At 44.8% G+C, this 47,610-nt stretch carries 40 protein-coding genes (1 of these 40 cut by a window edge); 26 read left to right on the top strand and 14 right to left on the bottom strand.

Annotated elements, in window-relative coordinates; translation table 11 throughout:
* Positions 1-187 precede the first annotated feature (187 nt).
* Positions 188-3,487: a TonB-dependent receptor gene (locus ACUNWA_RS10705; protein WP_445591902.1), complete on the bottom strand. Its 3,300-nt coding sequence runs from the start codon at positions 3,485-3,487 to the stop codon at positions 188-190.
* Between the two features lie 469 nt (positions 3,488-3,956).
* Here ACUNWA_RS10705 and ACUNWA_RS10700 point away from each other — a divergent pair, with 469 nt between their 5' ends.
* From ACUNWA_RS10700 to ACUNWA_RS10655, 10 genes are all read left to right on the top strand, one after another.
* On the top strand, positions 3,957-7,169 hold the full coding sequence (locus tag ACUNWA_RS10700) for a glycoside hydrolase family 2 TIM barrel-domain containing protein (RefSeq protein ID WP_445591901.1): 3,213 nt from the start codon (positions 3,957-3,959) through the stop codon (positions 7,167-7,169).
* Between the two features lie 348 nt (positions 7,170-7,517).
* A complete protein-coding gene (locus ACUNWA_RS10695) occupies positions 7,518-8,129 on the top strand; it encodes an RNA polymerase sigma factor (RefSeq protein ID WP_445591900.1) in 612 nt (203 codons plus the stop codon).
* 74 nt (positions 8,130-8,203) lie between these two features.
* On the top strand, positions 8,204-9,190 hold the full coding sequence (locus tag ACUNWA_RS10690; RefSeq protein WP_445591899.1) for a FecR family protein: 987 nt from the start codon (positions 8,204-8,206) through the stop codon (positions 9,188-9,190).
* Positions 9,191-9,347: 157 nt separating this feature from the next.
* Positions 9,348-12,749, top strand: coding sequence for a TonB-dependent receptor (locus ACUNWA_RS10685; RefSeq protein WP_445591898.1), 3,402 nt, complete (start codon positions 9,348-9,350; stop codon positions 12,747-12,749).
* 18 nt (positions 12,750-12,767) lie between these two features.
* Positions 12,768-14,648 (top strand): RagB/SusD family nutrient uptake outer membrane protein, encoded by a 1,881-nt coding sequence (locus ACUNWA_RS10680; RefSeq protein WP_445591897.1) that lies wholly within the window; start codon positions 12,768-12,770, stop codon positions 14,646-14,648.
* A gap of 33 nt (positions 14,649-14,681) precedes the next feature.
* Entirely contained in the window at positions 14,682-15,854 is a 1,173-nt protein-coding gene (locus ACUNWA_RS10675) for a DUF4959 domain-containing protein (protein ID WP_445591896.1), read from the top strand.
* An 11-nt stretch (positions 15,855-15,865) separates the two neighbouring features.
* Positions 15,866-17,473 (top strand): DUF4998 domain-containing protein, encoded by a 1,608-nt coding sequence (locus ACUNWA_RS10670; RefSeq protein WP_445591895.1) that lies wholly within the window; start codon positions 15,866-15,868, stop codon positions 17,471-17,473.
* A 99-nt stretch (positions 17,474-17,572) separates the two neighbouring features.
* On the top strand, positions 17,573-19,186 hold the full coding sequence (locus ACUNWA_RS10665) for a CotH kinase family protein (RefSeq protein ID WP_445591894.1): 1,614 nt from the start codon (positions 17,573-17,575) through the stop codon (positions 19,184-19,186).
* A 179-nt stretch (positions 19,187-19,365) separates the two neighbouring features.
* Positions 19,366-20,358: a quinolinate synthase NadA gene (gene nadA / locus ACUNWA_RS10660; RefSeq protein ID WP_445591893.1), complete on the top strand. Its 993-nt coding sequence runs from the start codon at positions 19,366-19,368 to the stop codon at positions 20,356-20,358.
* Positions 20,359-20,611: 253 nt separating this feature from the next.
* Positions 20,612-21,346: a hypothetical protein gene (locus tag ACUNWA_RS10655; RefSeq protein ID WP_445591892.1), complete on the top strand. Its 735-nt coding sequence runs from the start codon at positions 20,612-20,614 to the stop codon at positions 21,344-21,346.
* A gap of 103 nt (positions 21,347-21,449) precedes the next feature.
* Here ACUNWA_RS10655 and ACUNWA_RS10650 read toward each other — a convergent pair whose 3' ends face one another.
* Positions 21,450-22,391 carry a lysostaphin resistance A-like protein gene (locus tag ACUNWA_RS10650; RefSeq protein ID WP_445591891.1) on the bottom strand — a complete coding sequence of 314 codons (942 nt, stop codon included), beginning with the start codon at positions 22,389-22,391 and terminating at the stop codon, positions 21,450-21,452.
* Positions 22,392-22,561: 170 nt separating this feature from the next.
* On the opposite strand from ACUNWA_RS10650, the gene dusB reads away from it, so the two are divergent.
* The 6 genes from dusB (at position 22,562) to mgrA (ending at position 27,086) form a co-directional block, all read left to right on the top strand.
* Positions 22,562-23,575: a tRNA dihydrouridine synthase DusB gene (dusB, locus tag ACUNWA_RS10645; protein ID WP_445591890.1), complete on the top strand. Its 1,014-nt coding sequence runs from the start codon at positions 22,562-22,564 to the stop codon at positions 23,573-23,575.
* Entirely contained in the window at positions 23,572-23,955 is a 384-nt protein-coding gene (locus ACUNWA_RS10640; protein ID WP_445591889.1) for a YkvA family protein, read from the top strand. Before dusB ends, ACUNWA_RS10640 begins: the two co-directional genes overlap by 4 nt.
* A 111-nt stretch (positions 23,956-24,066) precedes the next feature.
* The gene (locus ACUNWA_RS10635) at positions 24,067-24,402 is read left to right on the top strand and encodes a hypothetical protein (RefSeq protein WP_445591888.1); all 336 of its coding nucleotides are present in this window, start codon (positions 24,067-24,069) and stop codon (positions 24,400-24,402) included.
* 132 nt (positions 24,403-24,534) lie between these two features.
* On the top strand, positions 24,535-25,290 hold the full coding sequence (locus ACUNWA_RS10630; RefSeq protein ID WP_445591887.1) for a sulfite exporter TauE/SafE family protein: 756 nt from the start codon (positions 24,535-24,537) through the stop codon (positions 25,288-25,290).
* On the top strand, positions 25,287-26,006 hold the full coding sequence (locus tag ACUNWA_RS10625) for a class I SAM-dependent methyltransferase (protein ID WP_445591886.1): 720 nt from the start codon (positions 25,287-25,289) through the stop codon (positions 26,004-26,006). Before ACUNWA_RS10630 ends, ACUNWA_RS10625 begins: the two co-directional genes overlap by 4 nt.
* A gap of 90 nt (positions 26,007-26,096) precedes the next feature.
* Positions 26,097-27,086: an L-glyceraldehyde 3-phosphate reductase gene (gene mgrA, locus ACUNWA_RS10620; RefSeq protein WP_445591885.1), complete on the top strand. Its 990-nt coding sequence runs from the start codon at positions 26,097-26,099 to the stop codon at positions 27,084-27,086.
* 85 nt (positions 27,087-27,171) lie between these two features.
* On the opposite strand, the gene ACUNWA_RS10615 is transcribed toward mgrA, so the two are convergent.
* The 3 genes from ACUNWA_RS10615 to ACUNWA_RS10605 all read right to left on the bottom strand — a co-directional run bounded on the left by ACUNWA_RS10615 (position 27,172) and on the right by ACUNWA_RS10605 (position 31,054).
* Positions 27,172-28,092 carry a coiled-coil domain-containing protein gene (locus tag ACUNWA_RS10615; protein ID WP_445591884.1) on the bottom strand — a complete coding sequence of 307 codons (921 nt, stop codon included), beginning with the start codon at positions 28,090-28,092 and terminating at the stop codon, positions 27,172-27,174.
* A 91-nt stretch (positions 28,093-28,183) separates the two neighbouring features.
* Positions 28,184-30,535 carry a TonB-dependent receptor gene (locus ACUNWA_RS10610; protein ID WP_445591883.1) on the bottom strand — a complete coding sequence of 784 codons (2,352 nt, stop codon included), beginning with the start codon at positions 30,533-30,535 and terminating at the stop codon, positions 28,184-28,186.
* 201 nt (positions 30,536-30,736) lie between these two features.
* The gene (locus ACUNWA_RS10605; protein ID WP_445591882.1) at positions 30,737-31,054 is read right to left on the bottom strand and encodes a hypothetical protein; all 318 of its coding nucleotides are present in this window, start codon (positions 31,052-31,054) and stop codon (positions 30,737-30,739) included.
* Between the two features lie 116 nt (positions 31,055-31,170).
* On the opposite strand from ACUNWA_RS10605, the gene ACUNWA_RS10600 reads away from it, so the two are divergent.
* Entirely contained in the window at positions 31,171-31,566 is a 396-nt protein-coding gene (locus tag ACUNWA_RS10600) for a DUF3859 domain-containing protein (RefSeq protein ID WP_445591881.1), read from the top strand.
* Here ACUNWA_RS10600 and ACUNWA_RS10595 read toward each other — a convergent pair.
* The 6 genes from ACUNWA_RS10595 to ACUNWA_RS10570 all read right to left on the bottom strand — a co-directional run bounded on the left by ACUNWA_RS10595 (position 31,563) and on the right by ACUNWA_RS10570 (position 38,696).
* On the bottom strand, positions 31,563-31,856 hold the full coding sequence (locus tag ACUNWA_RS10595) for a hypothetical protein (protein WP_445591880.1): 294 nt from the start codon (positions 31,854-31,856) through the stop codon (positions 31,563-31,565). The two genes, ACUNWA_RS10600 and ACUNWA_RS10595, sit on opposite strands and share 4 nt — an antisense overlap.
* A gap of 2 nt (positions 31,857-31,858) precedes the next feature.
* Entirely contained in the window at positions 31,859-32,707 is an 849-nt protein-coding gene (locus ACUNWA_RS10590) for a DUF3108 domain-containing protein (protein ID WP_445591879.1), read from the bottom strand.
* Entirely contained in the window at positions 32,652-34,532 is a 1,881-nt protein-coding gene (locus ACUNWA_RS10585; protein WP_445591878.1) for an Ig-like domain-containing protein, read from the bottom strand. Before ACUNWA_RS10585 ends, ACUNWA_RS10590 begins: the two co-directional genes overlap by 56 nt.
* An 83-nt stretch (positions 34,533-34,615) precedes the next feature.
* Positions 34,616-36,454 carry a glutamine--fructose-6-phosphate transaminase (isomerizing) gene (gene glmS / locus ACUNWA_RS10580; RefSeq protein ID WP_445591877.1) on the bottom strand — a complete coding sequence of 613 codons (1,839 nt, stop codon included), beginning with the start codon at positions 36,452-36,454 and terminating at the stop codon, positions 34,616-34,618.
* Between the two features lie 38 nt (positions 36,455-36,492).
* The gene (locus ACUNWA_RS10575) at positions 36,493-37,860 is read right to left on the bottom strand and encodes a DUF4270 domain-containing protein (protein ID WP_445591876.1); all 1,368 of its coding nucleotides are present in this window, start codon (positions 37,858-37,860) and stop codon (positions 36,493-36,495) included.
* A 32-nt stretch (positions 37,861-37,892) separates the two neighbouring features.
* Entirely contained in the window at positions 37,893-38,696 is an 804-nt protein-coding gene (locus tag ACUNWA_RS10570; RefSeq protein WP_445591875.1) for a glycogen/starch synthase, read from the bottom strand.
* A gap of 154 nt (positions 38,697-38,850) precedes the next feature.
* On the opposite strand from ACUNWA_RS10570, the gene panC reads away from it, so the two are divergent.
* The 8 genes from panC to ACUNWA_RS10530 all read left to right on the top strand — a co-directional run bounded on the left by panC (position 38,851) and on the right by ACUNWA_RS10530 (position 44,770).
* Entirely contained in the window at positions 38,851-39,693 is an 843-nt protein-coding gene (panC, locus tag ACUNWA_RS10565; RefSeq protein ID WP_445591874.1) for a pantoate--beta-alanine ligase, read from the top strand.
* An 11-nt stretch (positions 39,694-39,704) separates the two neighbouring features.
* Entirely contained in the window at positions 39,705-40,055 is a 351-nt protein-coding gene (gene panD / locus ACUNWA_RS10560; protein ID WP_445591873.1) for an aspartate 1-decarboxylase, read from the top strand.
* A gap of 83 nt (positions 40,056-40,138) precedes the next feature.
* Entirely contained in the window at positions 40,139-40,627 is a 489-nt protein-coding gene (gene rfaE2 / locus ACUNWA_RS10555) for a D-glycero-beta-D-manno-heptose 1-phosphate adenylyltransferase (RefSeq protein WP_445591872.1), read from the top strand.
* 2 nt (positions 40,628-40,629) lie between these two features.
* Positions 40,630-41,994: a DNA repair protein RadA gene (radA, locus tag ACUNWA_RS10550; protein WP_445591871.1), complete on the top strand. Its 1,365-nt coding sequence runs from the start codon at positions 40,630-40,632 to the stop codon at positions 41,992-41,994.
* A gap of 126 nt (positions 41,995-42,120) precedes the next feature.
* A complete protein-coding gene (locus tag ACUNWA_RS10545) occupies positions 42,121-42,507 on the top strand; it encodes a DUF4296 domain-containing protein (RefSeq protein ID WP_445591870.1) in 387 nt (128 codons plus the stop codon).
* Positions 42,504-42,998 (top strand): hypothetical protein, encoded by a 495-nt coding sequence (locus ACUNWA_RS10540; RefSeq protein ID WP_445591869.1) that lies wholly within the window; start codon positions 42,504-42,506, stop codon positions 42,996-42,998. Before ACUNWA_RS10545 ends, ACUNWA_RS10540 begins: the two co-directional genes overlap by 4 nt.
* Before the next feature lie 254 nt (positions 42,999-43,252).
* Positions 43,253-44,032, top strand: coding sequence for a radical SAM protein (locus tag ACUNWA_RS10535; RefSeq protein WP_445591868.1), 780 nt, complete (start codon positions 43,253-43,255; stop codon positions 44,030-44,032).
* A gap of 135 nt (positions 44,033-44,167) precedes the next feature.
* Positions 44,168-44,770, top strand: a complete 603-nt coding sequence (locus ACUNWA_RS10530) for a DUF4870 domain-containing protein (protein ID WP_445591867.1) — start codon at positions 44,168-44,170, stop codon at positions 44,768-44,770.
* Between the two features lie 58 nt (positions 44,771-44,828).
* Here the strand turns inward: ACUNWA_RS10530 and ACUNWA_RS10525 are convergent, their stop codons facing one another.
* The 3 genes from ACUNWA_RS10525 to amrS form a co-directional block, all read right to left on the bottom strand.
* Complete coding sequence (locus ACUNWA_RS10525) at positions 44,829-45,278, bottom strand: DUF2147 domain-containing protein (protein WP_445591866.1); 450 nt, start codon at positions 45,276-45,278, stop codon at positions 44,829-44,831.
* Between the two features lie 102 nt (positions 45,279-45,380).
* On the bottom strand, positions 45,381-46,223 hold the full coding sequence (gene amrB, locus ACUNWA_RS10520; protein WP_445591865.1) for an AmmeMemoRadiSam system protein B: 843 nt from the start codon (positions 46,221-46,223) through the stop codon (positions 45,381-45,383).
* A complete protein-coding gene (amrS, locus tag ACUNWA_RS10515; RefSeq protein WP_445591864.1) occupies positions 46,204-47,232 on the bottom strand; it encodes an AmmeMemoRadiSam system radical SAM enzyme in 1,029 nt (342 codons plus the stop codon). Before amrS ends, amrB begins: the two co-directional genes overlap by 20 nt.
* A 212-nt stretch (positions 47,233-47,444) precedes the next feature.
* On the opposite strand from amrS, the gene pepF reads away from it, so the two are divergent.
* Positions 47,445-47,610 carry the 5' end (the start) of an oligoendopeptidase F gene (gene pepF, locus ACUNWA_RS10510; RefSeq protein WP_445591863.1) on the top strand. 1,733 nt of this gene lie beyond the right edge of the window, so only the first 166 of its 1,899 coding nucleotides appear in the window; it begins with the start codon at positions 47,445-47,447; its stop codon lies beyond the right edge, outside the window.

Genomic DNA, 47,610 nt, shown 5'->3' with positions numbered 1-47,610 from the left:
CACTTGGATAAACATCTTTTTTTCGCGATCAGGCGATGAAAAAAAAGTCAAAAACAATTGGAAAAAGGAGAATGGAAGGAAAAGCAAGCACTCAAGGATGAGGTTAGCCTTAGAAATGTGAAAGGCTGCCCGAAAACAATCGGACAGCCTCTCTTTACTGTTGTTAAGTATTTCTATATTCAAACCATTAGAATGAATAACGTACACCTACCTGAAGTTGCCAGCACTGGTAATAGCTATAGTAGGTTGAATAGGATTTTGACAAATAGTTTCCATCAGAATTTTTTACCATTGAGAAGCTCGGTTCGTTATTGGCATCGGCTCCTTCGTATCTTAGAATCTGTCCGTTATTGGCTTCAAACATGTTTTTTTCAACCCCCCATTTGCTATTCAAAAGGTTTCCAATGTTTAAGAAGTCAAGCGTGAACTCCAACGTATTCATTGTCTTGCCAACCTTCACATAGTATTCGCGCGCAATACGGAAATCAAACTGGTGCACCCAAGGCGCCCGGGCTGCATTGGCTTCGGCATACTCTCCCTTATGATTTTTCAGATAACGATCTTGCTCTACAAACTTGAAGAAAGCATCCTCGTCGGCTGCACTTACAAAATTGATTTCCCCTTTGGAACTTGGAATATAAATCAAATCTGTTGCATAACCATCGTTATTCATGTCATTCGAATAGGTAAAGCTGTATTCTCCAGCGGAATAACCGGAATAAAACAGGTTAACGACCGTTGCTGATTTCAAGGTATTATTTAACCATGGAATTTTGTACGAAACGGAAGCAATGGACTTGCCAGGCACCACATATTGCGAACGCTGAACCTCGGGAAGATGCGGCCCATTCACCTGTATAAGTCCATTATAGGCCGAACCGGCATTACTTCCGGGCATGCCCGAAATTTCTTTTGATTCGGTGTAGGTATAAGCAGCCATCAATCTCAAATCTTTTGTCGGCTCTGCTCTCAAGGTTATGTTTCCAATTGCTCCCCATCCATCATTCGTATTCGACAATACATAGGCGTTTTTCGAAGTATAGGTGATATCATCACTTTCCGGGTAAATGTATCTGTCATCCGGACCACTATAACGCTGCCAGGCATTATCCGGCTGTTTCAGGTTATAGTTTTTCAACATGACTCCATTGATGGTATTGGTGTAAATTCCTTCTACAGTTACTGACATTGGGAAAGAAACAGGCAAATCAAAATCTAAAGCCAGCGAAGACTTCCACACCTTAGGCATTTTAAAGTCCGGATCAATGGCATTAATATCACGTGGCAAAGCGCCTTGTTCCGGCGTAATAGTATTGAGCAGATTCAACTTTGAAATCATTTCACCTACATCCGTAATCATGGGGCCGGCCAACGATGCTAAAACAGGGTCAACACTTGTTACTGCGCCATCAGAATCATAGCGGGTAACGGCTGCATAACTTCCTTGTACCATTCCTGAGTTGGTCGGCATATTGGTAAAGAAAACCAAGGGTAAACGTCCGGCAAAAATACCTGTACCTCCGCGCAATTTCACACTTTGATCACCCTTAATGTCCCAGGTAAAACCGACTCTGGGTGACAGCTGAACTTTAGCATCGGGCCATTCGCCGGTATCAATCTTTTTCCCGCCAAAGTCTAACTCATAAATGGCATTATTCCGGATAACATTATCCTCGTATTTCAGGTAATCAGCCCGAACACCATAGGTCAGTTTCAAATCCGCATTCACATTCCACTCGTCCTGAGCATAAAGCCCAAATTGATTAAACGCCACTTCAGCGGCCGGATTCGATTCCCCATCATAACCGTAGGTTAGCGCAAAATCGCGCGGTGCAGCCTGATTCAAGAAATCCTCAATACTGGCATAGCGATAATAGCCCGTTCCGTTACGCATGTAGGAATTGTTGGCCATTTGGTGCTCAAAACTTACCCCAGCCGTAACTTTATGGCTTCCCAAATAGAAAGTAGCATTATCGATAATGGTGAAAATATTATTATTTACCCCGTTGTTCCAGGTAAACAACTCATAACCTGCCGACATGTAAGGCTCCAGTATTTGCTGTCCCTCATCATTTACCCCATTCATAATGTCGATGAACGGAAACGGAGAAGACTCTGAACCTCGAACATCCTCAATTTTTGTATAAGTTGTCAGGAATTTATTCGAAATTTTTTCTGAAATGCGGCTGTTCAAATCCAACGAAAATGAATTCACAATGTTATCCCACGAATAAGTGGAATTGGAAAAAGCCATGGAGTATTGAGAGATACGATCCATGGATCGATTGCGGAAACCAGCATCGTTTGAGTTACCGTTCGTCGGGTTCCAGGCCTGATTTTTAGTATAGTTGTAACGCAAACTCAACTTATTGGCTTTATCGATGTTCCAGTCGATGCGAGCCAAAAGCTTTTCGTTGCTTTCATCAGCCGGATAGTTGTCGTAAGAACCCGGATCGTAGTCATAATTATCAATCAGGTGCTTGCGAACTCGTTCCATATCAGCAATACTGGTGCGCGAAAGCAACAGCTCCTCATTTTTAACTCCATCTTCAGAAGGTCTCCAGTTTACAACCTGCCCCGGACGCACTTCATACTCTCCATTGACAAAAAAGAATAATTTATTTTCGATAATTGGTCCTCCAAAGGTGGCACCATAAATTTTGGTCGATTCTTTATCACGTCCTCCAAAGTCTATATCTCCAATATTGTTCCCGCGCATGTTCTGGTTGGTAAAGTAGTGATAAGCCGATCCTTTGAAAGTATTGGTCCCTGATTTGGTGATGGCATTTACACCGCCCCCAATGAAATTGGTTTGACGAACATCGAAGGGTGCAATAACCACCTGTACTTCTTCAATCGCATCCAACGAAATTGGATTCCCCCCCCCTGGAAGCGTTGAACTCAATCCAAAATTATTGTTAAAATTGGCGCCGTCAACCGTAAAGTTGGTTGAACGACCATCGCCACCGGCAAAACTCATCCCATTGGCATAAGGTGAAATACGGGCAATGTCTGAAATGCTTCGGTTGATAGTGGGCATCGAGTTCATTTGCTCGTTCGAGATATTGGTGGTTGCCCCGGTCTTGGTTGTCCGAAAAGGCGACGCTTTTGCTCCAAGAACCACCACTTCGCCAACATCAACGGAACTCTCCTGTAAGCTTGCATTTAGAATAAAAGTTTCACCTAAAAACAGTCGAATATCGGTAAACGTCCCTCTATTATACCCAACAAAAGATACTTCAACCCGATAAGGTCCTCCGGATCTCATACCCTGCAGGTCAAAAAAGCCTTCCTTGTTGGTAATTGTACCATACTGGGTACCTGACGGTTCATGAATAGCCAGAACGGTGGCTCCAGGGAGTTTTTCGCCTGATTGGGTCTCGACTGTTCCCGTAATTCCAGATGTCGTTATCTGTGAAAAAACCGGCAAAGCTGCCAAGAGCATTAAGAAAAATAGCAAAGTGTAATTTTTCTGCTTTGTTTTCATAGAAAATGGATTAAGATTTATTACAAATAACACTAAAACATATTTGTCAATAATTAAGAACTCGCTACATCTTTGTTAAAAAATGTTACGATAACCATCAGCGCCATCCCAGAGCGAATTCAACAAGACTCTCACAAATTACAATTTTATGGTTTATAAAAACATAAGCGCAATCACATGTTCATATCTTTCAGCGCATTGTAGATAAGTTTTTGTTACCACGAAAGCCCGAATTACTGCACTTCCTTTCACCCTCACCGTTCAATCTGTACTTTTCAGCCTAACATATCACGGAAAGTTCAAGATAAAAATCGCAGCTTTTCCTCGTCATTAGTGGCCAATACTTTATTCTGAATGCCTACAATCTTTTAAACATTGTTTTTGTCCTTGTTTTTAAAGAATATTTTTAAGATTTTTGTCTACCTACCAGTACCAACCGGTTAGGCTAACAAACTATAAACACTTATCAATGAAAAACTACTACTACTCAATTACGCTGCTGCTCATGCTTCTAATCGGCTATTCATGTGCCAGCAAATACGAAGACGTACCCTTTAAGGAGCCCAACCCAAAGCCATGGGAAGATCCGCAAATTGTTCAGATCAACAAAGAAGCACCCCGGGCTCATTACATTCCTTACGTCACCACCGAACAGGCTATTCAGGATGAGAAATGGGAATCACCCTACCTGGCCTCATTGAATGGAACCTGGCAGTTTCATTTGGCACAAAACCCGGATGTACGCCCCTACTGGTTTTTCAAAAACGATTACGACACCCGCGACTGGCATGAAATTAAAGTGCCTTCGAACTGGGAAGTTGAAGGATTTGATTACCCCATATACACTAACGTAAAATATCCACACGCCCAAACTCCGCCACTCATTCAGAAAAATTACAACCCGGTAGGCTCTTACAAGCGTACCTTCAAAATTTCTTCAGACTGGACTGACAAGGAAATCATCTTACACTTTGGAGCCGTTAGCTCAGCCATGAATGTTTGGGTGAATGAGCAGTTTGTAGGCTATAGCGAAGACAGCAAAACACCTGCAGAATTCAACATTACGTCATTCCTGAAAAGTGGAAAAAACACGCTGGCAGTCGAAATCTTCCGATGGAGCGACGCCAGTTACCTTGAAGATCAGGATTTCTGGCGTCTAAGCGGAATCACCCGCGATGTATTTCTGATGGCCCGCCACAAACAACACATTCAGGATTTCAGTGTTACCGCCGAACTGGATGAAAACTATACCAACGGCCTCCTGTCGCTCAACATTGAAATGACCAATGTGCAGGCCGAAACCAAAAACCTGACTTTACAGGCTGAATTATTTGATGGCGATAACTCCCTTGTCAGTTTCGAACAAGAAGTTGAACTCACAAGCACGGGTCAGACCTTACCCTTCGATGCAACATTGCCCCAGGTGAAAAAATGGTCAGCCGAACATCCTAATTTGTACTTACTGCTTATCAAGCTAAAGGATGCCAATGGTAAAACATTGGAAGTTCTTCGGCAAGATGTTGGTTTCCGCACAGTTGAAATTAAAGACGCTCAACTGATGGTGAACGGAGTACCAATCCTGGTTAAAGGAGTCAATTTACACGAGCACAACGATGTTACCGGGCATGTTCAGGATAAAGAAACGATGTTGAAAGATATCGAGATCATGAAAACCCACAATATCAACACGGTTCGCACATCGCACTACCCTCAACCCGAATTGTGGTACAAACTCTGCAACCAATACGGATTGTATGTGATTGACGAAGCCAATATCGAATCGCACGGCATGGGCTATGGAAAAGAATCGCTGGCCAAAGACCCGGTTTGGGGTAAGGCACACATGGACCGTACGGTCAACATGTTTGAACGCGACAAAAACCAGCCTTCCATCATCACCTGGTCATTGGGTAATGAAGCCGGCAACGGCGTCAACTTCATGGCAACTTACAAGTATCTGAAGGAAGTTGATCCGACCCGTCCTGTTCAGTATGAACAAGCTCACGGTGGCGAAAATACCGACATCAATTGTCCCATGTACGCTTCGATCGGATACATGGAAAAATACGCTAAATCCAACCCGCATAAACCCTTGATTCAATGCGAGTACGCACATGCTATGGGAAACAGTGTTGGAAACTTGCAAGACTATTGGGATGTTATTGAAAAATACGATGTCCTACAAGGTGGCTGTATTTGGGACTGGGTTGACCAGGGACTGCTAACCACCAACGAAGCCGGTGAAACTTACTGGGCCTATGGAGGTGATTTTGGTCCGGACACGGTTCCATCGGATGGTAACTTCTGCCTTAACGGCTTGGTTGATCCTGACCGTGGCATTAAACCACACTTACTGGAAGTAAAGAAAGTGTACCAAGAGATTGGATTTAAGGCCATCAACCTAAATAAGGGCATTGTTGAAATTGAAAACAAATACAGTTTCACCAACCTCTCTGAATTGAATATCAGCTGGACCATTACAGCCGATGGACAAATCGTTAAAGAAGGAAAACTGGCAAACTTCGAACTGACTCCCGGAGCTAAACTGCAGGTAAACCTGGATTATGCAGTTGACCCGCAACCGGGGACAGAATATTTCCTGAACTTTTCAGCTAAAACCAAAGCACAAAAAGGATTGGTTCCTGCTCATTACGAGCTAGCTGCCGAGCAAATGAAATTGCCTTTTGAAAAAGCAGCAAGCAAAATGAACACCGCTGCATTTCCGGCACTCAAAGCAAATGAAACAGAGGCTTCAATTACGATCGATGGCGAGGGATTCAGCCTGACCTTTGATAAAACAGTCGGTGCATTGAGCAGCTTCAAGACCGGCGAAACCGAATTATTGAAAGAAGGCCCCATTCCTAATTTCTGGCGCGCGCCAATTGATAATGACTATGGAAATAACCTGCACAAACGTAGCCGGGTATGGCGTAAAGCTGGTGAAAACCGGAAAGTTGCCAGTGTTAATCTGACCAAAAAAGCAGCCAACAAGCTGGTTGTTGATTTCAAATTTGACCTGACCAATCAGGAAGGTGAAAAAATTGCCGACTACAACTCAAGTTACACAGTATACGGTAGCGGCGATGTTATCGTTGACAACCAATTCAAAATGACAAAAGAAGAACTTCCCGAAATCGTAAGGATGGGGATGAACCTGCAGATGCCACGTCAGTTTGACCAAATGAGCTGGCTGGGACGTGGCCCGCACGAATCGTACTGGGATCGTAAAACCAGCGCCTTCGTTGGTCAATATTCCGGATCAGTCGCTGATCAATTTTGGGCTTACGTTCGTCCGCAGGAAAATGGCAACAAAACCGATGTGCGTTGGATGACCATCACCAACAAGCAAGGAGTCGGCTTGCTCGTTGTTGGCCAGCCTTTACTGTCGGTTAGCGCCCACCACAACATCATGGAAGACTTTGAGTCGCCTGAACGTACGGATGGCCGTCAAGCCCAAGGTGTGAAACCCATAAACCGCCACATCAACGATGTGAAGGAACGCGAACTGACCTCGGTAAATATCGACTACAAACAAATGGGGGTTGGTGGCGACAACAGCTGGGGAGCCTGGACACATGATCCTTACCGTTTGACAGAAAAAAAATACAACTATTCTTTCCGCATGCGACCCGTTTCTGATAAAATCAGCCCGGTCGACAATGCGAAACTACAACTCGATTAATACCAATTACTCACTTTCCGAGTTAAATCCCTGTCAGATTACTACCTGGCAGGGATTTTTTTTTCGAACTAAAAGCTATTTTTCAAAGTATCTTGTCATACAAAAGGTGTTTTGCAACATTTACAGTCAAGTCTATTTCCGACTAACTTTTTAAACATCCCTCGTACACCCTTATAACTCGGCTCGTTATTAAAAAAAATGCATAACGAAGACAAACCTTCCTCTAACCAGAGCACCTGATAAATAAGTTAATCCCTACACTCCAAATCGCTGAAAATTTTATCTTTACAATCCGAGCCAAACCAATTGTAGCCTGTTGACTGTTTAAAAGCATAAGGATAAATGCGTATGGACATAAGAACAGATAAGTTACTTATTGATTTGATGAAGGGAGATGAAGCTGCTTTAACTAAACTAATGAACTGTTTCTCCAAGGAGCTCTATGTTTTCTCCTTAGGTATTGTGAGAAAAAAGGAGGTCGCCGAAGAAATTGTCAGTGATATCTTCATGAACCTATGGAATGAAAGGCAGCGTCTCGAGCACATTCAAGCTCTCCGTGGCTACCTGCATACGGCTGTTCGCAACAACTCATTGAACTATTTACGATCTAAAAAAAATCAGCCCCATCTAACACTTGATGAAATTGAATCTTTTCATCTGGAACCTTTAAAATGCCCGGAGACAATTCTGATAGGTCAGGAACAACTCGACCAAATTAACCAAGCCATTGCCAATTTACCTCCGAAGAATAAAATCGCCTTTACTCTGGCCAAAGTCAATGGATTGAAATATAAAGAAATTGCTGAGATTATGGATGTTTCGCCCCGGACCATTGAAAATCATATTGCCTCGGCATTGGAACGAATAGACAATACCATTGCAGAAGAAAAAAACAGGGAGCATCGGAATTTGGCTCGCGTAATTAGCGCCCTGATTTTGGCCTTCCTTCATTTTTTCTAAAAAAAATTGATCTCGTACTAGGGGATTCTTTCCGGAAATGCATCTAAATAAATAACAGCATAGAACTAGATTGAGTGAATACGAATACAAACAAATACCAAAAACTAGCAAACTTCCTGGCGGGACACCAAGCCCCCGAAGAGCTAGCTAAGCTAAAAAAGGATTTATCGACTGATCCTGACACGGCTGATCAATTAAACTTATTTGAGCAAGTCTGGCAACTGGAAGTAGGAGATCAAAAAATTTCCGAAAGAATTAAAGCCAAAACCAAACGTAAAATTTCCAGAAAATTCATCCTGCGCATCAACACCAATCTACTAGGATATGCTGCTGCCTTTTTATTCATATTTGGATTATCCTATGTCCTCTATTTCTGGGGGAAACACTACCCGTTAGAACATGTCGAATATGTCAGTACTACTGGTCAGGTAGAAAATTACAAATTGCCCGATGGATCGAATGTTTGGCTCAATTCGAAATCGAAAATGAGTTACACTCAACACCTATGGGGAGGCAACCGCCACGTATCTTTGGAAGGAGAAGCTTATTTCGAAGTGACATCCGATAAAAAGCATCCCTTCGTGGTTGAAACAACCGATGCGTTTGTGAAAGTTACCGGAACCCGATTTTCGGTGAGCGCTTATGCAGACGACTCATTTATCAACACCCGTCTCGAAGAGGGAGGTGTCACCTTCATTGACAAATACAACAACACCAACCACATACTTTTACCTAAGCAACGTGCTAGCCTCAATAAATCATCCAAAGCCCTGACCATCGTTTCAGAACCTAATATGAAAATCGGGTCTTGGCGAAATGGCGAATTAACCTTTTACGATGAATCATTAAGCAGTATCTGCCGGAAACTGGAGCGAAGATTTGATGTTAAAATCGAGTTTGCCGATCAGCAGCTTGAAGGGTTAAGGTATACGGCCGAATTTGAGCAGGAGAACCTGGCTCAAATTTTAAAGTTTATAGAACTGGCTAGCGCACTTGAAATTAAACAAACAGATAAAACCTATATTTTTTCACTTAAAAACAATGAATTGCCTATGAATTAAACTCCTAAATTAGAAAAATGGTAGTGCAGACCACATTCCCATTTTGGTTAATTTATATTAACATTTGTACAAAACTACTAACGAAAACAAACTTATGAAAAAACTCATTTACGTGAATTCCCTATTCACGAAAGGGATTGTTAAACTATCTTTGATTATGAGATTAGTTCTCATATTAACCTTGTTTTTCGAGCTCAACGCAAGGGCAGCAAGCTCCTCGGGTTCAAGTCAGCTCGAGCTTAACCTAAAGCAAGTTACTCTTAAGCAGCTATTTGAGTCTATAAAATCACAGAGTGATTTCCGCTTTGTTTACAACAATGATGTCATTAACGACCAAACCAAAGTGGATCTGATGCTAAATGACGCTTCTATCGAAGCGGCCTTGGATGAAGCACTGGAAGGTACTTCAATAGGCTACCAGATCATCGACAAGCAAGTCATTATCTTTAAGACAGAAAGCGAGTCGACTCAATCCATCCGGCAACAAGACAATACGCTCACTATCAGAGGTACGGTGACCGATGCCACAGGCGGTCCTCTTCCCGGAGCGAGTATCACAGTTTTGGGGACCACCAGAGGAGTAACCACCGACCTGGATGGAACCTTTACCATTGAAGCAAAACGAGGCGACAAGCTGATTTTTAGCTTTATTGGTATGGACAGCCAGATAGTCGATGTAAGCAACCAAACCAGAATCAATATTGAATTGAAAGAAAAATCTGAAGAGTTAGATGATGTAACCGTTGTTGCGTTTGCCAAGCAGAAGAAAGAAAGCGTGCTGGCCTCCATCGAAACCGTTTCGCCATCCGACCTGAAAGTCCCCTCCAGCAACCTGACCTCAGCGCTCGCCGGTCGCATGTCAGGGGTTATTTCCTATCAACGGAGTGGCGAACCAGGCCAAGACAACGCCCAGTTTTTCATCCGTGGGGTAACCACCTTTGGTTATAAGAAAGACCCACTGATTTTGATCGACGGCATCGAGCTTTCTACGACCGACTTGTCACGCCTTCACCCCGATGACATTGCTGCCTTTTCCATCATGAAAGATGCGACCGCCACAGCCCTGTATGGTGCCCGCGGAGCCAATGGTGTAATTCTGGTAACAACCAAAGAAGGAAAAGAAGGAAAAGCCAAAGTCAGTATACGCTTCGAAAACTCGCTCTCGCAAGCCACCCAGGATATTCAGTTTGCTGATCCAATAACTTACATGAAGCTTCACAACGAAGCCGTGCGTACACGCGACCCGCTTGGGTTTCTACCCTACTCACAAGAAAAAGTGGACAACACCATTGCAGGTGGCAACCCGATGGTTTATCCGCAAACCAACTGGCAAGACGAATTGCTGAAAGATTACACCATGAATAAACGCCTCAACTTCAACATGTCGGGTGGGGGAAAAGTAGCCCGCTATTATCTGGCAGGAGGTGTCACCCAAGACAACGGTATTCTGGATGTTGAAAAGAATAATGATTTCAACAGTAACATTAACCTCAAGCGCTATCTCATGCGCTCTAACGTTAATATCAACGTAACGCCTACCACCGAAGCCGTGGTGCGTATGCACGGAACCTTTGATGATTATCGTGGGCCAATTCAGGGAGGTAGCGAAATGTATAAAGCAATCGTCCGAAGCAACCCAGTTCTGTTTCCCGCGGTTTATAAGCCCGATGCAGCCCACATCAACACCAAACATGTTCTGTTTGGCAACTACGGAAATGCCAACTACATCAACCCTTATGCCGAACTGGTCAAAGGATACAAAGAATACAGCCAGTCGTTAATGCTGGCCCAGATTGAACTAAAACAAGATTTCAGCTTTGTAACCGAAGGGTTAGCAGCCCGCATCCTGGGGAATACCACCCGGAATGCGTATTTCGATGTAATCCGTTCCTATAACCCATTTTATTATTCGGTTTCGGATTACGACCCCCGTAAAGATATTTACGAGTTGTCCGTACTGAACGCCAATGAGGGGCGCTCATCCTTGGATTATCAGGAAGGCGAAAAGAAAGTTTCGTCAACCTTTTATACTGAAGCAGCCCTACAATACGACCGCACCTTCGCCGAGAAACATGGAGTAAGTGGCTTATTAGTTGGCATCATGCGGCAATCTCTCTCCGGTAACGAAGGTAGCTTACAAGCGTCTCTCCCCAGTCGGAACCTGGGACTCTCCGGACGTTTTACCTACTCGTTTGACTCCCGTTACTTTGGTGAATTTAACTTCGGATACAACGGCACCGAACGCTTTGCTAAAAAAGAACGTTTTGGATTCTTTCCTTCAGCTGGTGCTGCCTGGTATGTTTCCAACGAAGACTTTTGGCTGCCACTGGCAAAAACCATTACCAAGCTGAAACTGAAAGCCACCTACGGTATCGTTGGTAACGACCAGATTGGCGATAAAGACGATCGCTTTTTCTACCTGTCCAATGTTAATATCAGCGATAACACTAGAGGTTACCGATGGGGAACCGAAGGAGGGTACTCGATAAATGGGGTATCGATCTCGCGTTATGCCAACGACCAAATCACCTGGGAAACAGCCACAAAAACAAACATTGGTATTGAGCTGGGGCTATGGGATAAAATTGATATTCAAGCTGATATTTTCACCGAATACAGAACCAACATTCTTTGGGATCGACTCTCATTTGCAACCTTCGGGCTACAAGAAGCCACTAAGGCCAACGTAGGTGAAGCATCCAGCAAAGGTATCGACATTTCAGTCGACTACCAGGAAAACTTCAGCAATGGCATGTGGGTAACCGCCCGCGGAAACTTCACCTATGCAAGAGGAGTATTCGAAAAAGTAGAAGAACCCGACTACAGTGCTACTCCCTGGCGGTCAAAAGTAGGATATCCTATCAACCAACAATGGGGCTACATCGCCGAACGCTTGTTTGTTGATGACTGGGAAGTATTGAACTCTCCGGAACAAACTTTTGCCGGAAGCGTAGTTAGAGGTGGTGATATTAAATACCGTGATATTAATGGCGACGACAAAATAACCGAACTCGACATGGTACCTATTGGGCATCCAACTACTCCCGAAATCATTTATGGATTTGGTGTTTCTTCTGGTTATAAAAACTTTGACCTGTCCTTGTTCTTCCAGGGGTCAGCGCTTTCCTCCTTCTGGATTGATGCTGAAGCAACAGCGCCATTCGTGAATCACAGCTGGAATGGAGACCCATTTGCAGACTACGAAAAGAACAACGCGCTGCTGCAGGCCTACGCCGACAGCTACTGGAGTGAAGACAACCGTGACATTTATGCTCTTTGGCCACGTTTATCTGATTCTGCCGAACCAAACAATACCGCAAGAAGTACCTGGTTTATGCAAGATGGCTCATTCTTACGCTTAAAGTCAGCGGAAGTTGGTTATGCCCTTCCGGTTAAATTTACCCGGAAATTTGGCATGGAATACGCTCGCTTCTACCTGAGTGGAACCAATCTGCTCACATTCAGTAAATTCAAACTATGGGATCCTGAAATGGGTGGCAACGGATTAGGATACCCGGTTCAGCAAGTATTTAACCTGGGTGTACAAGTCTCATTCTAACAATTAAATGCGAAAGAAATGAAGAATTATAAATTTAATATACTTATCCTGCTGCTACTGTTGACAACCGGAAGTTGCAGCTACCTGGATGTTGTTCCTGATAACGTAGCAACCATCGATGATGCCTTTGTTGACGAAGCTTCAGCTGAACGATTCCTGGCAACCTGTTACAGCTACCTTCCCAACTACGGAGACCCTTGGGTAAACCCCGGAATTGGTTCAGGCGATGAGGTCTGGTTCAATGAAGAGATTGTTGGAAGCTCCTTTAACTCGGCTTTGATTGCCCGTGGCTTGCAAAATTCTACCGACCCGCAACTAAACTTTTGGGGTGGAAGACAACGTGGAAAAAACCTCTATGTAGGCATCCGCGATTGTAATATCTTTCTTGAAAATATTGACCAAGCCTCAGATCTTACTGATTTTAAGAAGAAAAGATGGGTAGCTGAAGTCAAATTCCTGAAGGCTTATTATCATTTCTGGTTATTCAAATCGTATGGGCCAATCCCCATTATCCGCGAGAACTTGCCCATTTACACTGAAACCAAAGATGTAAAAGTGTATCGCGATCCCGTAGACGATGTGGTTGATTACATCGTGGAGCTGATTGATGAGGCTGTAGTAGATCTACCATTGATTGTTGATTCCGAAATTCTGGAATTAGGACGGATTACCAAACCCATAGCCTTAGCCATAAAAGCACGGGTATTGTCAACCGCTGCAAGTCCACTATTCAACGGAAATCCCGATTTTGCATCGGTTGTTGACAATCGTGGAACAGCTCTTTTCAGCACAACTTATGATGCCGCAAAATGGCAAAAAGCAGCCGATGCAGCCAAAGAGGCCATCGAGGTGTGTCAAGAAGCCAATTACTCCTTGCTAACGGATTATGAAACGCGGACAGACATTTCTGATACGCTGAAACGCGAGGCCATCATCCGGTCTATCGTAACCGATCGGGGTACGCCCGAAGTCATTTGGGGAGCAACCCACTTCACCTTTGCTCAAAACTACCAACGCATGATGGTTCCCCTGCTCATTCAGGTTACTTCGTCCAACCCGGTGAGCCAGTTCTACGCTTCCACCCTCCGCATGGCTGAACTTTTCTACAGCCGCAATGGTGTGCCAATTGATGAAGATTTGGAATACGACTATGAAAACCGTTACGAACTTCGAACGGCTAAAACCGAAGAAAGTGACTTTGTCCGTTCAGGCGAGCAAACAGCCGTATTACACTTCGACCGCGAAGCCCGCTTTTATGCCAGCATCGCCTTCGACCGTGGAACCTACTTTCTGGATCCGACCTATTACTATGTTCAGACTCGGGCTGGCGAACTAGCCACCAAACGAAACCAAGGAGAGTTTTCGGCTACTGGCTATTTCGTAAAAAAACTCATCAACCCCAATAATGCACTGAACACCAACACCATGCTGGCGTATTACGAATTCCCATTTCCTATTATTCGTTTGGGAGACCTTTACCTGCTCTATGCCGAAGCATTGAACGAAGTTAAATCAGCTCCCGATCAGGAAGTATATGAATACGTTGATTTAATTCGGGAAAGAGCTGGACTGGAAGGCGTTGTTGAGAGCTGGAATCAATATTCTTCAGAACCTCAAAAACCGACAAAACAGGAAGGTATGCGGGAAATTATCCAGCATGAACGTTTAATTGAATTGGCATTTGAAGGGCAGCGTTTCTGGGATTTACGCCGTTGGAAAAAAGCGGAAGAAATGATGAACAAACCCATTCAGGGTTGGAACATTGGCGGAAAAGGACTTGAATTTTACAATGTCACAACCGTTTTTACTCCAAGCTTCAGTTTTAAAGATTATCTGTGGCCCATCCGGGAATACGAGCGGATTCAAAATCCAAACCTGGTTCAGAACCCAGGCTGGTAGGCAGTTAAATTTCAACTTAAAAGAATTATGAAGATGAAAAAGATATTATTCTTAATTGCAATCGTAGGAGCACTGGCAGTGATGACTGGATGTGAGGAAGATGTGAGAGGCCCTTTGTTCTCCGATGAAGGAATTCCTGGTCCAATCAGTTCTCCGGAAGTAGAAAACCTGCCTGGAGCTGCAATCATAACCTATACGCCTCCAACCGATAAAGACTTGCTTTACGTCAAAGCGGAGTACACCTTGGACAATGGCAAACAAGTAGTTACTAAAAGCTCCAATTTTCTGGGCTTCATCCGGGTTGAAGGATTTGGAAGCGCCCAGGAACAGACCATTACACTATCAGCTGTTGACCGAAGCGAAAATGTTTCGTCTCCGGTTCAGGTAAAGATCAATCCGCTAACGCCAGATGTTCATTCCGTGCAACAATCCGTGGAGATGATTCCTGACTTTGGTGGCGTTCAGTTCAGGTGGGAAAACCCGAACAATGCTGCTTTAGCCTACATCATCCTGGCCGAAGACTCTACCAGTGAGCTGGTCCCAGTTGAGACAGTTTATTCGGGTGTTTCCGATGGTAACTACACCATCCGTGGGTTTGAACCCGAAGAACGTGAATTTGCCATGATCCTGCGTGACCGTTGGGATAACTTTTCTGATACAACAAAGATCACCGTTACCCCATTGTTCGAGCAAAAACTGGATAAAACTAAGTTCAACAAAGTGGTTCTGGACGGAGATAACGACATGGCTGCCTGGGAGGGACGTTACGAATATGCCTTCGATGATCTGCCCAACACCTTCAACCATACCTGGGCTGGCGATGGATGGCCTCAACTATTTACCGTTGATTTGGGTGTGGTGGCCAAGTTGAGTCGTGTTAATGTTTTGCAGCGTCAAACATTCTTCTATGCCCACGGGAACCCCCGTCTGCTGGAAGTTTGGGGAATCAAAGAAACTCCAAACCCTGACGGCAGCTTCGACAACTGGGTTAAACTGAAAGACTGTGTGGCCCGACGCCCCACCCTTGAAGGAGGAACAGCCGCTGAAGACCAGGAACATTTTGAGAATGGAGATGAATATTCATTTACCCTGGATGATCCTGAAGTGCGTTACATCCGATTTGTGGTGAACGAGACCTGGGGCTTAACCGGATTCACTCACTTTGCTGAAATCACTTTTTACGGACAGGTAGTTGAAGAACTTTAAACAAAAAAAGCATGAAAAATATAGCTAATCTATTACTATACATTTTTTGCGGGATCGTCATTCTCTCTTCCTGTGAAAAGATGGATGACATCCACAGCGATTTTCTGAAAGATGGGGATATTATCTATGCCCCAAAACCGTTGATGACACAATCATTTGGTGGTAAAAACCGGATAAAACTGAAATACTACTTGGTAAATGCCGTCAATGTCAGCAAGTGTATTGTTGAGTGGGATGAAGGTAACTCATCACAATCACTGGATATCACTCCAAAGCTTCCTATAGATTCGTTGGAAATTACCATCGATGGATTGGAAGAGAAATCTTACATCTTTAACATTTACACGGTCGACACGCACGGAAACCGCTCTGTAAAAGAGCAAATCACCGGCTCAGCCTACGGCACCAAATTTGTCGGTGGACTAAACAATCGCCCTCTTCTTGGATTCGATGGCGGCGGTACGGTCGATTCTATTGTCGTTAGCTGGGCGACACCAGCGGAAGGGAATACTGGCGTAGAGTTAGTATACAACAACCGCGCTGGCGAGCCCGTCACTAAAATGGTACTACCCGAAGAAGATGAAATCGTTATTCGTGACTGGGAGTCAGAAGGACAAATGAGCTACCGGTCTTTTTATGTACCAGAGCCGATGGCAATCGACACGTTCTCCTCAGAAGCCGAGCAAGTTGTGATGCCTCTCTACATTGAATTTAAAGGCGTACCCGTTGACAAAACCAACTGGACCATTGTTGATCTATCGGGAGAAGAGCCTGCTGAAGCCCAATGGGGGCCCGAAATTCAGGGTTTGGCAGCCGCAGCCATCGACAATGATCCTGCGACCTTCTGGCATTCTCCTTGGGATCAGGAACAACCGGATCATCCCCATCACTTTACCATCGACCTTGGCGCTGTGGTTAAAATGAACGCCTTCGAGTTAACCAAAAGGCAGAATAAAAACGACTGTATGAAACGCTTCACAGTAGAAGTAAGTATGGATAACACAACGTTCACCAGCCTCGGAACCTTTACCTACGAACAAGCCAGTGCCAGCCAGCGTTACCAAACCAACAGTTTGCCGTTGGCACGCTACATTCGTTATACCGCCATTGAAGCTTACGAAGATAAAAACTACACCCACCTGGCTGAATTTAGCATAGAAGGGATCGTAGCTGGTCAAATCGACCGTAGCGACTGGGCCGTTACTGATCTATCGACAGAAGAGCCTGCTGAAGGTGGTAATCCCAATGGATTGGCTATCGCAGCGCTGGATGGTGATTTAGGCACTTACTGGCATACCCAGTGGAGTGGTGGAAGTCCTGGCTATCCACACTTCTTTGTCGTTGATATGAAAGAGCAAGTAAAGATTCTTGCTGTAGAATGCTTCAGAAGACAAGGCGATGACCGAGGACAAACCAAGTATAAGATTCACACAAGTGATGACGGTATAAACTTTGAAGAACAGGGAACCTTTGACTTTGATAACACCAGCGATGCAGGACAGGTCGTTTCCCTCTCCTTCATGCCCGAAGCACGGTACTTTAAATACGAAGCCATTGAAGGACCAAATAACTATGCCTTCCTCTCTGAACTCTACGTTTATGGAACCACAGAACCATAAATAAACATTCAAATAATGAGTTTTATAAAGACCGGAAGACCCCTTTAAGTCTTCCGGTCTTTTATTAATCAGTAAGGCCCTAATCTAAAAAAGCACACCTTGAACCGCACAAAAATCATCATTCTTTGCCTATGCCTGCTAACAGGCATATCTGCTTTCAGCCAGCTAAACAGTGATTTTCATTCACACCTCCCGCTGGTCATTATTAATACCAATGGGCAACAAATTGTAGATGATCCCAAAATCATGGCCAACCTAAAAATTATCTTCAAAGAGGATGGTTCTCCAAACTACCTGACAGATGAACCAACAGATTACAACGGACTGGTTGGGATCGAAATCAGAGGAAAATCATCTGCGTCCTACCCCCAAACACCTTACTTGTTTGAAACCCGCAATGCCGATGGCAGCAACAACAATGTGCCTTTACTGGGCATGCCCGCCGAAAACGACTGGTGCCTCCTTTCCTTCTACAACGATAAATCGCTGGTGCGAAACACCCTGTCCTTTGAGACATTCCGCCAAATGGGACACTACGCCCCCCGAACCAGACATTGCGAACTTATTCTGAACAATCAATATCGCGGCATTTATTTGCTAACCGAAAAGATAAAACAAGACAAAAACCGAGTGGATGTTGCCAAACTCAGACCTGAGGATAATGAAGGCGACGAACTAACCGGAGGTTACATTTTTAAAATCGACTATTTCGAAGATGGAGACAGCTGGACTTCAGCCTATTCTCCCATCGATCACCCGGACTTCAACGTTCACTTTGTCTACCACGATCCCGCCGCAAAAGATCTGACATCACAACAAAAAAATTACATCAAAAATTATATCTTTTCATTTGAGGCTGCTTTATACAGCAACTATTTCAATAGTGAGCAAAATGGCTATTCGGCATACCTAGGCAAACAATCCTTCATCGACTATTTTCTCATCAGCGAAGTCTCCCGTAATAATGACGGATTCAAAAAAAGTCGGTATTTCTACAAAGAAAAAAACGGTAGCCTATTTGCTGGACCTGTATGGGATTTCGACTGGGCCTGGAAAAACATCAACGAATGTGCAATATTTAAAGCAACCGATGGATCTGGTTGGGCTTACCAGATCAACGACTGCAACCCCTGGGTCAAATCCCCCGGATGGATGATACGTCTATTCCAGGATGCTCAATTTGCCAATGCAACCAACTGCAACTATTTCAGCTATCGCGAATCTATCCTGAAAGAATCAGCGCTTTTCGCCATCATCGACTCAGTATACAAGCTAGTGGAACCGGCACAAAGTCGTCATTTCAATCAGTGGAAAATACTAGGGATCAATGTCGGCGCTCCGGAAGTTGATGCACAACCAAGCACTTACCAAGGTGAGGTTCAAAAATTAAAAAACTGGATATCAACCCGCTTAAACTGGCTCGACGACAACATGATTGGAGATTGCTACCCCACTGCTGTCGTTCCTGATTTAGCGGATCTCGAACTAAAAGTTTATCCCAACCCTGCCATGCACTACCTGACCGTAGCCAGCAATACTCCAATAGAGCAGATCATGCTTTACGACTCCCACGGAACGATGATCAAAACTCTAACACCTTTCGGCAATCAGCAAACCCTTGACCTTTCCACCATCGCAAATGGCCTCATCTTGCTAAAAATTCAGATGGCCAACGGCGAACAACGCACTGAAAAAGTGATGGTAAACCACTAATTGTTCCCTTCAGGAAGAAAGACGCGAATGCTTAAAATTAAACACCGGAAGCTCTTCGAATGTGAAGATAAAAAAGAGCCGGAGGCATTCATTCTCAAAACATTTAAAGATTGTTATATGTTTTTTTAGAGGAATTCTTAATTTTGCAGGCAATTATTCTGAAAAAAGGAGTGCTGACGATGGAAAAGTTATTGGTCCAGGAGATGTTGGATGAGAAGGGTTTTATTGATGAAAAGATTGATCCTAAGCTGAATTTGGTAACCGAAATTAAGCGGCTGAAAAAAGAAAAGAATGCTGTTATTCTGAGCCATTTTTATGTGGATGGAGACCTGCAGGACATTGCCGACTTTGTTGGCGACAGCCTACAGTTAGCGCAAGCGGCAGCCCAAACCGAAGCCGACATAATTGTCTTCGTTGGCGTGCACTTCATGGCCGAAACCGCCAAGATCATCAACCCATCAAAAAAAGTAATTCTGCCAGATCTTAAGGCTGGATGCTCACTGGCTGAATCGGCACCCGCAGATAAGTTTGCCGAGTTTAAAAAGCAATATCCCGACCATCAGGTCATCTCCTACATCAACTGCACCGCAGATCTGAAAACGATGACTGACGTGGTTTGCACCTCGTCTAATGCAGAGAAAATTGTCAACAGCTTCCCGAAAGATGCCAAGCTTATTTTTGCCCCCGACAAAAACCTGGGCAACTACATCAACAGCATCACAGGCCGAGAAATGGTGCTTTGGGACGGCGCTTGCATGGTTCATGAGAAATATTCGGTTGAAAAAATTATCCAGCTGATGGATGAGCATAAGGACGCTGAATTCATTGCTCATCCTGAATGCGAAAAACAAGTGCTGTTGCTGGCCCAACACATTGGGTCAACCAGTTCGTTACTGGATTACGTGCAAACAAATGAAGCTCAAAAGTTTATCGTGGCTACCGAAAGTGGTATTCTTCACCAAATGAAGAAAGCTTGCCCTGACAAAATTTTCATTCCTGCTCCGTCGAACGACTCAACCTGTGCTTGCAACGACTGCTCCTATATGAAACTGAACAGCTTACAAAAGCTGTACATCTGCATGAAACATGAGCAACCCGAGGTACAACTTTCAGACGAGGTAATTGAAAAAGCCAAAGTTCCGATTGTTCGCATGCTTGAAATTTCAAAATAATAAACCCGCACAATCTGATTAAAGCTCATTCATGCGCTTCAGTTTTAATTGTCGGTCAAATTCTGAAATGACATAAGAAAGCCTTGCGCGAAGGCCTCAACACGTCATGTCACCCACTCTGAAATTGAAAAAAAACTGCGAACAGCCCGTCAATATTAACTTGTGAACAGGTAGGTGTTAATTAATATCGAAGAGAACAGATCAATTAGCTTGTGTGGATTTCCTATCTTCGTACCAATCAAAAGAACTTTGTATGCCCTACCGCAGGTTGCCAAATACGGACCAAGCACGGATGAAAGCCATAGAAATGGCCCTTGAAAAAGGAAAGCGAACTGCCTATAGCGAACTAGCTTTCAGCCAGCTAACGCTGGATAAAATTCAAACACTATATCCCAACTTATCCAATTGCGTCCGGCAACTTCAGGCAACCAAGCAAGTTCAGTTTGACCGCGCCAACGAATATGGTAACATCTTCAAAAAGGCTAAGTTGTACTTATCCCACTTCGTTCAGGTTCTCAACTTCGCCATTCAGCGTGAAGAAATGAAACCTGCCGTTCGTGAGTTCTACGGACTCCGTCCAAACGCTTTTGATGTTCCGCCACTCAACCTGGAGAAAGATGTTTTAGCTTGGGGCGAAAGGATTATTCAAGGCGAACAAAAACGATGTATGCAAGGCGGAAGTGCTATTTACAGTCCATCGATTGCTTTGGTAAAAGTTCACTACGAGAATTTCAAAGATGCCTTTCACCACCAAAAGATCTTGCAAAATAACACTGACCGAGCGTCTATGAAAATGCAGGATGTACGCGAGCAGGCAGACACGATGATCCAACAACTTTGGAACGAAATAGAAGCTCGCTTTGAGGGACAGCCCGACGAAGTTCGGCGCGAAAAAGCTGCGCAGTATGGTGTGGTGTATGTCTATCGTCAGTCGGAACTGAAACGCATGGAAGCAGAAAAACTGCAAATCAACCTCAACTTCAACTAAACGGAATTCGATTTTAAACTCCATTGAAAGTCCCTACCTGGCACTTTTCAGTTAAAAAATGTCTTTCCTGCAGCTATAGAAGTAGTTGGAATACCATTCTGGCTCATATTGATCTGATGGCCTTCGCTTCGGGTCCCCTTTTCTGCAGCAGATAGACCAGCGCGACGGTTACTGCTAAACTTACGATAGCCAGCACGGCTGATGTGCTCAACGAATCGCCGTACGCATTCAGCGACTCCATGGTTTTGCTCCCCGTCTTCTCTGCATGCAAGGCCAAAACCCCCAAAGCATTATTCATAAAGTGAGCCAGAACAGGCAGCCAAATGGAGCCTGAATAAACCAGCAAATAACCAAACAGAGCACCTAATACCAACCGAGGGAAAAACCCAAAAAACTGCATGTGCAAGGTGCTAAACAAAAAAGCAGAAATCCAGATTCCCCAATGTATATTGCGGGTCATCTTTATCAGAATCTTCTGAATCACTCCTCGAAAGAGCAACTCTTCGCCAATGGCCGGAATCACGGCAATCATAAACAAATTAAACAGCAGCCCCCAAGTCGTTTCCACCGCAATAAAGCGAGCAATCAGGTCGGCCGCACTGTCTTCCATACTCCGCATCCAGCTTTCCACACCCTCCAAAAATTCCGGCAGATGCATATTCTGGTTCAATTCGCCCAAATACCCCACCCAAGGGCCGGCCACCAGCACGGCAAGCAAACCAAGCAACAGATTACCTGTCCTCACTTTCTGATCCAGTGTCAGATAGCGCCACACATTCCCCTCGAACAACCAGGCTAAAATAAATGGAGGCAGCACAAAAAGCCCGATAGACTGCACCACCTGAAAGTATTTCAACAAGACAATGGTATTCGGATCGGAAGGATCAGCTCCCGAAAGGCTGTTTATCATCTCAGTAAGTCCAACCACCGGAACAGCAGCAGCAACGGACATCGAAAAGACAACCAAAAAGGAAACCAGAATAACAAATGCCGAGAAAACTAACTGCGAGCCGGGCTTCATTCCCCGAAATGTGGTAAAGGCCATAATCAAATTTTTAAGTGCCCTAAAGATAGGTCGCCCACGGCAAAAAAAAAACCGCAAAAAAGAATCGTAAAACTCCACCCCCTCCAGCCCTCTTTCGGGTCATCTTCAAGCACAAGACTCGCAACTCCACACTTCTTTATATATCTTTGTATCCTAAAAATTTCAGAAACGTGAAGATTGAATCGATTGATTTAGGGGAAATGCCGCTGTTTTTAGCGCCGATGGAAGATGTGACTTACAAGTCGTTTCGATACATGTGTAAAAAATTTGGCGCCGATGTGATGTACACGGAGTTTGTATCGTCAGAAGCACTGATTCGGGATATTGCCAAAACAAAGCAAAAGATGCACCTTTTCGATTTCGATCGGCCAGTAGCTATCCAAATCTATGGTTACGATATTGATTCGATGGTGGGTGCCGCCAAAGCCGTGGAAGAGTTTCAGCCCGATTTTATTGACATCAACTATGGCTGTCCCATGAAAAAGATTGTCAGAAAAGGAGCTGGCGCCGGTTTGCTGCAAGATTTAGAGAAAATGCAGCAGATGACAGCAGAGATCGTCAAAGCTGTTTCGCTACCCGTAACCGCCAAAACCCGCCTCGGATGGGATGACGATTCCAAAGTCATTGTGGAAGCTGCTGAACGACTTCAGGATGCAGGAGTAGCTGCGTTGGCCATTCACGGTCGAACCCGCAAGCAAATGTATACCGGGAAAGCCGACTGGAGCATGATTGCCGAAGTGAAAAACAATCCTCGAATGCACATCCCCATTATTGGTAATGGCGACATCAACGGCCCTGAAAAAGCGATGGAATTCCTACAGCAAAGTGGTGTCGATGGCTTAATGATTGGCCGCGGCTCCATCGGACGCCCCTGGATTTTCAATGAAATCAAACATTACCTGAAAACCGGCGAGGTACTCCCTCCGCCAAACGTAAGCGAGGTGGTTCAAAACTTACGCGATCAGCTTCAGCTATCGCTCGACTGGAAAGCCAACGAACGCTCGGCCATTTTAATGATGCGACGACACTTTGCCAAGTATTTCCCGGGCATCCCCGATTTTCGCCCATACCGAATCCAACTCCTTCAGGCTGTCGAGATGGAAGAAGTACAGCGCATCCTCGACGAAATTATTGAACACTATGGCGAGCTAAAGGTTGATTATACAAACATGAGTTTGAAATGAATCCGCACGATTATAAGCAATTCTATAGTGAGCAATCCTTTAAACGGAAATTGCAACAATTCGGCAAGACGGCTGGCTTGCAAGTCGCTTATTCGGCACTGCTCCTCTTTTTTTTAATGAAAGAACCCTCTGTTTCAATCAAGGCCAAAGTCACCATTGCCGCTGCTCTTGGCTATTTCATATTACCAACCGATGCCATTCCCGATCTGGCTCCGCTGGTTGGATTTAGCGACGACCTGGGTGTTTTAATCTTTGCCCTTTCCCAAATCAGCAGCAACATCACCCCCCAGGTTCAGGACAAAGCCAAAAGTCAACTACGCTCCTGGTTTTGCGAGTTTGATGAAGCCAAGCTTGACGAAATCCATTCCAAAATATTTTAAAGCGACCAATCAAATAATCATTCTGTCCTTTAATCCTTTAACCCCTTTTAGCAATTCTTGGCACTGTTTTTGATTTTCCAGAAACAGCAAACAATTATAAGCCTTGGAGTCATGAAACGAACCATGCTGATATTGCTTTTGGGAATTGCATCCTTTTTCCTGAATCCAGAAACAACACAGGCTCAGGTTACTGTTGAACACAAACCGAGTCCACCGGAGTTTAAACTGCCATTACCTGAAAAACCGGGGTCTGATTATCAACTCATCCCGGGACATTGGATCTGGCATCGTCCTTCAAAAATGTATGCTTGGGTAGGCCCACACTGGGTACCCACCGTGGAAAACCGGCAATGGAATCCGGGACATTGGCAAAAACAGAAAAAAGGATGGAAGTGGATCCCCGGAAAATGGGAAAAGATTAAAAAGAGAAAGTATTTTTTCAACTAATAAAATCGTTTTTTTTCATACTTGTTTGTTAAGTGTTTTTGGGTCAAAGGCCGGGTTGTTCCGGCCTTTTTTTAAGCTTCAACCCTTTCGTTCGCCGCAACTTTATTACTTTTGTGATTCTAAACAAATACCATGGAATTACTTTCCCCCTTTGACCTTAGTCCCTTACAATGGAGTTTAATGGCTGTGTGCGGCATGCTCATCGGCATGTCGAAAGTTGGGGTGCCCGGTGTATCCATGATCGTGGTTCCCATTCTCGCCTTCATCTTTGGAGGGAAACAATCAACCGGTGTTTTATTGCCTATTCTGATGATGGCCGATTTGTTTGGCGTTGGCTATTACCGTCGGCATGCGCAATGGAACTACCTGGTTAAAATCCTCCCCTGGGCTTTTATAGGAGTTGCCCTGGCCTTGTGGGTGGGCGAAATTGTCAACGACGAGCAATTTAAAGACCTTATTGCCATTCTGGTCTTTCTTTGCATTGGACTGATGCTATGGAAAGACCGGCGGAAAGAGAAAAACGTTCTCCCCGACAGCTGGTGGTTTGCGGCTTCCATGGGTGTACTGGGTGGATTTGCCACCATGATTGGCAATGTGGCCGGCCCCATTTTTGCCATCTACCTGCTGGCCATGCATCTGCCTAAAAACAATTTTATCGGCACCTCGGCCTGGTTTTTTCTTATCCTGAATTTCTGCAAATTCCCCTTGCACCTGTTTATTTGGAAAACCATTAGCTGGCCCAGCCTGCAAATGGACCTGATGACTTTACCGGCCATTGCGCTGGGGGCATTTCTCGGCATTTGGCTGGTTCGGATTATTCCTGAAAAAACCTATCGAACAGCCGTTATCGTTCTTACTGCAATCTCAGCATTTTTACTATTGATATGAAACAGCTTCAGCATTTTTTCAAAGACAAAACCGTCCACCAGATCCTTGACGTCGGATGCGGATCGGGTGATTTCATCAAAGTTCTTCGCGACACCTTCGATGAGCACACGCAAATCACGGGCATCGACCCGGGTGAACAATGGCTGAAAGAAGCACGCGCCCGTTTCCCTCAGGAAAACATCAACTTCAGCTGCATGAGTGGCGAAACGCTCGACTTTGAGGATGCTTCTTTTGATGTCGTTTCCCTGTCGAATGCGCTGCATCATTTAAAAGACCTGGAGCAAACGCTCTGCGAGATGAAACGCGTGCTTAAACCCGGCGGATGGATCATCATTAACGAGGTTGCGAATGGTGATTTGACGGAAGCGCAGGAAAACCAAAAAATGTTACATCATTTTAAGTCGTTCGTCGATCGCCTGCACGGAATTTCCCATCGCCAAACATGGAAACCGGAGGAGATTTTAGCAATCATTGAGCATAACAAGCTAAGCGTTATCGATTCATTTGAACACCTAAAAATGAAAAAGGTCAACGTTGAACCCCATTTTCTGGATGAGAAATACTGGCAGATGGAAAGCCTCCAGGAAGAGTTGCAGGGACGGCCTGAGTATGATCAAACCAAAGACCAGCTCCCTGTTTTCAAGGAACGACTGGAGCAGTATGGCTTTCAAACAGCGCCACAATTATTGGTGCTTGCCCAAGCAAAAAACGGCTGATTCCGGACAAAACTCATCCCCACGCCATTGGTCTGAATCTTCAATTATTTTGTACTTTCGGAAAAGCAAAACCTAAAACAAAATAAAATCATGACTTATTTAGCAAACGATTCGCGTTACAAAACCATGACCTACAACCGATGCGGACGATCCGGACTAATGCTTCCGGCAATCTCGCTGGGTTTGTGGCATAACTTCGGCGGAGTCGATGTCCTTGAAAACGGACGGACCATCCTGCGCCATGCCTTTGACAAAGGCATCACCCATTTCGACCTGGCCAATAATTACGGGCCTCCTTACGGTTCGGCAGAGGAGAATTTTGGAAAGATAATGAAACAAGACCTCCGACCTTACCGCGACGAGCTGGTGATTTCGACCAAAGCAGGCTACGACATGTGGCCCGGCCCTTATGGCAACTGGGGAAGCCGCAAATATTTGCTGTCGAGCCTCGACCAAAGTCTGAAACGCATGGGCCTAGATTATGTCGATATCTTTTATTCGCATCGCCCCGACCCGGAAACACCACTGGAAGAAACCATGATGGCACTCGACCAGGCTGTACGCCAAGGGAAAGCTTTGTATGTGGGTATCTCCAATTACCCAGCTGAACGAACCCGGGAAGCAGCGCAAATATTGCGCGAACTGGGAACGCCTTGTCTGATTCATCAACCCAAATACTCCATGTTTGAGCGATGGGTAGAAGGTGAACTGCTGGACGTACTGGAGGAAGAAGGCATTGGCTGCATTCCGTTTTCACCCTTGGCGCAAGGCTTGCTAACCAACAAATACCTGAAAGGCATTCCGGAGGGATCGCGGGCTGCAAAATCCTGGGGATTCCTGAAAGCTGATCAGGTAGAACCAGCCATTGACAAAGTAAAGCAGTTGAATGAAATAGCCCTTCTGCGTGGACAAACGTTGGCGCAAATGGCGCTGGCCTGGATCATGAAAGATCAGCGCATTACTTCGGTCTTGATTGGCGCCAGCTCGGTTAAGCAGCTGGATGATAACCTAGCCATGCTCGACTACCTGCACTTCTCGCAAAATGAGCTGCAACAAATTGAAGCAATTTTGAACGATTAAAACCAAGGAAAGCACAAAAGCCGGTTGAAAGGTAATTACTTTTCAACCGGCTTTTGAATATATGCAGCCCCTGCAGGCGTTTATCTTACTTTTTAAATGAGAAAGTGGTGGTTCCGATGTTGTTGCCGTCGGCAAAAATATCAACCGTATATTCACCGGCAATCAGGGCTTGTTCTCCATTGTTATCCCAAAAAATATTCACCGGAAGATCATTCCCTTCATAAGTTACCTCACGCATGGCTGAGTAAGGAATACGCAGGTCTTCGAAACGGAAAAGGTCGTTTTTCGACTTCAACAACAAAATTTGGTCGGGCCGCTGAATGCGGACATAAATATTTTTGGCTCCCCGTTTGGCCGTAATGTTTTTGCCAAGGGTGAAGTTCACCTGTATTTTTTCGGCTTTTCTACTGTTATTCACATCATTGCCCCGCGAGTTAATTCCGAAAGCAGACAAGCCCTTCGTCTCCAGGGTGGCGGCTTTTTCCACGCGTTGAGACAAGCGTTCTTTCTCCTTTTCCAGCCGTTGTTTTTGGCTTTCAATCTGCGCGTACTCTTGTTTAACCTGAGCATTTTCGTCCATCAGCTCTTGGTTTCTTCGATTCAGCGAGTCAACTTGTGTAATATAGTTCCGCATAATCTTACGTAGCGAGCCTACCTGATTCCTATACATCTCAATCTGCTCGTAACTGGCTTTTTTTATCTGACCAACTTCCAGCATCAGGTCTTTCACCCGGGTTTGTGCTACAAAAAGCTGTGAGTTGACCGTGTCGTTATCCGTTTTCAGGCTGTCGTAACTATGGATCATCTCCGTTAACTCAATCTGAATGGAATCTTTCTCCGCATTTAAGGCCTTTAATATTTCCTTATGCTCGCCCCGTTGCATGAAGAATAATACCACCACACCAATTAAAATAACAGACAAAAAAACTACAATCAGATTATTGCGTCTATCCTTGTCTGTATTTCCCAGAGAAAACTTTTTCTTATTCATATCAGAATCGCCCATACTTGCAGATTTTTAGCTCCATAAACAACGCCCACAAAATTAGTATTATTTTGTGGGCGGTCAAATAAAGACGGACTATGTAGCCGATGTACTAAAAGATATTTCCAAGCTTCACCCCAAAATAAAAGGTGCGGGGCGAAAGTGGCCCGTAAATATAACCCGGGTCGCGGTCAACACCATAGTCGAAATCATCCTGGTAAGCATCGAAAAGGTTCTTGACGCCAGCATACAGCTGAAGCGAGAGACCACCCGACAGTTCCAGGGTTTGGCTCAGCTTTAGGCCTAAATCAAAAAACGGATCAACCTCGTTCAACTGCCCGCCCTCCGGATTGACCAGAGTATTTCCGAAATAAGGCACCAGCATCTTGCCGGTGTAATTGCCGGTAACCGAAGCCTTAAAGGCAGCCGTGGGCGAATAGCTCAGTGCCAGGTAGCCATAACTGTTTGGCGTACGGAAAAAGCGCCTTTCGTTAAACTCCTGCGGTGTCTCATAGCGGCTTTTCTGAAACGTAAAGCCCGATTGAAACATCCAACGAGGCCCGGGCGATGCATTCAGTTCCAAGTTGACACCATCCACTTTGGCACCATCCTCTGCATTGGTGCGGGTGTAAACCACCTGCCCATTGGCATCAGGTGTGCCATATTGGTTGGTAAACGGGTTTTCCAGCGCGGTGTAAAATCCTTCGGCCAACAGCTGGGCTTGCCAGCGCCCCCAGTTCTGTGAGATGTCGACAGAAAATGTTGCACTGTGCGAATTTTCCTGCTCCAGATTCGGATCATTTTTATGGATCACCTTACGCGCCCCGGAAGTTTCGATGTGCAAGTCTTCATCAAAAATTTGAGGTGCCCGGTAGCCTCTGGCAAAGCTGGACCGTAGCTGCACCTGCTCCGACAAATTGAACAACACGCTGGCGCGCGGGCTGAACACATTCCCGGAGATATTGCCATTGGAGTCTGCTTCATCGGCTATGGCATAATGCTCAACCCGGAATCCCAAAGACAAACGCCACTGCTCGGCTACCCATTCGTTTTGCGCAAAAAAGCCAAAGGTCTGAACCGATTGATCGGTGATGGTTGTTGTGCCGACGTGCTCCATCGTTTCCACATCCAGGTAGCCTAGTTTTTGGTCTTTCAGCTCATCGCTGGTCATTTCCAACCCCAGCATCAACTCCGAAGGAGAAAAAAGCATTTGATCAATATCGCGATGGTACTGCGAACCGACGGAATAAGCCAAGTCCTTGGTGAGTCCATAAGCCGACAAGTCTTGCCCGGCCCCATAGTACGATCCGCGCTCCACCTGCTGCATTGCCGCAAAAAAGCTCAGCTTATCATGGTCGCGCATAAATTGGTCAAAGGTCAGGTTGGCCGAGTTAATCTGATGATCTACAGCTTCTGAAATCGCTGCTTCGTGGTTCGGCAAGTCAAAATCACTGCCTCCTCTGCGCGATTCTTCAATAAAGAAATAATCGAGGTTAATCTTTGATCGAAGGCCCATTCGCTTAAAAAAGCTGGCACCAAACGTGCCATTCTCAATGGCTGACATCTCCGAGAAGTCATCACCATTGGCATCGTACGGGTCGCGCTCGCGCTTAAAACCGTAAAAACTCATGCCCGACCGGTAATCCTCACTCACAACCGAGCCATTCATGCTTAAATTGAAGTCGGAACTTTCATCGGCTCCAATCACCGAAACGGAGCTGTTGATACTGTAAATATCCTGTACCGGCTCTTTCGTAATCAGGTTGATGGTTCCGGCAATGGCATTGCTGCCAAACAAAGCCGATCCACCCCCACGAACCACTTCTACCCGGTCAATCATATTGGCAGGAATCAGCTCCAAACCATACACGCCCGCCAAGCCGCTAAACACCGGCCGGCTGTTGATCAGAATCTGCGAATAAGGCCCCTCCAGTCCATTCATGCGCACTTGGGTGAACCCGCAGTTCTGGCAGTTGTTTTCCATCCTCAGTCCCGGCGTAAAACTCAAGCCTTCGCTCAGTGTTACACTTTGCGTGGTCTCCAGCAGCTTTGGGCTAATGGTACTCACAATGGTGGATGCATCGTGACGCGATTTTTCACTGCGGTCGGCCGTTATCACCACCTGCTCCAGCCCAATCTGGTCAGGCTCCAGCTCTGCCGTCAGGGTAATGGGCTCCCCTATTTTGAAACTGAATTCATAAGCCTTGGCCTGGTAACCCACGGCAGACACAACGACCTCCTGCTCCCCTTCAGGAATGCCCACCAATTTATAATGCCCGGTTACATCGGCAGCCGTCCCCACCGTTGTTCCTTTCACTAGAATGGTGGCAAACGGAATATGCTCATCGCCCGAGCGCACATCTCCAAAGAGCATGGTATCATCTAACTTTTCTTTTGGAATTTCTTTCCCCTGAGCCAAAATAAAGACAAGTGACATCAGGGTCACAAAAAACAAATTTTTCATAACGAGTTGCTGTGGTTTTTTTATTGGCTCCAACTGGAAACCAATGAGTGATCAAGTAATTTTTCGGGTTCAATTCATCCGATTTTTAAAAAGCAGGATGAATTATCAACGGACAAAGCTAGGGGCATGAAGCAGCTTGTACAATCCCCAAAAGTTGGGATTTAAAGGCTGTAACATAACGCCAGCTTTACCTCACTTAAATCAAACCAAAGGAGGGCCACGAAGATCGTTAAGATTGAATTGCTCGCGCGAATAACAAAGCGTTAATGGCTGTTCAGCCACGTCAACAACTACTGCCGCACAAACAATCGGTTTTAAGGGGGTTGACGTATCCAGGTAGTCTAAAAAGAATGCTTGGTAGTAGCAGATTCCCGAGTGGCTATGCGAATGGTGCTTACCACTCTCTGAGTCATGCTTAAAAGGGTGGGCATGCTTGACAACCATGCCATTCGAAAGCACATGCAAGTGCATGTTTAGCATCGAGTTTGCCAGCAACATCAGGTATACTGGCAAGACCAAAAGAATAAATACTTTTATATATTTGTGCAAGCGACTCATTGGGAAAGCAAAGATAACTACTCGTCCTTAATGAGAATAACACTTATTGAAAACAAGCAAAAAAATTTAACTTACCCTTGGCAAAGAAGAAAGTTGATATTGAATTATACAGCTATGGAGAGTATAGTCCTTGGGACCGTAGCAGTCGTGATCTACCGAAAATCATAGAAATTTCAGAAGTGATCGAAGCGGAGATCGGAACGGAATTTGGATATATTCTGAAAATAAAAAAAGGCAAGGGTAAGAAGCTGGAATTCAAAATCATCCATCCCCCCTTCAAGGACGAACATGGAACTATTTCACCCGACTTTACCGGCGACTATTACGTAAATAGCAACGACTATTCGTTTTTTTTGGGCGATTGCATTTGGGAGCCCCTGGAAGATAAGCTGGGCCCGTGGCGCTTAATCACCTACCTCGATGGGCAGGTGATTGCAGATAAAACATTACAATTGGTTGCTAAAAAGCCTTAAGCTTCCTTTTCAATCAACTTAGCCAGTTCGGCATAAGCTTCATCGCAAACAACCAACAGGTCTTCTCCAATTTTCCGATAGTGCGCTTTAATTAATTTTGAATTGTCTTTCCCGTCCGGATGATTCACCCGCTGACGCAAATCGCGATGCTTAGCCATCACGTCTCCAGCTATTTTATAAGCAGCGTCCTTATCTGCATTTTCAAAATAACTGCTATACTGAAAACAATCAACAACTACCAAGGAAACCAAATAGTCAATGTCTTTTTTAAGATCGCGGATACTTGCCATAATTAGTGTATTTCTGATGTTAATGGATATTTGAGATGTTTCAGGTCGGTCAAAATTGCGCTAACCGATCCAACCAATATTTCCGTTTCTACTTTAACCGGAATATGATTTTTATCGGCGGTAAACCAAACGTTCATGTGTTCGCCATCAGGGAAAAAGTCGCCCCCCAAAAGGGCAATCAATACATGATGACAACGAAACTTCCGGCCTTCGCGCGTTTTAACAACGTCCTGTCCCAAGTAACGAAAGTACAAATCTTCTGTCTTGTTATCAACCAACATGCTAAAATTAACTTCCTCCCCGTTTCTCAACCGGTCAAAGTCGTAATTTCTAAACTGATAGACGGTACTGAGCATATCGGCTGTAGATGGTTTCCAAGCTAGCGTATCGCGAAAAAGACCTTCCTTCTCACGCTTCACTCGCGAATAAATCTGCATTGTCCCTGGGTCGAAGGAATATTCATGTAAAGTAGAGCTTTTGGCATGATTCACTTTCCGCACAAAATAATCGGCTTGCAGGTTATGATAAGCTGCACGGCTCAGAAAGGTGTCGCGCACGGAATAGAAAATATCATAGGCTTTATAGCTTTGTCCGATGGCCAGAAAACGCCACTTTTCCGTTCCATCCTGGGTGAGGGTGTCAACACCAAAAGTTACTTCTCCGGCATTCACCCACAAAAAGTGCCAATTGTAATAAGCACCATAAGTTAGCTTCTCGCCCGGAAGAAAGACATCGTCACTTTTTTGGGCAGCAACAGGCTTGGCAAGCAAAAAAACAAGTGCAAAAAAGAGCAGGCTAAAAATTCCGGCTACCCGGCCGTGATGATTGCTTTTTCTTTGCGTTTTTGTCATCCTCTTTTTTCTTGTCTTCATCAATCAGTTCCTTTTCAAATTGAATTATGGGAAGTACCCATGTCTCCCGAACGTCAAAGTTAGAACGAAGTTTTAGAATCTTAGAGTAGTACATGACCTGCTCAGGTTGTATGCCTTCATCCAACATCCCGGTATCCCACTTGCCATTGTTGTTACGATCCACGATGAGTCGGATTTTATACTTATCGGGTTTTAAGAACGCAAACTCAATTTCGCTATCCTCTGCAATGCGAATTTCCCGCAGGACTTTCTCATCATCCGTATTTTCAAGCAACTGCACAATCCCCGGCCCATTCAGCCCACCAACCATCAGGATAATTTTGGCATAAAAGGCTTCTTCCTGGATGCCAATCCTTTGGTTTAACTCATTTGTAGGATGCCCGGCAACGTTATAAGCCGCTGCCGAATCAATCTGCAAGCGATATTCTTCTTCAAACTCCCAAGGATATTGAATATAATATTTTCGGGCAGATAAGGAATCCTGCCAAATCTCAAAATCACGTGCTTCTTCCAGCGTATCTACTTTTTGATAAAGATGGATCATCGACCAGTCAAACGACTCAAGGGGTTCAGGAGCTTCCAGCAAAATATTGTTATAAACATCAAAGCCTTTGCTCTTGACATTGGCTTTAAAGTTAATATGTGGAATCGGTTTCGGCTTATCGTCCTCCTCTTTTTTTCGTTTCTTTTTAGAAGTACTTTCCGGCTTGGTATAATTCAGCTCCAGGGTATCGTGCTTCATTACCAAGTTATTCAGACTGTCGGCCACCAAATACTCCAGATGAAATTTCAGACTATCGGTGCTACTTAGCACAGTATCGGTCAACCAAAACATCAGCGAATCGCGCGTAGGATTAAATTCCAAATAGCTCCAGTCTTCCTTCGTTGGAACCGCATCCAGCAATTCAACCTTAAAGGAATCGCTCAGGCTCTCAGCAAAATAAAAACGGATGAGATTGGCCCGTTCCCGCTTCGAATCATCTAAATATTGATCAAAAAAGTCTTCTTCAAAAAGCATCAAAAAGAACGGTGTTTCAAGTGCACTTCTTCTTTTTGTCTTAATGCTAAGCGTGTCAGCCGTATCGGCTTTCGTAGCATAGTCGGGCAAAGTCATTTCCTGTGGAATAACCAATGAGTCCAGAAAAGCAATCTGTTCGAGCTCTTGATTGTAGTTTAAACTATTATCTGCATCGGTCAGCGCATACAGCCGATAAGCGCCTGGTGCGATGTTGCTGACAACAAAAAAACCTTCTGCATCGGTGGTCGCAATATAGTCAGGAATACTATCGGTAAAGGCCGACAGCTCTTTCAAAGAATGCAGCATAACCATCGCACCTTCCACGGGCTCCAAGTTATCCGCTTTTTTCACGTACCCGCCAATCATCAGACTATCAAAATCAGGCCCGGTGCTAAAAGAGAATCGAAAATCTTCAAGCGGATTTTTTTCATTATTATCAACAATAGCATCCTTGAAGTCGAGCGAATAGGTTGTATTCTCCTTGAGTTCTTCCCCCAAATCGATGATTAAGGTTTTAGACTTGGTCCGAATCATGGGGCGCTTCGCCAAGGGAGGAGAAACCACCAAGGCTTCTCTCAGCTCATCGCTGATCACAAATTCATCAAAGGTCAGGCTAACTTCCTCGCCTGTATAGTTTCGTCCATTAAACTCGGGCACAGTCTTAACCACCACTGGAGGTATCGAGTCCTTGGGTCCGCCAGCCGGCATTCCGGGGTTGGCGCAAGAGGTTGTAAAAACCAAGTACCCAACATAGGCTATCAGAAGTATCGGGAAAAATTTTCTCATGTTTTCAAAGTCCGTATAAACATACAAATTTCAATAGAAATCGCTGGTGATCGTGCTTCCTCTGGTTCAAGTTAGAAGGAAGCTTATTCCACCGTAACTGATTTAGCCAGATTCCGGGGTTGATCGACATCGCACCCGCGCATGACCGCAATATAATAGGAAAACAGCTGAAGTGGCACTACCGTAAGCAAAGCAGCAACTGCCGGATGCGACTCGGGTACCTCCAAAAGATCATCAGCCATTTTGCGCAAGCCGTTATCTCCTTTGGTTACCACGGCAATAATATTGCCTTTGCGGGCTTTCACCTCCTGAATGTTGCTAACCACCTTCTCGTAGTAGCTGTCTTTGGCCGACACCACCACAACAGGAAGGTTATCATCGACCAAGGCAATGGGGCCATGTTTCATTTCGCCGGCAGCATAACCCTCGGCATGGATGTATGAGATCTCCTTCAGTTTTAAGGCACCTTCCAACGCCACAGGGAACAAATATCCGCGTCCCAAATAAAGCGCATTCTCCGCATCTTTATATTTCTCAGCCACCTGTTTGATGTATGGATGTCCCACCAGAACAGTTTCCAGCTTTTCAGGGATAGCCAAGAGCTCGGTAATCAGCATTTCATAAAACTCCTGATCGATCTCACCCCGCTCCTTCGCCAACTTGAAAGCCAGCAAAGTCAGCACCGTTACCTGGGCCGTAAAAGCCTTGGTTGAAGCCACGCCAATCTCTGTTCCGGCATGCGTATAAACGCCGGCCACGGTTTCGCGGGCAATACTTGAACCTACAACATTGCAAATTCCTAGGATCAAAGCACCCTGCGCCTTCGCCATTTTCAAAGCTGCCAGCGTATCGGCCGTTTCTCCACTCTGGCTAATGGCAATCACCACATCGCCTTCGCGAATGATAGGCTTCCGGTAACGAAACTCAGAAGCATATTCCACTTCAACCGGAACACGCGCATATTCTTCAATCAGGTACTCAGCCACCAAAGCGGCATGCCAGGAAGTTCCGCAGCCCAAAATAATAATTCGGTTGGCAGCTACGATTTGAGGAAAAACATCGATTAATCCACCCAAGACAATATCATTCTGGTTCGGCCGAATCCGACCACGGTACGTATCTGAAATGGTTTTGGGTTGTTCAAAAATCTCTTTCAACATGAAGTGCTCAAAATCACCTTTATCCAGATCACCAATGCTCAAGTCAACCTTGGTCACTTTAAAATTGACAGGATTGTTTTGCAGCGTCTTCAGAGTCAGGCTGTTTTTCTCTACGATGGCAACGTCACCGTCATTCAAATAGATCACACTATCTGTGTACTCCACTATCGGACTAGCATCTGACGCCAGAAAATATTCCCCCTGACCAATGCCAATCACCAATGGACTTCCCATTCGCGCAGCGATGATGCGGTCTTTTTCGGCCTTACAAACAACCACAATGCCGTAAGCACCAACCACTTTAGAGAGTGCTAACCGGACAGCTGTTTCTGAATCCTCCACTTCATCCATCAAGTAAAAATACTCGATCAAATTAGCCAAAACCTCCGAGTCGGTATCCGACTGAAATTCAAAACCTTTAGCAATTAAATCCCTCTTCAGGCGGGCATAGTTCTCGATGATTCCGTTGTGCACCAACACAAAGTGGCCGTGCATCGATTGATGTGGATGAGCATTTTCGTCGTTTGGCTCGCCATGGGTTGCCCAACGGGTATGTCCAATCCCAACATGGCCCTCAATATTCTTGTCAGCTACAAAAGCTTCCAGCTCACTCACTTTTCCTTTGCGCTTATAAACGTTTAAGGAACTGTTATAAATAGCAATACCGGCGGAATCATATCCCCGGTATTCTAAGCGTTGCAATCCTTTCAGCAGGATTGGGTATACATTTTTATCGCCGATATAACCAACTATTCCACACATAGTTCATCTTGTTTTTAAGTGGAAACGAGTGGCAAGCGTTAATTCAACTTAGTATAAGTCACTTCCAAACGAATTCCAACATGACTGGTGCTTCCTTTCAAAACTACTCTTCGCGCTCGTTCATTGCGGAAAAGTGTCGAAAGGTAAAATCCATCATTCGTTACATCTCCATCAATAATATCTTGCAAGTGATGTGTAATGTTAAACGTATAGGTTGCGTCTTCAGAATTAAAGCGGCCGCCATACAAAGCAGAAGAAACACCGAAATCTGATGGCAAATACAGATAGCCATCATCCTCTTCCGTTTTTTCTCCATCAACAGCCCGCAAAACTAAAGCCGATGGGACTTGATAGTTGTGATAGTCTGAAGCAACCGTATCAGCCTGAAAAACGATAGAGGCTTTATTAATGATAAAATTGGATGAATCTTTCCAGCTATCCAAACTTGGAATATCAACTCTGGTTCTTAATCCACCCATCGTTTGCAAATAAATCAAACTATCGGGTGTTAAAGGATGTTCCTCTAACTGATCAGCAAATACAGTTGTTGAGTAATCATGTGTAAAGCTACTAATGCGGGCCGAGTTGGTATTGATTCGGTAGGCAAAGCTTAAGGAGTCAGTCACCAAGGTATCGGTCACCGTAGTATAGTGCAAGGTCAGATTTGAACCTCCAGCCAATGTATATAGGCTCAATAATCCACCGCCATCGCCAACATCCTGCGACTCAATATACAGGCCTTTAAAGAAGTTAACAAACGTATCGTTATCAACCATATCCAATGAATCTGCCTGAACTAACCGTTCGGCCAGAGACTGATCAAGCTTAATCGCCAATTCCTGAATCAAGGTGTCGGTTTCTGTTGAATCCATGCGGAAAGTAGGATAAAAATCCAATTCGCCGATTACTGTAGGACTGGCCAATGCTTTCAAATCCACATCTTGATAGTAAGCATAATCGCCCGTGCCAGTAGCATCAGTCGTATCCAGGAAAACATCTTCCACCAACTCATAAACTTTCAACGATTGCAAGGTTGTGGTATCGCCATAAATTTCTTTGTATAGCAGGTACAAAACTAATGAATCAACTTGAGTGGTCTCATCAAACCCCGGGTAACCGGGCAAACGCACCTGAGTAGCCAGATGTCCCGTAGTTTTCCCAAATACAGGGTCATTAAACGTACCAAAAACATTGAAATTGGGCTCATCCGTTCTCAAAATCTCATCGGGTTCGGTATAAGCCTCGATCGAGGTGGAATCAACTGCCAAACCAACTGTTTTCAAGTCGGACCCAGGCAACAGTTCCAATCCTGTGCTATTCGGATCTTCCTTACAGTTCCACAAGACAAAAGCCGTTAAGGTGCAGACTGTGGCTAGTCTACCTATTTTTTTTAGTTTCCTTTTCACGTAAACATTGTTTTTTTAGTTCATCAGTGCACTTACATTACCTTATCGTAAAACTCGTTGTAAGCATCGATGTAAGTTTCTTCAGACTGATAATTTAGAAATAATTTCTCGGTGTCCTGAATATAGGTCGTCAAATTAGGATTAATTTGCTCACTGCCTTGAATAACAGCATCTGCATATTGAATACCAAGTTTACTCATATTCTCATAAGTAGGCTCATCCAGAAGTTTCAAATCACCTTCAGCAACTCCATCCAACAAAACATTTGATTTCGTATTTGGACTTAACGCATTGTTAAAGGTCTCATTGTACACCGAATAGATAACCTTCGAATTGGCGAACAGGGGATCATCATGATACGCCTTTTTGATATAAAGTGGAACGAGAGAAGCTAACCAACCATGACAATGAATCAGATCTGGAGCCCAGCGAAGCTTGATAACTGTCTCCAACACCCCACGGGCAAAGAAAACAGCACGTTCGTCATTGTCTTCAAATTCTTTTCCTTTTTTGTCTCTTAGGATTTCCTTTCGATGAAAATAATCCTCGTTATCAATAAAATAGACCTGCATACGTGCCGCCTGAATAGAAGCAACCTTGATAATTAGCGGATGATCGGCATCATTAATAACCAGGTTCATTCCGGATAAACGAATCACTTCATGCAACTGATTTCTACGCTCATTTACATTTCCGTAGCGTGGCATGAAAGTCCTGATCTCACGACCTTTCTCTTGAATTCCTTGAGGCAAAAACCTCGACTTAACCGACATTTCTGATTCTGGAAGGTAAGGTGTAATTTCCTGAGAGATAAATAATACTCTTTTCTTTTCCATTGAAAAATAGCTGAATTTGAATACGCAAAATTAGTAAAAATATCGCGAATATTCAATTTTAAGCAATTACGCGTATATTAAAAAAACTTAAGAAGTAAGACTACCGTTTGTTTTGAATTATTTATTTACTTTGCAGCTCAAATTTTTGCCCTGTATGTTGGTTGTAAAGGAAATAAAAGAACTACAAGAACGGATTGAGCGAGAGAAGGAGGAAGGAAGAACCGTCGGTTTTGTGCCAACCATGGGAGCCTTACACCCCGGGCACTTATCACTGGTTGAGAAAGCCGAACAACAAGCTGACTTTGTAGTGGTTAGCATCTTCGTGAATCCAACCCAATTCAATGATAAAAAAGATTTAACGAATTACCCAAGAACCTTGGATCTGGATCTTGAATTATTGACAGGAACGGCGTGTCAACTGGTTTTTGCGCCAGAAGTAGCAACCATGTATCCGCAAGAAGATACGCGCCAATTCAACTTTGGAAAGCTGGAACAAGTCATGGAAGGGCAGTTTCGTCCCGGACATTTTAATGGGGTGGCGCAAGTCGTCAGCAAACTGTTCGATATGACCAAGCCGCACAAAGCTTTTTTTGGTCAGAAAGATTTTCAACAGCTTGTTATTATTAAAAATCTCGCAAAACAGTTAAATTTGCCGATCGAAATTGTGGCATGCCCAACCATGCGTGAAGAAGATGGGCTGGCCATGAGTTCGCGAAACCAGCGCCTGACGGATGAGCAGCGTAAAAACGCTCCGCACATTTACCAAACGCTGACTGAAGCACGGAACAAAGCCCACGAAATGAGCGTAAAAGAAGTAAAAGCGTGGGTTGTTGAAACAATTGATCAGAATGAATTCCTACAGACGGAATATTTTGAAATAACTGATGATGAATACCTTAACACAGTAGAGAGCTGGAACAGCCCGCTAAACAAAGTCGGATGCATAGCTGTTCATTGTGGCGAGGTCAGGTTAATTGATAATATTGTATTTGAATAAAAAATTACAACATGTTTATTGAAGTTTGTAAATCAAAAATACATAAGGTAAGTGTTACCGAGGCCAACCTGCAATACGTTGGAAGTATCACGATCGACGAGGATTTGATGGATGCAGCCAACCTGATTGAGAACGAAAAAGTTCAGGTGGTCAACATCAACAACGGAGAGCGACTGGAAACTTATGTCATTAAAGGAGAACGCAACTCAGGTGTTATTTGCCTGAACGGCCCGGCAGCTCGCAAAGTGGCTGTAGGCGATGTGGTCATTATTATCTCGTATGCCTCCATGGATTTTGAGGAAGCCAAAACCTTCAAGCCCAGACTGGTATTTCCGGATATTGAGACAAATAAAATCGTTTAAAACGATTGAAACCCATATTTCGAACCTCAGGGCTTTTTTTAGCTTTGGGGTTTTCTTATTTTTACTGAATAACCTTCAGTTAAATGACAAAGGACATCACCCGTAAAATCTTCCCTTCGTTTGAAGCTTTTTTCGACACGCTTAAAACCTGGAAAACAAACAATCAGAAACTTGTTTTCACCAATGGCTGCTTCGATCTGTTACACCGGGGACATCTCGACCTACTGATTCAAGCGGCCAGCCTAGGCGACAAACTGATTGTCGGAATCAATACCGATGCCTCGGTAAAACGCCTAAAAGGAGAAAAACGTCCGCTAATAGAAGAAGAGTCGCGCGCGCTGTTCGTGGCTGCCCTCGAAATGATCGACGCGGTAATCCTTTTTGACGAAGACACTCCTTACCAGTTAATCCGGTCTATCCTCCCTGATGTATTGGTGAAAGGGAGTGATTACGCCATCGAAGAAATTGCAGGCTCCGAGCTTGTTCAGGCGCACCGAGGAACGGTTACCACCATCGAACTAACCAAAGGATATTCAAGCTCGTCTCTGATTGAAAAAATTAAAAATAGCTGACCATGGCCAAAATGAAAACCGTATATACCTGCCAGAATTGCGGCAGTCAATCACCCAAATGGGTCGGCCGCTGCACCAACTGTGGCGAATGGAACACCTTTGTGGAAGAAGCAGTGGTGAAAGAAACCAAAAGCCCGCTGAGCTCCCGAACGGCCAGTGGTGCCAAACCGCAAAAACTGAATGAGGTAAGCGCCGAACAGGTGCAGCGCATCGATTGCCATAACAAAGAGCTCAATCGTGTGCTGGGCGGTGGCTTGGTTCCCGGATCGCTGGTATTGGTTGGCGGTGAACCCGGCATTGGGAAATCGACCCTGGTATTGCAGGTAGCACTCGATTTACAGTCCAAAAAGATATTGTATGTCTCGGGCGAAGAAAGCATTCAGCAAATAAAAATACGCGCCAATCGCCTGAAACGCGAAAACGACAACTGTTACTTTTTAAGCGAAACCTCGCTCGAAAACATTCTTACCCACTGCGAACACCTGGAACCCGAAGTGCTGATTATTGACTCCATTCAAACGGTAGCCACGGCACACATCGAATCGTCGCCCGGCTCGGTCAGCCAAATCAGGGAATGCACCAATGGCATTCTGAAATTTTCCAAAGAACGGCAGATACCCGCCATTTTAATTGGGCACATTACCAAGGAAGGCAGCCTGGCCGGCCCGAAAGTCCTGGAACACATGGTCGACACGGTTTTGCAGTTCGAAGGTGAAAACCAATACCTCTACCGGATTTTGCGATCCATCAAAAACCGCTTTGGCTCCACATCCGAATTAGGAATTTTTGAAATGAACAACGAAGGCATGCGCGAGGTAACCAACCCTTCCGAGCTGCTGATAAACCGCGACCATGAAGGACTGAGTGGAACTGCTGTTTCCGGTGCCATTGAGGGCAACCGCCCCTTGTTAATTGAGATCCAGTCGCTGGTAAGCACCGCCGCCTATGGAACGCCGCAACGCTCATCAACCGGTTTCGACCTGCGCCGCCTAAACATGCTGCTGGCCGTATTGGAAAAACGAGCCGGCTTCAAACTGGCCAGTAAAGATGTCTTTTTGAACATTGCCGGCGGTATTAAAGTCGACGACCCCGCTATTGATCTGGCCGTGATTTCAGCGATCCTGTCGTCCAACTTCGATTTGGCCATCGACAAAAAACTGTGCTTTGCCGGCGAGGTTGGTTTGTCGGGTGAAATCCGGGCCGTCAACCGCCTGGAGCAGCGCATTGCGGAAGCCGAAAAACTGGGAATGCGAAAAATATTCGTCCCCAAAAGCGGGAAAAACCTCAACCTTAGCAAATTCAATATACAAATAGAACATGTCGATCGGGTCGATGATTTTTTCCGGAAACTTTTCCGGAAAAACTAAGGGAACGAACACAGGTTGCTCTCAGGTCAAAAGCACCTTACTTTTGTAATTCCATTCTTTTTCTGAAATTAACAGATCAATTAATGAGATGGAATCCTAACTTTGTGAACGAATTATTGATCAGCAATGAAAAAAATAAGCTTATACTTCTTCCTGATAATTTTGACGGTGACCTCATTCTCCTGTAAAGAGAAAAAGGGCTTTCCGAAACCCTCAAACCTGATCGAGGAGATCCAAATGGTGGATATGCTTTGCGATATTCATCTGCATGAAGCATACGCCAACCAATACCGTTTTAAAAAAGATACGGTTCAATTAGAATCCAAGGATCTGTACCTTTCGGTACTTGAAAAATACGGTGTGCCGGATTCAGTCTTCGCTCAATCGGTCGTTTTTTATTCCAGCAGACCCAAACTTTATGATCGCATCTACCAGCAAGTGGTGGACCGCCTGAATATACTTCAGGAAGAGAACAGCGCCCAAAAAGAGGTCAATATTCAGCCCGAAGAATGAAAAAATACGCTGCTCACTATCTTTTCACGGGCAAGGAAAACCCCATAGCCAAAGGAATTGTCCAAGTAGACTCCAGTGGCCTGATCCTGAAAATCACAAACCCCCACGGCTTACTGGAAGAGCAAGCCGGCCTGGAATTTCATAACGGCATTATCTGCCCGGCCTTTGTCAATGTTTATCATGAATTTGAACCCGAGCGCTTTTACCGCAAATTCCCCTTGCTAAAAGCATTTCAGACGCTACGACCGGAGCGCTTATCGACTGAAAAAGATTTGTTGAGCTGGCTGATTGCCATTCAGCAGACCGATGAACAAATTAGCCTGCAACAGCTGATTGCCTTATTTACCATTGATGCTGCCAAGGCCATCGATCTGGAAAAAGAAATGGGCAGTCTCACACCCGGGAAACGCCCCGGCCTGATGTTGATCTCGGGCATGGACTACCAAAACCTGCGACTGACTGAAAAGAGCCATTTAAAAATGCTGATCTAAAGTCGGAGTGCATCTCCAGCCTAATCGACTCCGGCAATTGACTGAGAAACTGGTGATAAAGGAATAAAAAAACGAAAGCCTGAAGAGTCAACATCACTTTCTAAAACTTACTTATGGTTTGTAATACTGAGCAGGTGACTCAAGTCACCTGCTCAGTTGTCACTACAACGCTCCAAACCCGTGCAAGAATCCATTTCTTTCGCCTGGGTTTTAAACCAACTGTTTAATCCTTACTTTTGCTGAAAAATTACCGCATGGCAACCTTTCTGTTTGACGAGATTATTTTTGGGCCGGTTAAAAGTCGCCGGTTGGGTGTTTCCCTTGGTGTAAACCTGCTTCCTACCGACAGCAAAGTCTGTTCGTTCGATTGCATTTACTGCGAGTGTGGCTGGAACCCGAAACAGCGGGAGAAAAAAGCGAAACTACCAAGCCGGGAAACCGTTGCTGACAAACTGCGCAACAAGCTGAGGTCCATGCAAACAGCTGGAGAATTGCCAGATGTAATTACCTTTGCGGGGAACGGTGAACCCACCCTGCACCCACAGTTTGCCGAAATTATTGATGACACCATCGCCCTGCGTGATGAGTTTGCCCCCAACTGTCGCATCGCAGTGCTTTCAAACTCAACCATGATTCATCGTGAAAGTGTTTTTCAGGCGCTCTTAAAAATCGAAGACAACATTCTGAAACTGGATTCGGCCATTGAAAAAACCGTGCAACTGCTGGACTGTCCGGTTGGGCGTTTCGACCTGCAACAAACCATGGAGCAACTCAAACGATTCGGCAATCAGGCCATTATTCAAACCCTGTTTGTACGCGGAGAACATAAACAACAAGTGGTGGATAACACCACCGAAGAAGAACTTAAGACCTGGCTGGATGCACTCCTGGCCATTCAACCCAAACAGGTCATGATTTACACCATTGCCCGTGACACACCAGCCCAGGGGCTTCAAAAGGTTTCGCTGGAAGAGCTGAATGCCATTGCCGACCGGGTAAAAGCAGCCGGCTTCGAGGTGCAGGTGTCCGGTTAAGTTCGACCGTTTCTCCCTCGGCTATTTCCCTTAAATAAAACGGCTTGCAGCAATGACGTAAAAATGACGTAAGCCAGACGCTATACACACTAAAACCTGCTCCTACTTTTGTTCGAAACTTTAATCTGAAGAAAAATGAAAAACAACGATTTAGCCAAGCGCGTCAAGCTCCTTCGTTCACGGAAAGGGTTTTCACAAGAGTTATTAGCCGAGAATTCCGGCTTGAGTCTACGCACAATTCAACGTCTGGAAAATGGCGAAACGGAACCACGTGGCGACACCTTAAAACGTTTGGCTCATGCGCTGGATGTTTCGTCGGATGAAATCATGGACTGGACCATTGAGGAAGATCGCGGGTTTCTGACCAGCCTTAACTTATCGGCCTTGAGTTTTATTCTGTTCCCTCTTCTTGGCATACTTGTTCCCTTAATTCTTTGGATTTCGAAAAAGGATAAAGTAAAAGACGTAGATCAAGTAGGTAAAAACCTGCTGAATTTTCAGATTAGCTGGAGCATGTTTCTCTTCTTGGGACTGATTGGCAACATTTTACTAACACAGTATCGGATCCATTCGACTGGGGACATCAATATGGCCATCCTCATGACCGCCAACCTCATCAACATTGGGCTGTTTGGATCAACCTACTTCTTCAACCTAACGCTGGTCATCATCAATACCATTCGTATCCAGAATGAGAAAGCAACATGGTACTTTCCAAAGATTCGCTTTCTACGTTAATCCGAATCACTCTTTCAGAACAACAACTACACTTTACAAATCGAACATTCCGATCGAATCAATTCAAGCTGGTGCGTGTCCATTCTGTGGATTTGCCCAGCCATTTGATACCCACCACGTAGCCTTTTAGAAAAAGGGTATTCGGATCGTCTTTAAACCAGCCAAAGCAATCGTAGGTTTTGCCCGACTTGGGATCATAAATTCGCCCGCCCTGCCATTCCTGCTCGCTAGCGTCATACTTCAAACTGCTTAAAATCTGAAGACCGACAACGGAACGGTTACGCAAAGCCGGATCAGGATTTTCGTCATCTTTGGGTGGCTGTCCATTTTCATATTTCTCCGGAATCAGGTAGACAATGGTTCCGGAGAACACCCCATCTTCTTCAACCACTTCAATTTTCGAAGTCTTTTCATCATTCCACCATGTACCGGTGATGTCGGAGGCCTTTTGAGCCGAAACGGTATTAAGCCAAAGCCCAAACAAAAAAAGAATCAGGATTTTTTTCATACAATCAGGATTTGATATCTAATTCATTGCCATTGCTTCTATTGGAAAGTAGGTCATCTAAAGATAACAAGATCAATGAAAAAAAAAGCCTGAAATTTTCAATTAAGCATCATAACACAAGAAGGAAATGTAATCGACCACCATTTCTGCCGGCTGCACTTCGCCTGAGTTCCCTCTTCGCAACAGCGCAATACCCGGTCGCCGGGCCACTTGACTGGTGTATTCAATTAAGGCCATGATCGGGCCATAGCCACAGGCCGACACCTTGTGTTGCTGCACCGCATCAAACACCTTCTGACTATTCATACTTAAAATTTGGTCAATCACCAGTTGATCCTTTTCATAACCCATGCTTGGCGATTCGTGATGCGAAAAATCAGAAGAGGCAATCAATAAAATACGCTGCCCGGTTTGCACGGCTGCCTGTCGAATTTTGGAGGCCAGCGACACCGCACTGGCTACCGTTTGCTTATTCATAGTAATCATGGCTACTGCAAATGGCCCTTCAGCGTACAACTGCAAAAAAGGCAGCTGAACCTCACCCGAATGCTCGAGTGAGTGTGCCCGGTTATTGGGTTCAATATCCAAAGCATCCACAAAAGCCAAATCGGCATTCACCAGGCCCAGCGGGGTTTTCCATTCGGCATACGTACTGGTGTTAAACCAGCCCGAGCCATAGCCGGTATGATTCGGATTAACCACCACAATGGTATCGAAATGCTGCTGACTCTGCTTCAAAATATCGTAGAAATGAATGGCTTCGTAGCCCGAATAAGCATAGCCTGCATGTGGCACAATACCGCCAATCAGAGTCCGCTTAGCCAACTCGTTGTTAATGGTTTCCTTTTCGGCCTGGTAAACCTCCTGAATGAGTCGTTTCAAGGCCACTTCGCTATCGGGGTAAAAACTCCCGGTAAAAATGGGGTTACGAATGGACGTGTTCATAGAAATGGTGTTTAATAACGTTGGTGTTACAATGCTGACAATTGCCATGGGCATCCATCCCGGTTGGGTGAACCTGGTAAGCATCGCGCTCAATCAGCTTGTTGTTGCAATGCGGACAAAACGTATCGCCATGATCACCGACAAACAAGTTGCCCAGGTAAACATGATGGAGATAGTTTTTAGCCAGATCATACATCCGAAATAAGGTCTCGGCCCGCGTTGGCTCCAGGCGCAGCTGGTAGCCGGGAAAATACCTGGAAAGATGAAGTACCGTTGAGCTCCCAGTCTCACCGACAATCCATTGACACAGTTGTTCAAACTCCTGCATATCGTCATTCAGCCCCGGAACAACCAGGGTAGTCAGCTCCAGATGACTCGTTGATCGTGCAATTTGTTTGATCGTACGTAAAACCGGACTCAGCCTGCCACGACAGTGCTTCCGGTAAAAAAGCTTGCTGAACGCTTTCAAATCAATGTTAAAGGCATCAATCAAGCCCAACAGACTACTCAAAGGCTCGGGATTAATGTACCCATTACTGATCATGGCCGTGCGCAACCCCTCAGCCTTCGCATTAACCGCCGCACTCAGCATAAATTCATAATTAACGGTGGGTTCATTATAAGTAAAAGCCAAACCGATGTTGTGGCTGGTCTTTTGGGCCAGACCGACCAACTCATCGGGCGAAAACTCATGCAATGGTTTCCGGTCGGTCACCCCCTCTTGCGTAAGGGTATGATTTTGACAATACGGGCAATGCAAATTACAGCCGGCTGTTCCCACCGATAAAATTTTATGCCCCGGGAAAAAGTGATACAACGGCTTTTTCTCCACCGGATCCAGATTCATGGCCTCCACTTTGCCATACACTTTGGATAAAAGCACACCACCATGATTCAAACGAACAAGGCAATCGCCAAATGCTCCGGGCTGAATTAGGCAGTTGTGCGGACACAGATGGCATTGCACCTGGTCTTTATGCAACTGACTGTAATAAAGTGCTTCATGCATGATTTCCTCATTTAATACGGGGCTGACAGCAGCGTGCAGGATCCCATAATTTCCTATACGCAAACCTTCGATAAAAGGTATTCCCAAGTAGCACGATGACCTCAAACAAGCAGGCCAAAAAACTGAATAAGGTCTTTTTTAAAACCAAACAGATGTAATATCTTTCCCGAATTATTACTTATACCCTTAGAAACAATACAACGTTTACGCATATGAGTCGAATTAATCTGAAAACAAACATGCTCCTGTTAACTATTATAGCGATGTTTGCGTCTATGAATAGCTACAGTCAGAATCAGAAAACACGGGAAGACATCCCAGAACAGTATAAATGGAATTTATCCGATTTGTATGAATCGGACGAAGCCTGGCGCGATG

The organism is Sunxiuqinia sp. sy24 (genome assembly GCF_052677165.1).
Note: the sequence above shows the minus strand (reverse complement) of the source record. Positions and strands in the feature narration are given on the sequence as shown.

Excerpts from the sequence above, each read along its gene's own strand:
- ACUNWA_RS10705 (WP_445591902.1), bottom strand. The coding sequence starts at position 3,487 with ATGAAAACAAAGCAGAAAAATTACACTTTGCTATTTTTCTTAATGCTC.
- ACUNWA_RS10700 (WP_445591901.1), top strand. The coding sequence starts at position 3,957 with ATGAAAAACTACTACTACTCAATTACGCTGCTGCTCATGCTTCTAATC.
- ACUNWA_RS10695 (WP_445591900.1), top strand. The coding sequence starts at position 7,518 with ATGGACATAAGAACAGATAAGTTACTTATTGATTTGATGAAGGGAGAT.
- ACUNWA_RS10685 (WP_445591898.1), top strand. The coding sequence starts at position 9,348 with ATGAGATTAGTTCTCATATTAACCTTGTTTTTCGAGCTCAACGCAAGG.
- ACUNWA_RS10680 (WP_445591897.1), top strand. The coding sequence starts at position 12,768 with ATGAAGAATTATAAATTTAATATACTTATCCTGCTGCTACTGTTGACA.
- ACUNWA_RS10675 (WP_445591896.1), top strand. The coding sequence starts at position 14,682 with ATGAAAAAGATATTATTCTTAATTGCAATCGTAGGAGCACTGGCAGTG.
- ACUNWA_RS10670 (WP_445591895.1), top strand. The coding sequence starts at position 15,866 with ATGAAAAATATAGCTAATCTATTACTATACATTTTTTGCGGGATCGTC.
- nadA (WP_445591893.1), top strand. The coding sequence starts at position 19,366 with ATGGAAAAGTTATTGGTCCAGGAGATGTTGGATGAGAAGGGTTTTATT.
- ACUNWA_RS10655 (WP_445591892.1), top strand. The coding sequence starts at position 20,612 with ATGCCCTACCGCAGGTTGCCAAATACGGACCAAGCACGGATGAAAGCC.
- ACUNWA_RS10650 (WP_445591891.1), bottom strand. The coding sequence starts at position 22,391 with ATGGCCTTTACCACATTTCGGGGAATGAAGCCCGGCTCGCAGTTAGTT.
- ACUNWA_RS10640 (WP_445591889.1), top strand. The coding sequence starts at position 23,572 with ATGAATCCGCACGATTATAAGCAATTCTATAGTGAGCAATCCTTTAAA.
- ACUNWA_RS10635 (WP_445591888.1), top strand. The coding sequence starts at position 24,067 with ATGAAACGAACCATGCTGATATTGCTTTTGGGAATTGCATCCTTTTTC.
- ACUNWA_RS10630 (WP_445591887.1), top strand. The coding sequence starts at position 24,535 with ATGGAATTACTTTCCCCCTTTGACCTTAGTCCCTTACAATGGAGTTTA.
- ACUNWA_RS10625 (WP_445591886.1), top strand. The coding sequence starts at position 25,287 with ATGAAACAGCTTCAGCATTTTTTCAAAGACAAAACCGTCCACCAGATC.
- mgrA (WP_445591885.1), top strand. The coding sequence starts at position 26,097 with ATGACTTATTTAGCAAACGATTCGCGTTACAAAACCATGACCTACAAC.
- ACUNWA_RS10615 (WP_445591884.1), bottom strand. The coding sequence starts at position 28,092 with ATGGGCGATTCTGATATGAATAAGAAAAAGTTTTCTCTGGGAAATACA.
- ACUNWA_RS10610 (WP_445591883.1), bottom strand. The coding sequence starts at position 30,535 with ATGAAAAATTTGTTTTTTGTGACCCTGATGTCACTTGTCTTTATTTTG.
- ACUNWA_RS10595 (WP_445591880.1), bottom strand. The coding sequence starts at position 31,856 with ATGGCAAGTATCCGCGATCTTAAAAAAGACATTGACTATTTGGTTTCC.
- ACUNWA_RS10590 (WP_445591879.1), bottom strand. The coding sequence starts at position 32,707 with ATGACAAAAACGCAAAGAAAAAGCAATCATCACGGCCGGGTAGCCGGA.
- ACUNWA_RS10585 (WP_445591878.1), bottom strand. The coding sequence starts at position 34,532 with ATGAGAAAATTTTTCCCGATACTTCTGATAGCCTATGTTGGGTACTTG.
- glmS (WP_445591877.1), bottom strand. The coding sequence starts at position 36,454 with ATGTGTGGAATAGTTGGTTATATCGGCGATAAAAATGTATACCCAATC.
- ACUNWA_RS10570 (WP_445591875.1), bottom strand. The coding sequence starts at position 38,696 with ATGGAAAAGAAAAGAGTATTATTTATCTCTCAGGAAATTACACCTTAC.
- panC (WP_445591874.1), top strand. The coding sequence starts at position 38,851 with ATGTTGGTTGTAAAGGAAATAAAAGAACTACAAGAACGGATTGAGCGA.
- panD (WP_445591873.1), top strand. The coding sequence starts at position 39,705 with ATGTTTATTGAAGTTTGTAAATCAAAAATACATAAGGTAAGTGTTACC.
- rfaE2 (WP_445591872.1), top strand. The coding sequence starts at position 40,139 with ATGACAAAGGACATCACCCGTAAAATCTTCCCTTCGTTTGAAGCTTTT.
- radA (WP_445591871.1), top strand. The coding sequence starts at position 40,630 with ATGGCCAAAATGAAAACCGTATATACCTGCCAGAATTGCGGCAGTCAA.
- ACUNWA_RS10545 (WP_445591870.1), top strand. The coding sequence starts at position 42,121 with ATGAAAAAAATAAGCTTATACTTCTTCCTGATAATTTTGACGGTGACC.
- ACUNWA_RS10540 (WP_445591869.1), top strand. The coding sequence starts at position 42,504 with ATGAAAAAATACGCTGCTCACTATCTTTTCACGGGCAAGGAAAACCCC.
- ACUNWA_RS10535 (WP_445591868.1), top strand. The coding sequence starts at position 43,253 with ATGGCAACCTTTCTGTTTGACGAGATTATTTTTGGGCCGGTTAAAAGT.
- ACUNWA_RS10530 (WP_445591867.1), top strand. The coding sequence starts at position 44,168 with ATGAAAAACAACGATTTAGCCAAGCGCGTCAAGCTCCTTCGTTCACGG.
- ACUNWA_RS10525 (WP_445591866.1), bottom strand. The coding sequence starts at position 45,278 with ATGAAAAAAATCCTGATTCTTTTTTTGTTTGGGCTTTGGCTTAATACC.
- amrB (WP_445591865.1), bottom strand. The coding sequence starts at position 46,223 with ATGAACACGTCCATTCGTAACCCCATTTTTACCGGGAGTTTTTACCCC.
- amrS (WP_445591864.1), bottom strand. The coding sequence starts at position 47,232 with ATGCATGAAGCACTTTATTACAGTCAGTTGCATAAAGACCAGGTGCAA.